Source organism: Novosphingobium sp. HR1a (genome assembly GCF_015594425.1).
Classification (GTDB): domain Bacteria; phylum Pseudomonadota; class Alphaproteobacteria; order Sphingomonadales; family Sphingomonadaceae; genus Novosphingobium; species Novosphingobium resinovorum_A.
Genome location: NZ_JABXWS010000101.1, coordinates 1 through 44039 on the forward strand (window position 1 = coordinate 1; position 44039 = coordinate 44039).

Below are 44039 nucleotides of genomic sequence, written 5' to 3' on the forward strand. Positions count from 1 at the left end.
TCAGCGCGTCTCGGTGAAATCGAAAGATCCGCGGCCGACCGCGATGAGTGCTTCCATGTCGACCATGTGTGAGGTGGCCGGCGCCGACGCCGGAAGACCGGTCTCCGCCGTGAGAACCCTCGCGCCGCGTGTGAGTGTGCGATGGACTGGACAACGATCGGCAATCTCCAGCAGCCGAGCCCGCTGCTCGGGATCGATGTCGCCCTCGAACTCGATACGACGCGTGAATACGTCCGGAAGCTCCTCTCCTGGCTCCTTGCGGTGGCCGACCGCGCTGCAGCGGACCTTGACGTCCCAGCCTTTGCGCTCGGCATACAGAAGCAAGGTCATCGTCGTGCAGGCGGCCAAAGCAGACGCGAGCAGCTGGTATGGGCTGGGCCCCGAACCGAGCCCACCTACATCCTCGGGCTCGTCGGCCATGAAGTGCGCTCCGCCAGCTGAAATGGCGAGCTGGTAGCGCCCCTTTTCGGTCTTCTCCGCGATAGCCTCGTCGAGCTTGTCGCTGATCTCCATCACATTCTCTCCGTCAAGGTTTGCTCAAAGTCGCGCCGCCTTCCAGCGCCACCCCCGGGATCGTAACACCGGAGAACGGAATCTCCGCCCTCGGCTTGGTGTCGGTCCACATCAAGAACCGGGTGCCGGGGCAGCACGGCTCCCAGCGGTGCTGAACCCCGAGCTTGCGCGAGACGGACTGGATGATGTGCGAGCCGAGCCCTTGCGAGCCGCCTTCAACGTGTTCGATGCCCACACCGTCATCCTCGACCAGAAGCCTCCACTCACCGCCCGGCATAGCGTCGAATATCACCCGCACCTCACCCGACACGTCCACGCGATAGGCGTGCTTGCAGGCGTTGCCGACCAGCTCCGTCACGAGGATTGCGAATGCGGTGGCATGCTCGTACGGAAGATCGAAGTCGTCGGCGCGAACCGTTATCGTGCGGTGCCCCCTGCCGTCGACGACCAGCGTCCGCAGGACATCGCCCAATTCCTCCAAGAACACCCCCAAGTTCACGGTTTCCGCCTGAAGTTCGCTGTAAAGGCGACGGTGAACGCTCGCGACGGCATGAATCCGGCGTTGGGTCGCCGCGAGCACGGCGGCGGCCTGCTCGTCTTCGACAGTCCGGCTTTCGAGTTCGACGATGGACGCGATCAGCGCCAGATTGTTCGCGATGCGGTGATTAGTCTCCGACTCCACTAGGAAGTTCTCGGACAGGTAAGACGGACGTGGTTTCATTCACCTTCCTCCACTCAGCCCAAGCAGCAGCGATCACCCACAATTCGTGATCGTTCTGCCTCCGGGCCAGGGCAGTCGCGTAGCGGGCTCCGCAGGCTCGTGCTCTTGAGGCTAATCGTAGCGCGTGCCGATCGCCAACGCATCGGAACGCCGGAGCAGGTGTGCGCATACCTTGGTATGCAAGTTGGGCCGGCTAAAGTTCGTAAAGGGAAAGGCCAATAACCCTTCTGCTCCTGCTGGCGATCGTCGTAATCAGCCTGTGGACGCCGATCTCCCAACCCAGTGTCGCGGCGCGGTGGTTCTCGTTGCCAAACCTCCTATTCTTTATGCCCCTGCCACTGCTCGTTCTCGCAACGACTTGCCGCGCTTTGCGTGGTAGCGATTGCGATCCGCATCATGATGTTAAGCAGCGGCATGACGAGCTAATTCTTGGCGCGCTGTATCGGCGCGTCAAGAAGGCCTTAGCGGCCGACGCTCGGGTTCAGGAACTCCCACACCTGCGAGATGACCACGGATCCTTCGCCTACTGACGATGCGACGCGCTTCACCGACCGCGCGCGGACATCCCCGACCGCGAAGATGCCAGGACAGGATGTGCCATACGAGCTGCTGGCCTGCGCCACCTCCCCTGTGAGCACGAACCCCTTGTCGTCCAACTGGACCAGACCGGAAAGCCAGTCGGTGTTCGGAGCCGCGCCAACCATGATGAAGAGCGAGCACGCCCCGACATCGTCGATCGTTCCACTGACGACGTCCCGCACGGAAACGCCCTCAAGCCGCTGAGAACCTTGCAGAGCGACGACCTCGCCGCCATATTGGATCGTGATCGCAGGATCGGCCTCGAGGCGGCTGGACAGATAGCTCGACATCGACGCCTCCAGCGAGTTTCCGCGGACCAGCACGCGGACGCTTCGTGCCGCGCGGCTCAGGAACATCGCAGCCTGCCCCGCCGAGTTCCCGCCGCCGATCACCACGACGTCGCCACCGTGACAGCTCCTCGCCTCGTTTTCGGTCGCAGCGTAGTAGACCCCGGCACCTTCGAGCTGGGCCAGTCCTTGAATGGGCAGGCGTCGATACTGCACGCCCGTCGCGACCACGACCGCCTTGGCACGGACCCGCTGACCGTTATCGAAGGTCGCGCAGAAGTCGCCATCGTCAAGGCGCTCGAGAACCGACACCCGTCGCGGAACGACAAACCTAGTGCCAAACTTCATTGCCTGGACCTCTCCCCTCCAGACGAGGTCTGCACCGGAGATGCCGGTCGGGAAGCCCATGTAATTCTCAATCCGGCTCGACGTGCCTGCCTGCCCTCCGACAGCGGTATCCTCTACTACGAGCGCAGACAGTCCCTCGGCTCCCGCATAGACGCCGGCGGCGACGCCTGCAGGCCCGCCCCCGATGATCACGACATCGAACACCTCGTCGTCGACGAGTTCGCGTCCGATGCCGAGCAGGCTCGCAATCCGATCGGGTGTTGGGTCCTCCACGAGATCGCGGCCGAAGATCACCGCCGGCTGCGCCGCATCTGCCGAACAACTGACAGCCGCCTCGACCCCCTCGTCGCTGCCCAGAGCGAGCGAGGTGTAGGGGATGCGATTCCGGCTCGCGAAGTCGGCGATCCTCCTCACGGCGCGATCCGCGTCCTCGCCGATCAGGACCAATGCGCCGTCGCGACTGTCGAGCTGACGACGTCGCCGAGCCGCGAATACCGTGATGACGATGTCCGACATCTCCGGGATGCGCGCCATCAGGATGAGCATCTCGGCGCGCTGCACCTCGACCACTCGGGTCGGCCGGGCGGTGCGTAGCAGCATCGACCAGTGGCCGCCATCAAGGAAGGCGATCTCGCCCATGAACTGGGTGGGCCCGAGAGTCGAGGGGACGTGCCGCTGATCGGTGATCGGATTGACCACCTCGATCTCACCTTCGAGAACGTATATGAAGCGATCCGCCGGCTCACCAGGTCGCGCCAGGAACACGCCTTGGTCATACTCGCGGACCACCCCTGCCTCTTTCAGTGCCTCCACGTGCGAGGGTAGCAGCGGGGTCCGCTGCATCTCCTGAAGATCCCGTCCAATCGTTTCCATATCTCAGTCCAGAAAAAGTGTGGCTGACGCAGGTGTGGCAGTCATTCCGCCATCACCTTCTCGATACACGCTATGAGTTCATCCGGGTCGAACGGTTTCCGAATGAAGCACCGGACCCCGCATGCGAGCGCCTGCCGCTCGATCGCTGTACTCGGAAACGCCGTGATGAGTATGACAGGTACCTGCTCGACCTGAAGCGCCATCGCGAGATCGATACCGCTGGCGCCGGGCATCTGGACATCACTGATGACGAGATCAAATTTTCCATGCTCCTCGGAGAGGAAACTGTCTGCGGAACTGAAAAGGGTCGCAAACATCCCCATGCTGTCCACCAGACTGCCGAGTGCCGATGCGACATCCTCGTCGTCATCGACTATCGCAATCATCCTGGCCCCCTCGATGGGTGGAAGCGCTTCAACCAAAAGACGGTCTCCCTCTGTACGCGACCATCCGGTGGCGGATCGATTATTAGAATTCAGGGCCAACCCGGTTCGGACCCAGGGCAGCGGAAAGCAGTCTACAATGCGGATCGCCATCACTTGACCCATACCGTGGTATTGGTTGTCGAGACATTCGACAGGAGACTAGGATTGACTGTCGACCATCCGGTCTTCGCTTGGTTCGGAGCCGCGATGACACGCCCTTTGCGCGTAGCAGTTATTGACGACGACGAGGAGCTCCGGTTTGCGCTGGAGGATCTGCTCGCGAGCCTTTCGCACGTCGTCGGCTGCTTCGCGGATGGGGTATCCTACCTCCAGGCCCATGAGGGCTTCGCTCCTGACGTCATCATCTCGGACTTCCACATGCCAGGCATGACTGGTATCGAGGTCGTGCGCGAACTGCGTTCCAGGGGAGCCGGGACGCCAGCCATACTAATCACCGCCTACGCCACCGAGGCGACGCGCAGGGCGTCGATGGACGCCGGCTTTTCAGCCATGCTGAAGAAGCCGTTCGATACGGACGAGTTCGTCCGCGTCATCGAAGCAACAACCGACCACTGATTCGCCGCGCTTCCTTCAGGCTAGTAGCACCGCTGCGGATCAGGACGCCTCTAACAGAGGAATCTCGATCACGAAGGCAGCACCACGACGATCGGTCCGATTGAAGGCGCCTATGCTTCCACCATGGGCCTCCACAATCGATTTGCAGATGCTCAGGCCCAGACCGAGGCCGTCCGGCCTCGTCGAGAAGAAGCTGTCGAAGACCTTCGGGAGATCATCCTCCGCCATGCCCGGCCCGTTGTCCTTCACCTCAAGCACGACTCGGTGGCTGTCTCGACGTGCGTTGACGCTGATCGTCGGCATCTCGCTACCATGGTCGCGAAGAACCTGCGTCGCGTTCAGCAGCAGGTTCACGAGCAGCTGCTGAATCTGGATGCGATCGACGACCACTTGCAGATTCTCGTCCTCGATGCCGTAGGAGAGTGCGATCGAGGCCCGCTCGAACTCGTGCCGAACGAAGCTCACGGATTCGCGAATAAGCTCGCCGATCGAAACAGCTGTGGCCGTTCCCGGCCTCCTTGATGCCATGCCCCGCACGCGATCTATGATCTCGCTGGCCCGCGTCGTCTGCGCGGCCACCCGTCCGCACGCGCGCTTCGCGGCTTCGACGTTCGGCTCGGGAAGGTTGAGATAGTTCAATGCGGCTTGGACGCTCGTCCCAATTGTCGCGAGCGGTTGGCCGAGTTCATGCGCAATCGACGCAGACATCTCGCCGAGGGTCGAAATGCGCGACACATGCGTAAGCTCGTCGCGGAGGACGTCGGTCAGGGCACGCTGGCGCAATTCCGCCGAGTTGTCGATGAATCCGGCGAGCCAGACGCCGTCCGACGCTCCCGGCACCCTCATCACGACGCAGAACAGCGTCTCGAATGTCGAGCCATCGAGCCTGTGGTTAGTTGCCTGCTGCTGGAAGGCTGTCTGCCCTTGGAGATATGCATCTGCGACGCTTTGGAGGGCCGTGCAGTCGCTGCTGAAGAAACGGTTGGTCGTCTGCCCGATGAAGTCGGCCTTCGACCTTCCCCCGAAGACCCTGACGCCTGTCTCGTTGATATCTAGGATCGTAGCACCGCTCCGTATGATCGCAGCATCCTCGGGTGACATGGACAGATGAGCCACTAGATTCGTTACCCCGTCCGCGCCGAGCTCCCGGCATCGCTGGATTCGCTTCCGCGCGTCGACGACTACGAAGGAGATCGACGACACTTGCATGAACACCCGGTACCAAGTGTCGCTCCAGTCGCTCTCGACGCTGGGAACCGCCCGCAATCCGGCGATCTCCGATAGTTGCGACGCATAGTTGGTCTCGTCCAGTCGGGAAGGATCAGTCGCCACGCATACGCCTCCTGACCGGCGCCCACCGGAGCAAGACCCCCGCATCGGAGGAGTTGAGGATATCCAGTCGAGCGCCGTCGAAGGCCAACCCCGAAGACACAAAAACCGTCGACGGCAGACCTGCATCCGCCACAGCTAGAGTAGAAGAATACCCCTCTGCGATGCAACGGTGATCGCGTGGGTCCGATCCGCCACTCCGAGCTTCAGGAAGATGCTTTTCAGGTGAGCCTTAACCGTCTCCTCTGACACGCCGAGCTCATGCGCGACCTGCTTGTTGGCCCTGCCGAACGCGATGAGCCGCAGCACGGCCACCTCTCGATCACTGAGCGGATCGTCGATCACGTGCCGCGCGATCTCGTCTGCGACTTCGCGATGGATGTGCCGCACGCCCTTGCTGACGTTGCGGATCGCGTCGATCATCTCCGTTCGGAGACTGCTCTTCAGGAGATATCCGGTCGCCCCCGCTTTCAGGGCCCTCACAGCCTGTGCATCTCCCGCGTAGGTGGTCAGCACTAGAATACGCGCCGCCGGATGCTCGGCACGGATGGCGCCTATCGCCTCAATGCCGGAGGTTCCCGGCATCTGGAGGTCCATCAGGGTGACGTCGGGCCGCAACGCGTTATACTGCGATATGGCCTCGTCGCCGTTTGAGGCCTCCCCCGCAAGGACCATGTCCTTTTGGTTTTCGAGTATCGCCGCGATCCCCTCGCGAAGGATCGGATGGTCGTCTACGATGAGGATCCGGAGGTTCTTGGGGTCACTCATCAATCTTGCTGCTCCTGAGTGCGCTAAACCATCGTACCATGAGATTGGGTGTGAAATCAGTGAAGGCTAGTCGTGCAGGTACCGTGACGGAGACCACTGTTCCAGCACCTGTCCCCCGCTCAATGCTTAGGTGGCCGCCCAGCTTTTTGGATCGCTCCCGCATACCGGTCAGCCCGTAATGCCCATTCCGCCCGCCGCCCGCCAGCACACCGGGAGGCAGACCGATCCCGTCGTCCGAAATTCGCAATGTGAACCGGCTCGTCTCGAAGGTGAGGACGACCTGCACGCGGTTCGCATCCGCATGACGGAGAATGTTGGAAAGAGCCTCTCCCGCAACGCAAGAAAGCTCCGCCGCGACAACCGGGCGCAGCGATCGCTCCGCTCCGATCACCGACACGTCGGCCTCGGCTCCTGAGGCAAGCCCGGCCAGATTGACCTGATCGCTGATCATCCTCGAGAAGTCATTCGGCCCTTCGCGCAATCGGAGGTCGCGGACGCGATTGCGACCCTCGATGATAACGCCGTCCGCCCGAGCAAGCGCAGCTTCCAACTTTCCGCGAGCCGGCTCTGATACAGGAAGCATGTCGGCCACCGACTGAAAGCGCAGCACGAGCCCCTGCACGCTTTGAAGGAGCGTGTCGTGCAACTCACTCGCGATCCGTTCGCGCTCAGCGAGGCGGGCATCGATCCGCCGCCGGATCTGGTGGGTCAGCTGCCGTGATCTCATGGCGAGTATCAGCCACACAAGAAACAGTGCAGCGAAGATTCCGACGCACATCGCAGCTTTGATCAAGTCTAGATTGCGCAAGGGTCGGTTTTCCGGGAGAGTGGTGCCGTCGCATCCTGCCTCAGAGGTGACCAGTGGACCATCCTCAATCGGGGGGGCACGCCATCCCGTGAACGGGTGCTACCATTCGAAGGCGGCACCCATCAAACTGTTCTGACTCAGAAACCCTCGATAACGGTCTTTCCGATCGCCTTGCCACTCTCGGCGATGCGGTGGGCCTCACCAATGCTCTTGGCATTGATCGGCGACAGCCTCTTCGTGAGGGTCGATTTAAGAACACGGTCATCCAGAAGACTTGCGACCTCGTCGAGCATGTCGTGCTGGGCGACCATGTCAGCGGTACGGAACATCGACCGGGTGAACATGAACTCAAGCGATACCGTGATCGACTTGCGCTTCAAAGGCATGATGTCAAACTGCGCTGGATCGTCGATGAACACGACATGCCCCTGCGGAGCCACGATCTTCGGGAAGATCGCCAGGTAGCGATCGCTCGCAGACAGCCCGGCCACATAGTCGACCGTGGGGTGCCCGATCCGTGCCAGCTCCTCGTCGAGCGGCTTGTGGTGGTCGACGACATGGTGTGCGCCCATTGAAGCCACCCAGCTCATCGTCTCTTCGCGCGATGCAGTCGCGATGACGGTCAGCCCGGTTAACTTGCGGGCTAGCTGGATCAGGATCGACCCGACGCCGCCGGCGCCATTGATAACGAGCAAAGAGCCCACCGCCTTGTCCCCGCGAGGCAGCTTCAGACGGTCGAACAAAATCTCCCACGCGGTGATGGCCGTCAGTGGCATCGCCGCCGCCTCCGCCCAGTCCAGGGATAAAGGCTTGCGCCCCACGATCCGCTCGTCGACCGCATGAAGTTCGGAATTGGTCCCTGGCCGGGTGATATCGCCAGCGTAGTACACCTCGTCGCCGACCTTGAAGAGAGACGTCTCGCCGCCGACCGCCTCAACAACGCCGGCGGCGTCGAAACCAAGGATCTTCGGTCCCGCTCCGGGCGCGGCCGGAAAGGCGCGCGACTTGACGTCGACTGGATTGATCGAGACGGCCTTGACCCTGACGATCAGATCCCTCGGTCCAGCGACCGGCTCCGGAACATCGACATCAACTAGCGATCCGCCTCCCGCGACCGCTTCGTCCTGCTTGTAAGCCACAGCCTTCATACGTGCATCTCCATCATCTCAGCGTTCTACTGCACCAATCCGGCTCAACCAAAAGGCCGACCTGAGCGCTCAACCGGCCGGCTCTGATTTCGAGCTGTTCATCTGCAAGTATGCTCTCAATTAACACCTCCAGTTGATCCTCTGACCAACCAGCGCGGAGGAAAGCTCCAATTTCGGCGCAAGGCATCGCCCAACCGCAGCGCTTCGCCAATTCTGCGGTCCTTCTCAAAGTCTCGAGGCGCCTAGCGCCTTTGTCGTTCAACAACTCCAAAACCATCGTTCCAAATCGGGTCGAAGACAGTGGTTTCGAGCAAGCCTGTGCCCCGATGGCGATCACCAGCCATTCGATTGGACCGAACGAACAGCAGTCTGAGAATTCAATCTCGGCGGATGCTTGGATGTGATTTTCAATCATCATGCCGGAGCTCCGAAAATTGACCATGGTCATAATAGGCAATGGTGCCTTCGCGGGCCGTCCTCGAACATCGTACCGAAGTGGTGCCGCCACCTACCAGGGTATGGGCACAACTGCCGATCCCAGTGAGGCGGCCAACACCAGCCGTAGAGCACGCAGCACAACGCGTGCCCATACACTTCGATGGAATTATGGATGGTGCCGAGCAGGAGATCTGCTCGGCACCAGATCTACAGTCTGGGTTTCAACTCGGCTTAACCTGCTCAGGCAGCCTTCTTCACGTTGAGAACACGACGCTGGGTGAAGTCCTCGATGCCCTCGATCCCGTTCTGGACACCGATCCCGGACTGCTTTGCCCCGCCGAACGGAACGTCCTTGGGCAGGACGAGATGGCGGTTCACCCAGATCGTGCCCGTCTCGATCCGCGATGCGACCTCCGCACCCCGTTCCACGTCATCGGTCCACACGATGCCGCCCAAACCATATTCCATCTCGTTCGCCCACTGCACCGCTTCGTCGATGCTGTCGTATGGAAGGATCGGCACCACCGGGCCGAACTGCTCCTCTCGCACCAGACGAGCGTCGTGCGAAAGGCCGGTTACGATGGTCGGGCGGATGAAATAGCCGTCCCCTTCAACTGCTGTCCCGCCCGACAGGAACGTGCCACCCTCGTCCCGTGCGGACTGGATGAAGCCCAGAACCTTCTCGTACTGCGTCTTGTTCTGAATGGGACCGATCGTCGTCCCTTGCTCCAGACCATCGCCGACGACGGCCTCGTCAGCGAGACGGGCGAGTTCGCCCGCAAGCTCGTTGACCATCGCGCGCGGCGCATAGATTCGCTTAGTCGCGAAGCAGACCTGACCAGCGTTGATAAAGGCCGCGAAGAAGATTTTCGGTGCCATCTCCTTGATGTTCACGTCGTCCAGAACGATGGCTGCGTCATTGCCGCCAAGCTCCAGGGTGAAACGCTTGAGCGTATCGGCTGCGGAACTCAGCACCTTCTTCCCGGTCGGGGTCGAACCGGTGAAGCTGATATGCGCGATGTCGGGATGGCTCGTCAGCAACGGGCCCAGATCGTTCTGATCGACGATCGTCTGGAAGACCCCTGCAGGGAATATCTCCGCACCGATCTCGCCAAGAAGCAAGGTGGTCAGCGGGGTCGTCGGGGCGGGCTTGGATATCACGGAATTGCCAGCGACCAACGCCGCGCCGATCTTCTAGGACAAGAGCGCGAGAGGGAAATTCCATGGCGTGATCGCGGCGACGACACCTTGAGGATAACGCTGCTCGATGATTAACTCCTCTTCGTTGTCGTGGAGGACCTTGGGCTTCAGGTCCTGGCTCGCGAAGAAGCGCAACGCTCCTACGGTTTCCTCGACTTCAAAGCCCGCCTCGCGGATCGGCTTGCCGACCTCTTGCGTCAGTAAGCGGGCGAACTCATTCTTTCGTGCCTCGATCGCCTCGGCGAATTCCCCGACCATCTTGGCGCGTTCAGCGAATGGCGTTGCCGCCCAGCTCGGGAAAGCTCGCTTCGCCGCCGCGATCGCCGTGAGCGCCTGAGCCTCATCCGCGCGTGGTGACTTGGCAAACGACTTTCCGGTGGCGGGATTGATCACGTCCATGGTTGTGGCGCCCTCAACGAGAGCCCCATCGATCAGTAGCTTGGAGGTCATGGGTACTTCCTTTCAGATGTTTGCGGTGAAAGTACCGGACGCAACTCGACGGGATGTCGCGAACGGTGAAAATCTGAACGAGCTATCGAGCGGCGGCGTCGAGTTCGGCGAACTCGTCGTCCGAAAGCGCAATGGAGAGCGCCTGGACGTTTTCCTCAAGGTGCTCGACCGAGGTGGTCCCTGGGATCGGAAGGATCACCGGGCTGCGCTGCAGCAGCCATGCGATCGCGATCTGACCGGGCGTCACATTGTGGTGACGCGAAATCCGCTCGAGTATCGACCCTGGCTTGGTGAGCCTTCCTGCCGCCAGTGGAAACCACGGAATGAAGCCGATGTCATTCGCCTCGCAATAGTCGAGAACCGGCTCGCTGCCCCGGTCAGCGAGGTTGTAGCGGTTCTGAACCGTCGCGACTGGGAAGACCGACCGCGCGGCCTCGATGTCGGCGACGCTCACCTCACTCAGACCAGCGTGCCGGATCACCCCGGTGTCCAGCAGCTGCCGGATGACGGCGAACTGCTCGTCACGGGGAACGCGCGGGTCGATGCGATGGAGCTGCCAGAGATCGATGCGCTCGACGTCGAGCACCTCCCGACTACGGTGCGCCTGTCCAAGCAGATATTCGGGATCGCCGCGCGGGACCCATTGGTCGGGCCCAGGCCGAGTCAGTCCCGCCTTCGTGGCAATGTGAAGTCCGGTGCGGTAAGGGAAAAGGGCCTCGCGGATCAGAGGCTCGGAGACGCCGGGCCCATAGCTGTCGGCGGTGTCGATCAGGTTGATGCCCACCTGGGGCACACGCCTGAGAGTCTCCAGTACCTTCTCCCGATCGACGGGCGGCCCCCAAACGCCGGGCCCCGTGATGCGCATTGCACCATATCCCAGGCGCGAAACTACCATGTCGCCGCCGATCGCGAATGTCTTCTCGGTCATGCTCATCGTCCTCAGGCTGCCAGCTTCGCGTTCAGGATGCGCAGCTGCGTGAAGTCCTTCATCCCCTCGATGCCGTTCTGGAGCCCGATACCGGATTCCTTGGCGCCACCGAACGGCACGTCGAGCGGAAGCGCCATGTGCTGGTTGACCCAGATGGTCCCCGTCTCGATCCGGCTCGCCACCTCGATCCCGCGCCTCACGTCGCTGGTCCAGATCGTCCCGCCCAGACCATACTCCACGTCGTTGGCCTTGATGATCGCCTCGTCGAGATCGTCGTAGACCTGGATCGGCAGGACCGGCCCGAACTGTTCCTCGAGGACCAGCCGCGCATCGTCGGGCAGACCCGTGACGATCGACGGCGCGATGAAGTATCCCTGCCCCGTCGGTTCGCCGCCGGTCAGGAAGGTGCCACCTTCCGCCTTTGCCGAAGCGATGTATCCGAGCACCTTGTCGAACTGCATCCTGTTCTGGAGCGGACCCATGGTCGTCGCCGGCTCCATGCCGTCGCCTAGGATGGCCGCTTCGGCACGCCTCGCCAGTGCGGCAGCCAAGTCGTCCGCCAGCTTGCGCGGAGCGTATACGCGCTTGGTCGCGTAGCAGACCTGGCCCGCGTTGATGAAGGCAGCCGCATAGATCCTGTCGGCCGCCCATTCGATGTCGACGTCGTCGAGGACGATCGCCGCATCGTTGCCGCCGAGTTCGAGCGTGAACCGCTTGAGCGTGTCCGCCGCCGAGGTCAGCACCTTCTTTCCCGTGGGGGTTGAGCCGGTGAAGCTGACATGCGCGACGTCCGGATGGCTGGACAGCATGGCACCGAGATCGTTCGCGTCCACGAGCGTCTGGAAGACACCGCGCGGGAAGATGTCCGCTGCGATCTCGCCGAGCATAAGGGTTGAAAGCGGCGTGCTTGGTGCCGGCTTCGCGATCACCGTGTTTCCGGTGATGAGCGCCGGACCCAGCTTGAACGAGAGCAGCGTCATCGGCCGATTCCAAGGCATGATCGCGACAACCACTCCCTGCGGATAGTGCTGCTCGACGATCAACTCCCGCTCGTTCTCGCGGATTACGCGATCCTCTATTTTCTGCGAGGCGAAGTGGCGGATGGCGTCCGTTGCGCGCCCGACCTCGAAACGACAGTCCGCGATCGGGCCTCCGCGCTCGCGCGTGAGCGTCTCCGCGATCCGGGCGGCATTCGCGGCCATCGCATCGGCGAAGCGTTCCAGATAGGGCCTACGCCCCTCATAGCCGAGCGCAGCCCAAGCCCGCTGCGCGCGTCGGGCCGCGACGACGGCCTTCTCCGCCTGTGCCACACTGGCGTGGGGCGACCGCTCGAACGGTCTGGCGGTCGTGGGGTCGATCACGTCCATCGAGAGCGCGCCTTCAACGAGGTTGCCATCGATCAAAAAGCGGTGGGTCATCGGGTATTCTCCCTTGATAGTTCCGTCGTGGCACCAAGGCCCGTAACGCGATGACGCGGCATGCAGAGCCTTCGTCCTGATTGGGTGTTGGTCATGGGACCGGAACAGGGTCGGGAACGCTCACCAGCCCATGGCCCTCGGCCTTCAGCGCTGCGCGGACAGTCGGGCGCTGGCCAGCCAGCTGCAGTAGCGCTGCGATCCGGGGATAGGGATCGAGCGAAATCTCGAAGTAGCGCGTCCAGCTCGCTATCACGAAGAAATAGGCGTCAGCCGCCGTGAAGGTATCGCCCGTCAGATAAGGGCCCTTCAGATCCCGTTCGGCGAAGGCAAGCCGGGTGTTGATCCTCTCGACCACGATTACGCGCATCTCGTCGCTGATCTTCCAGTAGAGGGGACCGAAGCTCTTGTGCAGCTCGGTGGCAACGAAGCTCTGCCATTCCATGACACGATATCGCGCCATGGATCCGGCGGCCGGCATGAGATCCTCGCGGCCCGCACGGTCGCAGACATACTGCGCCACGACGACATTCTCGGTCAGCTTGCCGCCCTCATCGAGCTCGACCATTGGCACCATTCCGCGCTGGGCCACACCGCGATAATCCGATCCGTCGGGCCGGATCTTCTTGGTGAGGTTCACCACCTCCAGATCGAACGGCTCTCCGATCTCGCGGAGTAGGATGTGAACGTGCAGCGAGCTTGCGCCCGGATGAGTGTAGAGCTTCATGCCGGCCTCCGGTCAGAAAGAGGTGATGACCGAGCGGGCGATCGCGCCATGCTTCAGGTCTTCATAGGCTTCGTTGATCTCGCTGATGTTCACCTCGCGCGAGATCAGGTCGTCGAGGTTGAAGCGGCCCTGTAGGTAAAGATCCGCATACATTGGGATGTCGTGCTTGATGTTGCTCGACCCCATGAAGACGCCCTTCACGTCGATCTGCCGGACGATCACGTCGAGACCGGCGAACGGGAAGGTCTGTCCGGGACGATGCAGGCCGATGAGATAGACCGAGCCCCCTTTGCGGACGAGTTGGATGGCAAGCTCGGATGTCACCGGCAGCCCAATCACCTCGAACGCGTGGTCGGCGCCCTGCGGAAGCACGGCCTTGAGCGCTGCAACGGGATCCCCCTCCCCCGAGTTGATGAAGTCCGTGGCACCGAACTTCCGGGCCAACTCCTCCTTTGCAGGCTGGTTGTCGACGGCGATGATGTGCGAAGCCCCTGCCAGTTTCGCGCCTGCGATGGCGTTCAGGCCCACGCCGCCAACGCCAATGACGACCACCGTCTCGCCGGCCTTCAGGTCGGCGGAGTTGATTGCAGCACCGGCCCCCGTGATAACGCCGCAACCCAGTACCGACGCCTGCGGAAAGGGAACGGCGTCCGGGATCTTCACCAGTTGGTTCTCATGGACGAGGGCCTGCTCCGCGAACGCCGCAGTCCCCCACCCGGTATACACCGGCTTCTCGTCGGAGACGCGGACGAGACGCTGACCGTCGCTGGTCGAACGCATCGTCTCCTCCGGGTGCTCGCACTGATATGTTCGACCGGAAAGGCAGGAGACGCAGTGCCCGCAGAACTGGACCAGCGAACCGACGACATGGTCGCCTTCCTTCAGCTCCCGCACATCGGGGCCGACCTCCCGGACGATCCCGGCAAGCTCGTGGCCCAGGACCGCCGGCAGCGGCGTCCCGTAGTTCGCCTGCGCGAGATGCAGATCGGAGTGACAGAGGCCGCAGGCCTTCACTTCGACCAGGACCTCACGGCCCTTCGGTGCGTCGATGCGGACCTCCTCCACATCGAAGCGCCCCTCGTTGGCGTTCAGAACCGCTGCCTTCATGTCTCGTCCCCTTCGCGCACCTTGCGGACGCCAAAGGGCGACCTTCGCGCACAAGGTCGCCGGAAGACGAACAAGCGGCCAGACCTACCGGGGTATGGTGTAAGCCTCATTCCGTATGGAGGCTCGGCTCCTCGCATACCCATACTCTAGTATGCTGTCGCCCGATCCTCTTTGCTGGCATTTAGGCCCAAACCGGGGCACTATGGGATAGCTCGACAGGGAGGCCGTAATGTTTACCGAAGCGAGGGCGGCCACCGCCGCCAGTACACCTCAGCGGCCCATGGTTCTAGTCGTCGACGACGATCAAGACATCCGAGACAGCCTGACCGACATGTTCGACTCGGTCGGCATGGGAACCACAGCATTCGGCACCACGGCCGAGATGCTCGGAGCCCCTCTTCCCGACGGGCCGAGCTGTCTGGTCCTGGATCTCAGACTTCCGGGCTCCAGCGGCCTGGATCTGCAGGCCCAGCTGGCGAGCCAAGGGGTGGACATCCCGATCATCTTCATCACCGGACATGCCGACGTCCCGACATCGGTCCGGGCGATGAAGGCGGGCGCCCTCGATTTCCTTTCGAAGCCGTTCCGTGAGCAGGAGCTTCTCGACGCGGTATCCGACGCCCTGCGGCGCGATGGTGATCGCCGCGATGCACAGCGCGAGCGCAATTCGGTCCGTCAGCTCGCGAAGCAATTGACGTTGCGCGAAACCGACGTTCTTCGCGGGGTCGCGCGTGGGCTTCTCAACAAGCAAATCGCCTATGAGCTAGGCATCACCGAGGTCACGGTGAAGATGCACCGTTCCAGCGCCGGCAAGAAGCTGAAGTCGATCTCCGTCGCCGACATGATCAGGAAGATCGAACTCCTTGAACTCTGAGGTCGCTTGATTCCTGCACGGATCGCGACCGGCCCACCATCGATAGTTCCCCCCCCCCCCCGCGAAGTGAGGCCATGGCCATACCGAGGTATGTCTGTGCCCCTCGGCTAAGGCAAGGCAACCTCCTCCCTGCAGGGAGGACGGCATGTTCGAAGTCACGATAAATGGAGAGAGGCGCAAGGCGCAGGTGGACGGCGACACCCCGCTGCTCTGGGTCCTGCGTGACATTCTAGGACTGACCGGCACGAAGTTCGGCTGCGGGATCGCCCAGTGTGGAGCCTGCACCGTGCACATCGACGGAAGCCCGGTCCGCTCCTGCAGGCTGCCGGTCAGTGCGGTGGGCGCGCGGGCGGTGACGACCATCGAAGGCGTAGGCGCCACTCCGGTCGGAGCGAAGGTCCAGAAGGCCTGGCTCGATCTCGAAGTCATCCAGTGCGGCTACTGCCAGTCGGGGCAGATCATGTCCGCAGTAGCGCTCCTCGAAGCCAACCCGACGCCAAACGACGACGCGATCGACGCGGCCATGTCGGGCAACATCTGCCGCTGCGGAACCTATGTCCGCATCCGGGAAGGCATCAAGCGGGCCGCAAGCGGTGGCTGAGCTGTCCGTCTCCCGGCGCGACGCCCTCCGCGCAGCCGCCGCAGGCGGCGTCGCCCTCCTTCTCGGCGTGAACCTGCGCAGCGCCAGCATCGCCGCAATCTCGGACGGGACGTCGGCCACCTTCGCTCCGGACGCGTTCATCCGCATCTCGTCCGACGGTCGCGCCACGCTCATCATGCCCCAGACCGAGATGGGACAGGGCATATACACCGCCCTGTCCATGCTCATCGCCGAGGAACTGGACCTACCGCTCGACGAGGTGACGCTCGAAGAAGCGCCGCCGAACGACAAGCTCTACGGGAACCCAATCTTCAAGGTGCAGGCGACTGGCGGATCCACATCCGTGCGTGGCTACTGGTTGCCTCTTCGAACGGTCGGCGCCAGCGCACGCGCCATGCTAGTCAGCGCCGCTGCTCGCCGCTGGCGGGTCGCCCCTTCAAGCTGCCGGACCGAGGCCGGCGAGGTCATCCACGACGCAAGCGGACGACGAGGCTCATACGGCTCGCTCGCCGCCTCGGCGATGCGGGAGCTTGCGCCCTCCGATCCACCGCTGAAGAAGCCCGAAGACTTCCGGATCATCGGGCGTTCGCACCGGCGCCTCGACACCCGCCCTAAGACCGATGGCTCGCTGCGCTACGGCATCGACGCAATGCCCGAAGGCGTCCGCTTCGCCAGCCTTGCCTGCGCGCCCGTTCTCGGCGGCAGCGTGGAAAGCGTAGACGATAGCCAGGCGCGAAATCTTCCCGGCGTAAGCCAGATCATCGTCCTCGAAGACATTGTCGCCGTCGTGGCCGACACGAGTTGGGGCGCGATGCGGGCGCTCGCCGCGATGGACATCACGTGGCGCGACGGCGAGTTCGGTTCGCTTTCAACCGAGACGCTCCGGAACGCTCTGATCGACGCCGGACGCACCGAGGGCAATGTCGCCGTCGACACGGGAGCCAGACCCAAGCTCTCCGGCGAAGGGGTCATCTCGGAATTCTACGAGCTTCCGCTTCTCGCCCACGCGCCGATGGAGCCGATGAACTGCACCGTCCACGTGACCGCGAACATCTGCGAGGTATGGGTTGGCACGCAGGTCATGACGATGGCCCAGCGCGCCGCGGCCGAAGAGACCGGGCTGCCAACGGAGAAGGTCGTCGTCCACAACCATCTGATCGGGGGTGGCTTCGGCAGGCGCCTCGAGGTGGACGGCATCCGCAAGGCCGTCCGTATCGCCCGGCATGTCGATGGACCGGTGAAGGTGGTCTGGTCTCGCGAGGAGGACGTCGCCCGCGCGCCCTATCGATCGCTGTATGGCAGCTGGATGCAGGCACGTCTCGAGGACGGCAAGGTCGTCGCTTGGGGCCACAAGGTCGCGGGACCGACGGTCGTCGGGCGCTGGCTCCCACCTGCCTTTGACGGAAAGGTGGACAACGATGCCGTAGATGGTGCCGCAGAGACGCCCTACGACCTTCCAGCGAACTACGTCACCTGGGTGCGGCACGAACCGAAGGGGATAACCACAGCCTTTTGGCGAGGCGTCGGTCCGAACATGAACGTGTTCGCCACGGAGAGCTTCGTCGACCGCGTCGCCCATGAGGCCGGGCGCAGCCCGCTGGATTTCCGCCGATCGATCATCGGCAAGCAGGCCCGTGCCCGCGCAGTCCTCGATCTGGCGGCCGAGAAGGCGGGTTGGGACAATCCCCTTCCCCACCGGCAAGGCCGAGGCATCAGCCTGCAATTCGCCTTCGGCACCTACCTGTGCACCATCGCCGAGGTGGCGGTGGACGATGATGGCGCGGTGAGGGTCGTTCGCATGACCACCGCCGTCGATTGCGGAACACCGGTGAATCCCGATGGCATCGTCTCGCAGATCCAGGGCGGACTTGTCTTCGGGCTTTCCGCGGCCCTTCACGGCCGCATCACGATCGCGAACGGCCGCACTGAGCAGAGCAACTTCCACGACTACCTCGTCGTCAGGATGAACGAGACGCCGCGGATCGAAGTCCATGTCGTTCGGAACGCGGAAGCCCCGGGGGGCATCGGGGAGCCAGGCACCGTGTCGGTCCAGGCCGCCGTGGCGAACGCGATCCTCGCCGCGACCGGTGTCCACCTGACGAGGATGCCGATCGACCAGTCCCTGCTCGTCAAGGGAGCCCGGACATGATCGGCCGGCACCGGAACTGGCTGCTCCTCGGCGGTGCGGCCCTGATCCTCGCTGCGGTGGTCGCCTGGAGGCTTCTCTTCCTGCCGGATGCGCTCGACTTCGCCGGCGGGACGCGGGTCTCGCTGGAGGACTACGGTCGGGCGGGCATCACCGGCGTCCCGGAGGATCTCGCCAAGGCCGCCCCTCTCGCCAGGGGAGAGTATCTCGCCGAGGCGGCCGACTGCGCAGCGTGCCATACCGCGAAAGGCGGCAAGCCCTTCGCAGGGGGCCGGCCCTTCAAGCTCCCGTTCGGCACCATCTACACCCCGAACATCACACCCGACCGGGAGACCGGGATCGGTGCATGGACGAACGCGGAGTTCCTTCGTGCCGTTCACAAGGGCGTCGGACGGAATGGTGAGCGACTCTATCCGGCGTTTCCTTACGCCTCCTACACGATGCTGACGGACGCCGACGTCCTCGCGATCAGGAAGTATCTCGGGTCGCTGCCCGCCGTGCGGCAGGCCAATATCCCGAACACCTTCGCGTTCCCTTTCAATCAGCGCTGGCTAATGGCGATATGGGGTGCGTTCTTCAATTCCGACCGGCGCTTCGAGCCAGTGAGGGAACGCAGCGCCCAATGGAATCGCGGCGCCTATCTGGTCGAGGCCGCCGGCCACTGCGGGGAGTGCCATACGCCACGCACGCTCATGCAGGCGATGGACACGCGGCATAAGTTCGCGGGCGGCCAAGCCGAAGGCTGGAATGCCTACAACATCACCGGCGATCGCCTGAGCGGCATAGGACAATGGACCGACGCCGAGCTGACCCAGTATCTCGCGAAAGGCCACGCGGAGGGACGCGGGGTCGCCTCGGGACCGATGGCCGAGGCCGTCGCACTCAGCACCAGCCGCCTCACCCGCGCCGACATCGCCGCGATGGTCTCGTACCTGCGCACCATCCCGCCAATACGCACCAAGGCATCTCCTGCGATGGCCGGTCCCGCGCCGGCCGCCGCAAACGCCGGGCCGAGCGACAACACACCGGGCAAGCGCATCTTCGAGGGTGCCTGCGCGAGCTGCCACGCCTGGTCCGGTCAGGGTGCGATCACCAGCGATCAGCAACTCACTGGAAACCGCGCCGTCAACGACGGTTCGGCGTCCAACGTTGCGATGATGATCCTGCACGGGACCGGCGGGTCACCCGAACGGCCCGGCGCCTACATGCCGGCCTTCGCGTCCGCCTACAGCGACGCCGAGATCGCCAACGTGGCGAACTACGTCACCGCGCGCTTCGGCGCGAAGCCTTCCCGCATCACCGCGGCCGATGTGAAGCGGATGCGCGAGGAATAGTTCTTAGAAGGAGAATGAGAATGCACATGATGGACTGGAACGGATATCGCGACCAGGTGCTCGCCGGCGTCGGCGGCCTGGGCAAGCTCACGCCGGACACGACGCGAGGCTATGCCATGCTCGGTGGCGCCGGCGCGAAGACCGGCCACCTCGATCCCAAGACGCGCGAGCTCATCGCCGTCGCGTGCGCCATCACGCTGCGCTGCGACGGGTGCATCACCGTTCACACGAAGGCGGCCCGCGAAGCCGGAGCGACCGAGGAGGAGCTTGCCGAGGCCCTAGGCGTGGCGATCTCGCTGAACGCTGGCGCGGGCCTCGTATATTCCACGCGCGCAATGGACGCGTTCGCGGCATCGGCCGAGGGGTGAAACGGATGCGGTCGGGAGCATGGCCCCCGACCGCAGTCCGATTGAGAACATGATCTCTCGGATCAATGCCGACGGTGGCGAAAGACGGTCGACCTCAATGCCGCAGATGCGGTCGCGCGGACTGATGCGAAGCCGGCGACTTCAGGATGATCGGTGCCATCGTCAGAGACGTCAGACACGCTAGGATCATGGCGACCGCGCGGTCGGCGATCTCGGGCACCATTGCGAAGTAGACGATCAGTGCCACGATCAAGAGCGTGGAGCAGGCACCGAGGTGCCTGCTCCAGTTTCGATCGGCGGCTGTCGGCGCCCCTCCGGCATTGCCGCTCTCAGGCAGCACGTCCGAGGAGGGCGCCAGCCGCTTCACGCTGCCGCCGCCGTCGGGATCGGGTTCTCGATCATCGCTGCGTTGAAGCCGTTCACCACCGCATGCTCGCCCGAGCCGGGATTGTCGCGGAACGCTTGGATGGAATCGACGATGATCTCCTCGTCATCGGACGACAGCTTCGCCATCGTCTCCGCGATGAAGGCTTCGAGCGGCATCGCGCGCGGGTCACCGCTCTTCACGATCAGGTCGGTGTCGACCCAAGGCGGCGCGATCTCCTGCACCCGGACGGAGGTGTCGCGGAGCATGAAGCGCTGCGACATGGTGAAGCTATGCAGCGCAGCCTTGCTCGCCGAGTAGACCGCGTTTCCGGCGAGCGGGACATACGCCAGCACCGACGTATTGTTGATGATGACACTGCGCGGCTGCGCCTTCAGATGCTCGATCAGCGCCGAGGTCATCCGGATCGGCCCGAGCAGGTTCGTCGTCACGATCTGCTGGCTGACGGAATCGTCCATCGCGGTCGACGCATCGTCGAATGGCATGATGCCCGCGTTGTTGACGAGGACGTTCAGCGCCGGGAACTTGGCGATCAGTTCGGCCGCGGCCGCCTCGATGCTGGCGGGATCGCTGATGTCGAGGCGGATGGCTGCCATGCCGGGATTTGCGGCGGTCACCTCGTCCAAAAGCGCTTGGCGGCGGCCGGCGATGATCACCTGATTGCCCTTGGCATGGAAAGCCTCAGCCAGCGCTCGTCCGATGCCCGACGTGGCGCCGGTGATGAGAATAGTGTTGTCAGTCAGTTGCATTGCTCTTCTCCGAAAAAGATGGATCAGTCGATTTGTCCGCCAGTGCGGATCCAGGCAGAGACGAGGGATGAGTATTCCTCCGCTGCATCCTCCCAGACGAAGTGGCCGCTCTTCAGGATCTCGTGCCTGCAGTGAGGGATAAGCCGTTCGAGCAACGCCCCGTTGGACGGCGGCACGAGCGGATCGTCGCTTCCTGAGATGACCAGCACGGGAGTTCGGATCTCACCAGCGAAGCCCTGCAGGACCGGAAGATCGCGCGGATATGCCCGGACGTATTCCGCAGCCTCGCGATACCGCCCGTGGGCTGAGGACAGCCTGTAGTCCTCCATGACCTCGGGCGAAGGCTCGGACGCGCTCAGCGACCTGATAACCTGAACGATCGCCGCGGCGTCCTCTCCGACCTCGAGACCGGAGACCGGCCCCTCGATGAGCCCTCGAAGTCGTTCGCCGACGAGCGCCATGTCTGTACCGCCGCTACCGACCGTTATCGTGGCAAACAGCTCCGGCGCCTCATGTGCCGCGAAAAGCAGTGCTGGCGTGCCGACGTCGGGGCCAACGCCATGGCAGCGTTCAATCCGGAGGTGATCCAGCAGACGCACAACCAGGCTGCCCATTCCGGACGGGGAGAGCGCGAGCGAACTCGCGTTCGAACGACCGAAACCCGGTAGGTCCACCGCGATCAGGGGACCAAGCTCCGCCAAGGCATCCCAGACGAAGCGGAAGGCGAGGACGCTCTGAGGCCAGGGGCTCGTCAGTAGGATGGGCACACCACCCTCAGCTCCGCCCTTGATAAATCGAACCGAAAGCCCCTCGAAATCGATGGTCTCCGGTGCCGGCATCCCGGCGACACCCTCGCCCGACGCCATCATGCAATCTCCGTCACATAGCGGCTGCCGGGGCGCGCGTGGGCGAGATCCCCGGCGATGCGGCGGCGAAGCGCCTCGTATTCGTCCCACAGGGCACCATCCTGCAGCGGCGGGATCGTCACAACTTCGCCCAGATCAAGGCCAGCGAGGGCTGCGTCCACCATCCGTTCGACCGGCATTGCCAGCGGACTGTTGGCGTAGTCGCCAGCGCCGGCGATCCCCCAGAACTCGGTCGCCGTTCCACCCGGCAAGACCGCCTGGATGCGCACGCCCTTATCGGCGAGCTCGTGCTGGAGCGATTGGGTGAAAGCGAGAACGAACGCCTTAGTGCCGCCATACACGCCGTTAAGGATCTCGGGGCCGATCGCGACGATCGACGAGATATTGATGATGGTGCCGGCGCCGCGAACGACAAATGCCGGGGCTGCCGCGTAGGCCAGACGCATCGGCGCGGTGACGTTCAGGTCGACCATCAGCTCCATGCGCTCGACATCGGAGTTGAGAAGCGGCGTGACGCCACCGAAGCCAGCGTTGTTCACCAGCATGGTGATCGAGGCATTGTCCCGCAGGACCTGCTCGACCCGGAACAGATCGTCACGATCCGAGAGATCCGCTGCGAGAACGTTCACCGCCCTGCTCGTCTCATCGCTGATCCGCTTCGCCACCGCCTGCAGGCGGTCGGCGTTGCGCGCCACCAGGATCAGATCATATCCGCGCTTCGCGAGACGGTCAGCGTAGATCGCGCCGATCCCGCTCGATGCGCCCGTCACCAGCGCCGTACCCATGCTGCTCATCAGAACCTCCTTCGAACCGCATCGTGCGGCTGAGTGCTAATTAGGATTGTCGGGTCGCGTCCGAAATGACATAGAAACGACAGATCAGGACATTCGGACGGAATCACATGCGCAAGGTCGGCTTCGTCATCCACCCGGGCTACTCCCCCATCACGCTCGCCATCTCGACCGTGTTCGAGATCGCGAACCTTCAGGACAGCACGCCGGTCTACGACGTCGTGATGCTCTCGGCTGGCGGAGGACCCGTTCGGACATCGGTCGGGTTCGAGGTCATGACGACGCGCTTCTCCGGAGATCAGCTCGACCTGCTGGTCGTCGGGGGCAGCATGGAGGAAGCCACGCCCGAGGTGGTCGAGTTCGTCCGCCGTTCGCCCGGCTTCGCCCGCCGCATAGCAGCCCCATGCATCGGAGCGCTGGTCCTCGCCGAGGCGGGCCTGCTTGATGGACGACGGGCGACGACGCACTGGATGTATGCGCGCGCGATGGCGGAGAAGTATCCTAGGATACGGGTCGAGGAGGACCGCATATTCATCGCCGACGGGCCGGTCTGGACGTCCGCCGGAATGTCCGCAGGCATCGATCTCGCGCTCGCTCTCGTCGAGGAGGATCTCGGCCTCGACGCGGCGCGGCAGGTCGCGCGCAAGATGGTCGTCTACCATCGCCGCAGCGGCGGTCAGTCCCAGTTCTCCACTCTGCTGGAGCTCGAGCCGAAGTCCGACAGAATCCAGGCGGTCATGACCTTCGCGCGGCGAAACCTCACCAGCCGACTTTCGGTCGAGGATCTGGCGGAGGTTGCCCATCTCTCCCCGCGCCAGTTCAGCCGCGCGTTCCAAACGGAGACTGGCCAGTCGCCCGCCAAAGCCGTGGAAAACCTTCGCCTCGAAGCTGCCCGGACGTTGATGGAGGACAGCAGCCACTCCATCGACGTGGTGGCACAGCAGACTGGCTTCGCGGATCGCGATCGGATGCGGCGCGCTTTCCTGCGCGCGTTTGGTCAGCCCCCGCAAGTCATCCGGCGCGCTGCCAGGGGCTTCGCTTCGGCCGACCTCTTGGACGCTTGACCAGCGATGTCGCATTTCAGGGCCGAAGCAAGATGCTGACGAGCAGCATCGTAAGCAGGCCGAGCGACCCGACCGACATCCGGAGAAATGTCTGCGAAAGGTATATTCCACGGAAGCTCATCTCGTACCTCGCGATGGGGCGCCGGGCCGACCTGCTGCGGGGGGCGATGCAGCTTGGGGGGAGGGATTGGCCGGCCCGGACAAGCTGAATATCCCGGTTCTACCTGAGACTGGACAGCTGTCCCCCAGTCTGGCGCCCCTGTGCTTTGGTAGGCATTCGAGCGACGCATCGCAGTTCACGATGACACCGCACATGTGTTTGCGCCGAAGGAGATCGCCCGGCACCGCTGAGCGGAGTCGTTTACAGGTCCGATCACGAAAAGGGCCCGGGATTGGCCCAGGCCCTTCCGCCGCATATCATGCGGGAGCCGGCGATCGCCGTCCGCCGGCTACTGTTCAGCTGTTAGAAACAGCTTCGCGTGCTTTAGGAACAGCTCTGGATGCTGGAACTGGGCCGCATGCCCCGCATCAGGATAGATGATCAGCTGCGCGTCGGGAATATGCTGCTGGAGATGGAAGGAATTGATCGTCGGCAGCATGACGTCATTGGTGCCGTTCACGACCAGCGTCGGCATCGTGATCGCCGCCAGATCGGCGAACCGCTCGCCATGCGGTTCGAGCCAGTCACGCCCGGCGAGCGCCTGCGACATGATGCTCTCGGGCTTGGTCGGCGGATCGCGGTCCTCGCTCCGCTCCATCCGACGCTCCCAGAACGCGCGTCCGGCCGCCTTTCCCGTCTCCGAATGCCCGAAGAACAACCACAGGAAGTCGTCGACGCTGGCGTTCCCGGTCGCCCGCTGACGCACCTCCTCCATGTAGGGGGATGGCTCGCCGCCACGCGGGCTGGTGCCGCAGAGGATGAGCTTCTTGAGGCGCCTGGCGTTGGCCTTTGCGAAGGCCTGCGCCACCATGCCTCCGATGGAAAACCCCAAGAGGTAGAAGGTGTCGAGGCCGAGCGCATCGACGAATTCGACGATGCTCGCAGCCATGCCCTCGATCGTCTGCGGCGTGGTGCCGACCGAACCGCCAATACCCGGGACGTCGACCAGGATGACCTCGCGCTCCTCGGCAAGACCGTTCGTCAGGATAGGATCCCAGTGGTCGAGCCCGCCGGTGAAGTGCTGGAGCAGCACGATCTGTCCACCAGATGCGTTGCCGAAGCGCCGGAATGCGAACTTGGTCGGTCCTGCTTCGACATACTGCGTGAGTGCGGTTTGATGATTTGCCATGGCGGTTCTCCTTCGCGTGAAGAACTGACGCTCAGCACCGGATAGAGCGATACCTACGTTGGTGTGGGGAGGGCCATCTCATCGGCGGTGCCGTGCGCGAAACCCGGCTCGCACGAGACGTGTCCTATCCATCCTTGTCTGCATCGCTACGGCAAGGCGAACAGACCTTGGTATGTGATCGCGCAGTCCCTCGTACGATGGCGGCGCTGCGCTGCAACGCGCATCCTGACATCTACAAACCTTCACGAGGAACGCGATGTCCTACACGCCCAGCAACCCGGCCTACGCCGACCCGTCCGACCCCGCGCTTCCCCCGAGCAGCTTCGTCTTCGACAAGCGCAAGGCCGCGCTCGTCATCACCGATCCGCAGATCGATTTCCTCGGTGAGGACGGTGCCGCCTATGCAGTGTTCTCGGAGAGCATCGCCGAGCAGGGGACCGTTCCGAACCTCCGCCGCCTGATGACCGCGGCACGCGATGCCGGAATGCCGATCATCATCTCGCCGCACTACTACTATCCGCATGACGACCGATGGCGGTTCAACGCGCCGGGCGAGGCGCTCATGCACATGCTCGGCATGTTCAAGCGCGACGATCCCCTGTCCGTCGACGGGTTCGAAGGTTCCGGTGCCGACTGGCTCCCGACCCTGAAGGACGTGATCGAGGACGGACGGACGATCGTCTGCTCGCCGCACAAGATCGCCGGCCCGCAGACCAACGACACCCTCTTCCAGCTGCGCAAGACCGGGGCCACCCAGGTCATCCTCGCCGGGATGGCGGCCAACTTTTGCGTCGAATCCCATCTGCGCGATTTCGTCGAGCATGGCCTCGAGGTGGTCGTGGTCAGGGACGCGACCGCCGGGAGCAAGATTCCGGAGGGCGACGCCTATGCGGCGGCGCTCCTCAACTTCCGCTGGTTCGCCAACGCACTCTGGTCGACCGACGAAACGGTCGCGACGCTGGGCGAAGCATCATGAGCGGGCTGCCGACCTCCGGCTGGTCGCCGGACACCACCCGGCGCGAACTACTTGGCGGCATGGCCGCCCTCGGCCTCGTGGCAACCCTTCCCGCCTGTTCCATCGCCGGCAATTCCACAGACGCCAAAGGAGACAAGACCATGGCAACCTTCACCACCAAGGACGGCACCGAGATCTTCTACAAGGACTGGGGTCCGAAGGACGCCCAACCGATCTTCTTCCATCACGGCTGGCCGCTGTCGTCGGACGACTGGGACAACCAGATGCTCTACTTCCTCGGCAAAGGCTTTCGGGTCGTCTCGCACGATCGTCGCGGCCACGGTCGCTCGACGCAGACCGACACCGGGAATGACATGGACACCTACGTGGCCGACGTCATCGAGCTGACCGACAAGCTCGACCTCAAGAACGCCGTCCACATCGGCCACTCGACTGGCGGCGGCGAAGCCTGCCGCTACGCGGCCCGGGCCAAGGCCGGCCGCGTCGCCAAGGTGGTTCTGGCCGGCGCCGTGCCCCCCATCATGGTGAAGTCGGACAAGAACCCCGGCGGCAGCCCGATGGAGGTGTTCGATGGCTATCGCACCGCCCTCGCCGCTAACCGCGCGCAGCTCTATCTCGATATCGCCAGCGGCCCCTTCTACGGCTTCAACCGCCCGGGTGCGCAGGTGATCCAGGGCACGATCCAGAACTGGTGGCGGCAGGGCATGATGGGTGGCGCAAAGGCGCACTACGACTGCATCAAGGTCTTCTCGGAAACCGACTTCACGGAAGACCTCAAGGCGATCCAGGTCCCGACGTTTGTGATCCACGGAGACGACGATCAGGTCGTGCCGATCGCCGACGCCGCGCTCCTGGCGGTCAAGCTGCTCAAGAAGGGCGAGCTGAAGGTCTACAAGGGCTACCCGCACGGCATGCTGACGGTTCACGCAGACGTCCTGAACCCCGACATCCTCGCCTTCATCAAGGCCTGACCGCTCCGGGCCGTCGGCCCGGCACCATCTCAAGCGCAGCGCCTCCGAGGAACCCCTCGGGGGCGTTGCCGCGTCTAAGCCACCGATGCGGCTTCATCCTCCGTCGTGGCGATCGGAAGGTCGAAGGAGAAGCAGGCTCCGCCACCGGGGATATTCGCTACCGTCAACTGGCCGCCCATCGACTCGATCGCACTCCGGCAGATCTGCAGACCCATCCCGATGCCGGTCGCCTTCGTCGTGAAGAAGGGATCGAACAGTTTCTCCAGGTTCGCATCCGGTATGCCCGGCCCGGTGTCGGTGACGCGCGCGCGAACCGTATCCACCTCCTCCATGAGTTCGATCCCGATCCGTCTTGGCCCACTCTGATCCCGCATCGCGTCGATAGCGTTCGTCACGAGGTTCACCAGGATCTGCTGCAGTTCCACAGGGTCCCCCTTTATCGTCGGGATCTCGCTCTCACTCGATATCTCCAGTCTAGCGTCCGCAAGCGCAAGATCGTGCGCCAGCAACTCGCGCGTTTCCTCCGCAAGACGCAGCAGGTCGACGTCCTGCACCGCCCTTCGACCGGCAACGATGTTCTCACGGGTGCGCTGGACTATTCTGGCGACGCGCTGTGCGGTCCGCTCCACGCGCTGCAGAATGTTCGCGACCTTCTCGATGTCCGGACCGTCGCGAAGGGCGAGCCGGAGCCCCGTCTGCGCGTCGATCAGTATCGACGCGATCGGCTGGTTCAGCTCGTGCGCGATGGAGGCCGAGAGAGCGCCAACCGTCGCGACGCGGTTCGCTCGCGCAAGCTCGGACTGCGCGGCCCTCCGCATCTCCTCGATGCGCATCTGATCCGTGAGGTCGACCTGGCTCGCGAGGTGCAGACCATCAGGAAGCCTCGTGACGTTGTAGTAGACGGGGATGCGTTTGCCCCCCTTGCCCACGAGAACCGCCGGTCCATCGATGTGGTCGATCCCATTGAAATACATCTCGAGCTGCCTGAGCAGGAGCTCGGCGCCGTCCTCGGCCAGCTCCGCCGGCGGATGCGAGGTGAGATCGACGGCATCGTCGTAACCGAGTAGCCGGGCCATGGCCTCGTTGACCCGGACGATCCTGATCATGGCGAGCGTCTCGGCGAGCGCATCCGGATGGATCGACATGTAGGCGCGAAGATCCGTCACCCCTTCCGCCTTCAGGGCGTCGATACGCCGCTCGGCCGCGCTGAAGTCGACCTCTGCGAAGCTCATGTTGCTGACGTCGAAGAGCCCCGCGTAGCGTCGTTCGGTCCGGAGCAATTCGGAGGTGCGTTCGGATACGCGCTGTTCAAGCGTCTCGTTCAGCTCTCGTACCTTCTGGTGCGCACTCACCTCGTCATGGATGTCGGAGACGCCGCCATAGTAGCGGATCTCGTCGGATCCGTCCGCGATCGGCACCGGCCGGCCCACGAGCGACATCCAACGGTAGGTGCCGTTGGCGTGCCTCAGCCTGAACGTCTCCCGCAACTCCTTCCCCGCAGAGAAGGACTTCTCAAGGTTGGCAAGATAAGCTGCGCGATCATCCGGATGGAAATCCTCGATCCAGTCCTGCTTCGCGATGACGGCGTTGAGGTCCCTGCCGGTCACCTCCGTGAATCGCTCGTTGTAGAAGTCGACGTTGGCCTGCCGGTCCGCGCGCCAGAGTATCTGCGGGACCGAGTTCGTGAAGTTTACGAGCTCCCTCCGGCTCTCCTCCAGCTCTGCCCTCACCTTCTGGAGCTGCTCCTTCGCAATAACCTCGTTGTGGACGTCCGACAGCCCTCCAAACCTCTCGACCTGTCCGCTCAGCGGCGAATAGGCCGGATTGTCGTAGATCTGCATCCAGCGATACGATCCGTCCGCCTGGCGCACGCGGACCTTCAGGTCGGTCACGGTCCGCGTCGCCACCGCCTTTGACACCGTCTCGTTGAGAATTGGAATGTCGTCAGGGTGAACCACGTCGTTGTAGCGCTGCCCTTCAAGGACAGATACGCGGTCGAGGCCGGTCACCGTCGTCCAGCTCTGGTTGAGATACTCGATCTCGCCCTGCGGGTTCGATCTCCAGAGCACGAAGGGAACGGAGTTGGCGAAGAGTTCGACCTCCGACCTGCTACGCTCGAGGTCGCGCTTGATCGTCTCAAGGCGCTTGCGGCTGACCAGTAGCGCGGCCGTCACACTGATCGCGGTGCATCCGACAACGCACCGCAGCGCGCTTGCGACCGAGGGGTCAGCCGAGTGTCCGATGAACCAGGCGAGGATCGCGAGAGCGACGCAGATCTGCGCGGCGCGGACCACCGCCTTCGCGTTGGCCGCGAACGAAACAAGGACCAGCACGGCGAGGTAGAGGACGGATATCGCGAAGTCATACCGAGCGACGGTGTCCACCCAGAAGACGATGCCCGCCAGAAGCGCGGCAGCGCCCAGGATCGCGTTAGATTTCAGCCGATCGCTCATGCCCCACCGGATAGTTGCTCGTCGCACTGACGCTGCGCGCCCGCGCTTTGCATAGCGCATCCTTCGAAACGCGTCGCATAATCAATGTCGGGGACGCAACGAGCTAGCCCTTTAGCTTTAAGCAAAGTGCAGCCTGGTCAATGCGATGAGCGGGACGCAGAACCTTAAGCGGCATCTTCGTCTGACGGAAAAGTAGGTCGGCAGCGTGTCGAACCGTCCCAACGCTCTTGCCAACTCGAGACCTGTCCCCGATCACCGGGATACCGAGACAGCGGCGTCCCGCCCGAAATTTATCTGAGAGCCGAATCATTGCCGCGCAAATGCATGGAGCGCCCTTCACTGATCGCCGTCGTCGATGACGATGAAGACCTCCGCACGGCGCTCGGTGATCTGCTCGAGAGCATCGGGTACGCAGCGAGGATGTATGAGAATGCCGACGCGCTCATCACGAGTGGAGAAGTCGGCATCTTCGACTGTATCGTCAGCGACATTCAGATGAAGGGCACATCGGGTCTTCAGCTCGCACGCACAGTGCGCGAGAGCGACGTTCCGATAATCCTGATCACAGCCTTCCCGACGCCGGAGGTCCAGCAGCAGGCGCAGGCGGCAGGCGTGCGTCGGCTCTTCATAAAGCCTTTCAACTCGCAGGCGCTAATCGACGATCTGATGAGCTTGTTCGGCTAAGGTCGAGGCGCGCGCACCGATGCACGCGCGTCTAGCTGATCAATCCGAGGCCAGGAGCATTCACCCTCGGAGGTAAGGCCTAGGCTGCCTTGGCGTAGGTGAAGCCGGCCGCCTGCAGCTCGACGAGATAGGCAACCACGCTCGGGACGAGGACCACGTCCTCGATGAGGTTGTTCGTCAGGTCGGCAGCCACAACGTCTGCGTTGCCGGTCCCCGCCTTGGCCACCACGCCGCGAGCGATGGCGTGAATGGAGTCATGGCAGGCGACCATGACGGCGCCTCGCCGCTGCAGGGTCCGGATATTCGTGTTGCCGACGCCATAGAAGCCGTCGACCTTCTGACGGTCATCTCCAGGAGAAACCCCAGCGCGCTCGGCGACAAAAGTATTTCCGGTGATCTTCCCCCCGGCATTCATCGCCAGTCCGTATCTGTCCCACATGCTCTGGTCGAACAGTGTGAGATGGGCGGTTCCGTGGACCGCCCCCACGGCGAGGAAGTCGGGATGGCGGTGGGCGAAGACCTGTCCGTTCATCGACTCTCGCACCAGGTTTAGCCACGCCGACGAGATCTCTGACGCCTCCCACATCTGCTTCCGGTCGCCGCGGTACCCCAGCAGGATCTCGGAAGCCTCATGGTCCCAGAGGTCGTTGCGGTCGATCATGAAGGGAACCCTGTCGAAGCCTCTGCGGCGAGGCGCCGCCGCAAGCCTGCGGGTTAATTCAGCCAAGGCACCCGCCCCAGATGCCAGAGCATCCGGTGACCGGGGCACCTGTTGAGCGAATGTGGCTCCAGGTAGCGCCGCCAGCGCGGCGGCCCCGCCAAGGAACGCAAATGCACGGCGTCGATCGAACGAATGGTCCAGCACCGCCACGGCCTCAGTAGACATAGACGTTCGCCGCGCGGCGGGCGACACCGTCCATGAACATGGACATCGCGCCGATCGTGGCGGCGTCCTTGATGTCATATCGGGCGGTGAGCGTGTCGAGGTTCGGATAGCCAACCCACGTCCGACCGCGGGCATCCTCCCAGACGATCATCCTGAGCGGAAGATCGAGGCCGATCGCCTGCGTCTCGTTCATCAGCTTCGTGCCAACCTTGGGGTTGCCGAAGGTGATGACGGTCGTCGGCCGGAGCTGGAGGTCTGCACCGCGCGCGTTCGCGGCGTGATCGACGGTGGCGAAGACGGGGACCTTCGCTTCGCTCAGCGCATCGCGGATCCGCGCGATCGTTTCGGCCGAACCGAACTTGCTTTCCTGCACGACCATCTGCGCCTGATCGACGCCCGGCCCGAGATCGGCCTTGTAGGCTTGGGCGATCTGGCGCGCGAGAACCGTGAGGTCCACACCCTCCTTGTTCGTCAGCAAGGTCACGCAGACGAGCTCGTCCGACGCCGTGAAGCGGCTGAGGTAGGAGCTGAAACCAGGCGAGTCGCCCTTCACCTCCATGAAGCCGGGATGGTGCGTGAACTCCCAGCCGAGCATCGCCGGCACGACGGTTCCATTAGCGAGCTTGGTCGGCATGTAGACGACATCGCGATCAGCGAGTTCCTTGATCAGCGTCGAGCCTGCAAGGCCGATGTCCCACTTGCTGATATCCTCTGCTGAAGACCAGAGGTCGCCGAAGCCCAGCAGGTTGGACGACGCCTCTGGCGCGACGCGCGTCATCTGGCCGCCGACCATGCGATAGCCGGTCGCTGGCTCGACGGGGTTGATAAAGGGCTCCTCCGACTTGAAGCGCGAGTGCTGGTTGTCTCCCGAGTGCGATGCTGGGCGATCGATGCGGGCGCGCGACGCGAACTCGTCGGCGAACATCGTGCTCTCCAGATGCATCGGGTCGATCTGATGCCGGCGGACGAACTCGCGATAGGGCATGCCGCTGGCATGTTCGATGACAAGCGCAAGGAGCGTCGCATCCGTCGCACTGAGCGACACCTGCGTGCCGCTCCTGAAGCGCAGCGGTTCGGCCCGCACCAGATCGAGAAGCTCCTCGGGCTTGTAGCGCTTCGCGTCCTCGAGATGAGGGCGATAGTCGGGGATACCGGAGCTGTGCTGCATGAGCTGGAGAAGCGTGACGCGGCTCCACGCCGCAGGCTGGCCGGGGACATGCCGCGATACGGGATCGCTGAGATTGAGCTTACCCGCCTCCTTCAGCTGCATCACCGCGACGGCGGTGAAGGCCTGCGTCACCGGACCGATGTTCCACATCGTCTTGGTCGACGCGAGTTCGTCCAGGTCGAGGCTGGTTTTGCCGTATCCGGCAGACCGCGGAATGTAGGGTGCCTGCACGATCGCCATGGAGAGGCCCGGCAGCTTGTGCTTCTCGATGAAGTCGGCGACCAGCTTGTCGATCGTCTCGCCGTAAGTTGCGAGGCGGTAGTCGCCCCGCACGATCGGCAGCGCCGGCGCCGGCGCGGTCTGCGCGACGGCCAGCATCGGGATCGACGCGGCGGTTGCCGCAAGAAGCATCAACCTTGAAAATCGACCGAGGCGCATGATGAGAATTCCCTACCTGTTGTCGGCGCATCTGCGCCGGGAGTGACTGGACGCCACATTCGCAACCGACGCGCCGGTGAGCCATTGGACGGTCGGCGAGTTCGCCCCAGACTTCGGTAGGTTCGATTCCGACCCGGGTCGGTGGTCGCGGCCGATACATACGGGCTGGAAGCGGGCGGACTTCAGGGCCGGCAGAACCAGCAACGACAATATCGCTAGCTTTCAGACCCGCGCGACTGCCGTCCCTAGGCTCCATCGCCCCGATACATGCCAGTGCCCCCTTCTCGGGGACACCCGCACCAGTCCGCGTGTTGATCTCTGCGAGTCGTGCGAATACCAAGGCAGGGGCCGGCCCATGCCGCTCCTGAAACAGGAGCCCAGGAGCTCAGCTCCCCTTGAAATCAAAGGCCGGTCGGGCCTTTCCGAGTTTGAACGCATCGACCGAGGCTGGGAGGGCAAGCCTGACATCGTCGGTTTCAAAAAGGGGAAGTGAGATATCTGCCATGGCCTCATCGGCCGCAGACACGCCACCCGTCGCCCAAATACGCATTAGCGCCTTGTGCGCCGCGTGGGCGCGTGTCGGACCGGCCGACAGCTTCGTCGCGAATGCCCTCGCCTCCTCGCGGAGCGCCTCGTCGGCGACGACGCGGTTGACGACGCCATGCTGCGCCATGACCTGCGAAGGAACCTGCTCCGAGGTCAGGGCCCACTCCATGGCCTTGGATCGGCCCGCCCTCTCAGCCACCCGATAGACTCCGCCGAGCAGCGTCACGATCGCAAGCGATTGCTCAGGATGACCGAAGCGGGCGTTCTCCGCCGCGAATATAACGTCGGCTCGAATCGCAAGCTCCAACCCTCCGCCGAGGCAATGCCCTTGAACGGACGCCACGGTCGGTATCGCCATGCGTTCGAACCGATTGAAAGCCTGCATGAACCTCTCGAGCAAGCCACGTAGCTCGTGTGCGCTGAGATCCGGCCAGGGAACGATGTCGCCTCCGAAGCTGAAGTCCGGACCATCCGCCTGCAACAGCAGCGCGCGGGCGTTGCTGTTGGTGACCGCTGATAGAGCGGCATCGAGTTCGTCCAACATCTGGGGTGAAAGGCGGTTCTGTTGACCGTTGGACAAGGTGATGACCGCGACCGGCCCGTCGATAGAATAGTTCAAGTGAGTCACTCTGGTCCTCCTGAGCCGGAAACGTCCGCACCCCGATCGACCACCGTGGCGGTAGACGCTCGCCGTTGGCCGAGACGAGACACTGGCAAGTTGGAAACGGGGAAACCATGCGACGGTCTGCGGGGCCGGGCTAGACATCGGTAGGGGAGCGTGCAACTCGGGTCGGGGGTCTCAGCGAGCCGACGTCGGTTGGACATCCGGTCCGGAGATCGGCGGCAGCAGGCGTCCCGTGAACAATTGACGCAACGTTCCGATCGCGATTCCCAGAACCACGATATTCGCAAGTGCGAAGACGACCGGGGAGAGCGTGGCGATCGCGCCGCCGTGGTCCGCAGGCGCCAACCGCACCATCGCCCCGGCGAGTGCCGTGGCACCGAATGTGAAGGCCCAGTAGCTCGCGCCGAAAGGCTGCTCCGAAATCCAACGCGACATCCGAAGGAGCAGAGCGGCCTGCAGCAATGCGTATCCGATGAGCAGATGCGCCACCAGATCGGGCGCTCCTTGACCAACCGACAGATAGCTCACGGCTCCGACAGCCGGAGGCGCTAGCTGAATGCCCATCGTAGGTCGTAATGCCGGTGGCATCGGCTCCGCCGTGTAGAGCCGGAGCAGGATCACGGACTCCACCGCGAGCCAAGTGAAGAATCCGGCGCCAAAGGCCAACTGCCCCCAATCGCGCCACCCCAGGGCGGAGGCGACGGTCGCGCCGACGAACCCGCCGGCGACCATCGGGAGGTACAGGACGGGCGTCGTCGCCGCGTCCGCACGTCCACCCCGCCACAGGAGACCAGTTCGCCACAGTGCGAAGCACACGGTGAAGCCCGCACCGAGAAGGAAAAGGCCGATCGCCAGCGAGCGTGAACTGGGCAGCACGCCCTGGGCAATCAGAAGCGTACTCACGCCGGCCAGGCCGATGAAGCAGCATTGCACAGGATGCTTCGCCTCTTCCGCGACGATTGCGGGAGTGACCACCCACTTCAGACCATAAAGCACGGCAACAGCTGCCCACGCGACGATCGCGCAGATGAGGATCACCTCGGCGATTGCCACCGGCAGTCCCCAGGCGGCATGTGCAGCCCGCCACGCGTTCGACAGCCCCGCAAGACCGAGGACGATGCCGAAGAACGATGCGGGAACACGTGGCAAAGTCCGCGAGACCGCCTGAGCCATGAGATTATCCTTCCTATGAGGCGGCGAGAGCTCGAACCTTCAAACGTGCTCCACACATGCCTGAGCGCGCTCAACATGGCCGGTCCGGATCATCACGCCTATCTGGACGCTGGTATGGTGTCGGCAGGGCGCGCCGCGCTCAGCCGCGTGACGCCACGACCGAGAAATTGCCGACGGCGTGGGCGACCAGGCTGTCGCCGACATCCCTTACCTCTCCGGTCACGTAGATCATCCGTCGACCCGCGTTGACGACCCGACCAATCGCGGTCACCGGCGAACTCCGGGGCGTGACCGGACGGAGGTAGGTGATCGTCAGATCCAACGTCACGATCCCACTGCCGACCGGAAGGGTCGTGTGCGCCGCACATCCCATCGCGGTGTCGAGAATGGTGGCGGTAGCACCGCCATGGACCATGCCCATCGTGTTCTCGATCGACGCGTCGTGATCCATGACCATGGCGACTTCGCCATGCTCTGCGGCGGTGCACCTGAAGCCGACCAGCCTCGCCATGGGCGGCGGCGGCAGCGTTCCATCGCGTATGCCCTGCATGATCTGAAGCCCCGAAAGCCCTGCGACCAGGGCCGGGACACTTCCGGCGTCGTGCCAGACTACGCTACGCTCCCGTCGCGCCTCGGGCGGCACCTGGAAATCTGGGATAAGCATTGGAAGAATGTCCCTCTTTGCAGCGAGAACGCGGCTAGCTCCCCCGTGCACCGCCGCCTGACGATTCACGGGACGATCGCAGGTATGCGGTAGCGGACGGCTGATGACCCTACATACCTTCGTAGGGCATGCACTCCACCCATGGTCACTGCCTGTGCGGCCGTCCCACCTCTACCCTCGCCGAGAACAAATCATCGGAACGAGGGAATACGATATGTCGCGGACCGACCTGACCACTGCTGCGGGCACTCCCGTCATCGACAACGTCAACATCATGACCGCAGGAACGCGCGGGCCGGCGCTGCTGCAGGACGTCTGGCTGATCGAGAAGCTGGCCCACTTCGACCGCGAGGTGATCCCGGAGCGCCGCATGCATGCCAAGGGGTCGGGCGCCTTCGGGACCTTCACGGTTACGCATGACATCTCGCGTTTCACCAAGGCTAAGATCTTCTCGGAGATCGGCAAGGAGACGCCGCTGTTCATGCGCTTCTCGACGGTGGCCGGCGAGCGCGGCGCGGCCGACGCCGAGCGGGACATCCGCGGCTTCGCGGTCAAGTTCTACACCGAGGAGGGCAACTGGGATGTGGTCGGCAACAACACTCCCGTGTTCTTCTTCCGCGATCCGCTGCGCTTCCCTGACCTCAACCACGTGGTGAAGCGTGATCCGCGCACCGGCCTTCGCAGCGCTCAGAACAACTGGGACTTCTGGAGCCTGCTCCCCGAGGCGCTACACCAGGTCACCATCGTGATGTCCGAGCGCGGCATCCCCCGCGACTTCCGCCACATGCACGGCTTCGGCAGCCACACTTACAGCATGATCGATGCGGACAATCGCCGCGTCTGGGTCAAATTCCACTTCCGCTGCCGACAGGGGATCGAGAACCTGACGGACGCCGAGGCCGAGGCCATCGTCGGAAAGGACCGTGAGAGCAGCGGGCGCGACCTTCTCGAGGCCATCGACCGCGGCGAATTCCCCCGCTGGCAGCTCAGCATCCAGGTGATGACGGAGGATCAGGCGCGGCAGCACCGACACAACCCCTTCGACCTCACCAAGGTATGGCCCAAGGGCGAATATCCGCTCATCCCGGTCGGAGAGGTCGAGCTCAACCGGAACCCTGAGAACTTCTTCGCCGACGTTGAGCAGGCCGCCTTCTCGCCCGCCAACATTGTTCCCGGCATCGGCTTCTCGCCCGACAAGATGCTTCAGGCCCGCCTCTTCTCCTACGGCGACGCCGCCCGCTACCGGCTTGGCGTGAACCACCATTCCATCCCGGTAAACGCGCCCAAGTGCCCATTCCACAGCTATCACCGCGATGGCCAAATGCGCGTGGACGGCAACCTCGGTGCCGCCACACCCTATTGGCCCAACAGCACCGGCATGTGGGCGGACCACCCTGAACTCAAGGAAACCCCACTGCAGATCGGCGATCTCGCCGACCACTGGGACCATCGCGTCGACGAGGACTATTACGAGCAGCCCGGCATACTGTTCAGGAACATGTCGCCGGCGCAGCAGGATGCCCTTTTCGGCAATACCGCGCGAGCGATCAGCGGAGTAACCCTGGAGGTCCAAATGCGCCACGTCGAGAACTGCAGACGTGCCGATCCCGACTACGGAGCCGGCGTTGCGCACGCACTTGGTCTGCAACTGGATCAGGCTGCCGAGTGACTGATTTCGGAAGATACACGAGGGCCAAGTCGAGCCGTGGGTTCGAGCGATCTTCTGCAGCTCAGAACAACTGACTTTTTAGCAAGGCGACACCATGATCAATTCCAAAGAAAGTGCCAAATCGCTCCGCATCGCGATTGCTGGAGCAACTGGACGCGTGGGCAGTGCGCTCGTCGAATGCCTTTCCGGCGACCCGGTCGAAATCGTCGCGCTCACTCGAAATGCGAGCGGCATCGACCAGGATGATCGGGTCCAAGTTGCGGAGATAGACTTCGACAACCCGTCGTCCCTGACAAATGCAATGCAAGGTGCCGACCGCCTATTCCTCTCGCACGGCACGTCTGATCGCCAAGTCACCAACGAGATCTTGTTGATCGACGCCGCTGTCGCCGCCGGCGTGCCCCACATCGTCAAGCTGTCTGCGATGGGCCCGCCAACGCGGCTCCACCCATTCGACTGGCATATGCAAATCGAAGCCCACCTAGCGAAGCAGGAGAGCGGTTACACCGTCCTGCGACCAAGCTCGTTCATGGACGTGCTGAATCGGGCGAAGGCCCAGGTCGTCGACGGGACCTGGGGCGGCGCTGCCGAAGACGGGGCGGTAAACCTGATCGACAGGAGAGATGTCGCCGACGTGGCGCGGATCGCACTTCTCCAAGGCCGATACGTCTCTTCGCAACGCGCGTATCACCTGACAGGGCCGGCTTCCGTCACGATGCCCGAAATCGCCGGTCTGCTGTCGAAATTACTCGGGCGAACCGTGACCTATCAGCGTCGCACTGCAGCAGAACACCGCATCGATCTTATCCGCGCTGGATCCACGGAGATGGTGGCGGACCTGCTGCTTGGTCTCGACCTCATATTCCGCGAGAGCGTCATGTCCGAGACGACGAGCACGGTCAGCGAACTCCTGGAAAGACCTGCTCGCTCGGTGTCCGACTGGCTCGCCGACAATCTAGACGGTTTCAAGCATTAGTCCGACTGTCACATTGCGCGAAGCAATGTCAGGCGGCTTGGTTCAAAACCTAGAGAGAGGTGGAGGGAGCGCTTCCGCCGGCCTCAACGCTCGCCTGAAGCAACCTTCCACGGGGAGGCCATGCGATACCAAGGTATCCCCGCAGGCCGACTTCCGCGTGATGGCGTCGGACGAGGCGAACGTCGATCAAACTGGCGCAATCTACCGGCCGCGACAGCGCGCCTTTTCAGGAAGGGACCAAACTATGCGGAAGCTACTGCTCGCGTTCGTCGCTCTGCTCGGTTTCGCCATGGCCATGCCGGCCACCGCCCAAACCGAGCATAAACCGGTGATCATCCTCGTTCACGGCGCCTTCGCCGGATCCTCGAGCTGGGCAGGTGTCATCGAGCGACTGCAGAAGTCCGGGTATCGCGTCATCGCTGCAGCCAACGGCCTGCGCAGCGTTAAGGCCGATGCCGCTCCGATCTCAGCGTTGGTTCATTCGATCAACGGGCCCGTGGTACTTGTCGGCCACTCCTACGGCGGCCCCGTCGTAACGGCCGCGGCGGAGGGTAATCCCAACGTGAAAGCCCTCGTCTATGTGTCCGCATTCGCGCCAGAGGCCGGTGAGACTTCGCTCGGACTGAGCGGGAAGTATCCGGGAAGCACGCTCGGCGACACCCTTGTGAGCGTTCCGCTCGCCGATGGTGGCGAAGATCTCTACGTGGAAACCGCGAAGTTCCACCATCAGTTCGCAGGTGACGTGTCGACCGCCGTCGCCGCGACGATGGCGGCCACGCAGCGGCCGGTCACCAAGGCCGCTCTGAGCGAAGCGACCACGACTCCCACGTGGAAGACGATCCCGAACTACGCGATCTATGGAACCGCGGATCTCAACATCCCGCCTGCTGCCATGAAGTTCATGTACGAGCGCTCGCACTCGAGGAAGACGATCGTGGTGCAGGGCGCTTCCCACTCCATCATGGTCTCGCACCCGGCGGAGGTCGCCTCTCTCATCGAGACTGCAACTCTGGCGCGCTGAGTTCCAGCGACACAAATCACGCTGCTCCGTTGAGTCCCAATCCTTATCCGGGTTTCCCTTGGGCACATCCTCGACTCCACAGACCGACCTCCGCTTACCGAGGTCGGTCTTCGGCGCTGCGACAAACTGCGATCATCGCACATCGGAGCGGTTGCCACGAACTGCGCCACCCGGTTCAGCCGGTCCTGCTGCGATTGCGTTTGAGCGAACGCAGTAGCCGTTGTCCCCAGAACGACCAGTACCGTTGCCAATCGTGCGAAGGTCCTCATTTTCTCACCCCTGCCAGCTCATCATGTAATGCACGTGCAAATACGCCGAGTCGCCAAGGCCATCATTCTGCTATTCCACGTTCTATCTCACATTCTCCGAAATCGCGAAAATGTGGGATAAATTTTCGGGCAACACCAAAAGTCAATCTGGAATGCTGTTCGGAGGCCAGAACTTGGCTTTTATTGCTCTCGGTCGTCGTGCCGTTCAGTATTCCGGCTCCTCACCACTGTCATAATTGCCGCGCATCTCATCGACCCGGCTCTCGAGGGCCTCATCATAGGCCCTGCCACCTTCGGAAAAGCTGTTGCTGTTGCCATCGACGGCATATCCGTGTTCGGCACGCCATTGCCACCCGGCTTCATGCCCTGAGCAGTCGACCGTGCAGCCATAGCTGCCGTCGTATTGCTGGGATGCCAGTTCAGATTCCGCCGCATCGCGGGCCGCGTCCTCATCGAAGGGTTCGCGCTCCCCCGCAGTTTCCTCGCCCGATCCTTCGGTGTCCGCTTGCTCAACCGAACTGAAGCTCCCGGCATTGTCATCACCAGAGGAGCCGGCTGCATCCTCTTCGCTGTCGCTGTCCCGGCTGGAACCAGCCGACGGCAAACATGCAGTTAAACTGCATGCAGCGACTACGGCCACCCATGCAAATGCGCACTTCTGCAGATTCAAAGCAAGCCCCCGCTCATGACCGCCAACCCACTACCGAATGTCTGATCCCCGTCAAACCTACATCGCAGATGGTGAAGTATTTAGGCCACTCTCTGAGAATTTTGACAGCGATCACTTTCAGTCACCGCGCTTATGGAAGTCTTAACCCCTGCAAATTCATCTCAGGTTTCTCACGTTGGAGACCACGATGACAGCGATCCTCGCAATCTGCGCCATTGTTCTTTCCGCAACACCCGCCCTGGCACACGAAGACACCAACACTGCAAAGCCAACCGCGATAGCCGCGCCGGCCACTAAGCCGCAGCAGGGCCAGTCGCAAACGCCCCAGCATAGCGGCGGCACGGATGCGAATGGCTGCCATAAGAACCATTCCACCGGTGAGTACCATTGCCATCGACCGAAGTGACCGGCTTCAAGTCTTACGCTGAGCTATAAAGCGTCATGTCGATTCTCCTCGTCGCCGCAGCCCTAGTCGCGGTTGCCCTCTTCACGGACGGCAATTCTCTGCAAAGTTCGAGCTTCGCTACGGCAGGTAATCACCCAAATTGGCGGCTGAACGGCGGACGACATGTCACCATTACCCGACGTTCGCAGAATAATGCTCACGCGCAGGCTCCATGCCGGTAACTATGCTTGCCTGCCTTCTTTCAGAATGAGAACAAAAAACCTTGCTTCAAAATCCCCCGGGGCACAAAATGTGTCCCAGCCTCTTCAGAAATTTCTTCTAAGTGGCTGAAAATGCTCGCTTTGGCGAGCAGCACCCGTGCGTACGGTGCATTAACAAACGGCCCTGGCCGTGCGTCCCTGCTTCGCAGCGGCTTTCCGCTGCGCCTGCCTCGTGCCGGCAGGCGCGCGGCGCCCCGAAGGGGCATCTTCGTTCTTTTTCGGCATTTTGCCGAGCCTTTCATTTTTGAGGTGTGAGACTGCCGGCAATTACGGCATCATCACTGCGTGGCGGGCGTGCCTCTCGGTGAGGAACAACAATGCCCAGAATGACTGATCGTGAAAAGCTGGCCAAGCTCGAAGCCGACCAGCGTAGCCTGGCCAGCGAGGCCGAAGCGGTACGCAAGGCACTACGACGACATTACGGTGAAATAGCCGGTGAGTTGGCTGTCGAGACGCTCTCCGAACGGGAGTTCAAGGACGTACTCACGCTCGCTATCCGGATCGGCGGGACCAAAGCTGTTACGGCTCTCAAGGCTGTGCCGGCGGCATCTCCGTGACAGTGAGAATTCGCCGGAACGGCGTCCCTGCGACGAGCACGGCGATAGCCGCGCGCAGGAGGCCGGTGTGCCAACGGCACGCCGCATCGCTTTGCGACGGACGGGCCCCCGTGGGGTCCCGTCCCTGAGCAGAGCGATTCTTACCGGCAGACAAAAAGCGTCGATGCACGAAGGGTTCACCTCCGTACATCGACGCTTTTGGGTCGTGCGCTCAGCGCTCAGCGGACCTGATCAGTGGCTTTCAGGAAGTAAGCCGGAATGCCGGCACTACGTACCAGCCGAGCGAGATGGGATTGCAGCCCGTTACCCTCGCAGACGAAAGCCTCAGCGGGGTTGAGCCGAACAAGTGCCTCATTGCGGGCGAACCCGGCCCTGCGCCCCAGCGAGCGCCAGCGCTCCAGCGTGAAGGCGACCACCTTGACCCCGGATCGCGCTGCCCAGGCCGCCGCTATGGCATCGCAGCCCTTTGTCTGGGCAGTGGTGGCAAGCACCATCTCGGGTATGCGGGTGCGGATCGCGTCGAGCCGTTCCCACACCTGCCGATGATCCGCCCACACCTGGCCTCCGGAGAAGATGACGACGGGGCCACTGGGAGCATGCGCCTCGTTCCGGCGGTTGCGGCGCGCGGCCAGGAAGTCGGATGCCGCGATAACCGACGCTGTCCGCTTGCTTGAGGCAAGCGTTCCGCGCGGGCTCGACCACGGGCGTCCGGTCTCGACGCGGTAGACCTCGGCGGCATGGTCTCGCATGCACGCGACCGCCTCGCGGGCCTCGTCGAGCCCTTGGCAGAGGGTCTGTGCATCCTCCAGCGTAGCGTTCGCGATCTCGCTGCCATCGTGCTCGCGGATCATGTCGCGCAGTTCACGTGCCGCCTTGTCGCCCTCACCGTCGAGTTGTTCGGCCACCTTGTGGAAGCTGTGCACGATACCCCAAGTGAGCCGATCAGCGACAGGCTGCAGACGCGTATCACGCAGGAGATCGAACAGCGTAGTGATCAGCATTTCGGTCGCCATCTGCGCTTCGAAGGCACCCGGCATATCGAGGTCCATCGCCTCGTCGGTGCGCACGATCCGAACTTCGCCAATCCGCGGAGAGAACGCATCCTCGAAACGATCGGTGGGTTCGTTGGCATCGTCACCCGGAATCTGGAAGGAATAGTGCGTCGTTGCAATGGTCATTTTGAACCTCCTTTTCTTGAAAGAGGTTCCCCCACCGGCGCGGGCTCCGAGCAGCGGGGTCAAGGATCGCGAAGCGACCGCGCCAGCGGCGATGGGGGTCACGATTTTGTCCGGCGGCCGCCGCGGTGCGTCGGGGATCTGCCGGTGATCCGCCGGGCAAAATGGTGGGGCCCCATCGTCCTTGAGGCCGCTGCGTTCCCGCGCCACACTTGGAGGACTTGATAGATAGAAGAAGAGCTGCCCTTGGCGGGGCTCGATGCCCCGGCAAGGGCATTGTCTCGGCAGGGCAATGGCTCACCGAAAGATTGGCTGGTCTAACGGCCCCATCAAGTGTCCCCATGCAGGGGCGCTCCCTCGCAGACAGGCAAGCTCACCGCCCAATTGGGGCTTGTCGTCTGAAGTACATCTGCCAGATACCGCTGAGCGTGCGACCACGCTTGTCGAAATCCGCACGCTCAGCGGCGCGTCTATGCCGGCGGGAGGTAGGCCTCGTAAGGGTTGCCGTCGTGGAGATGACCAAAGGGCGTCATGACATATTCGCCTGCGTCGTATCCCACAGCGCAGATGACATAGCGGGGTTCGCCTGTCACCGCATCGGTGCATTCCATCAACGCCAGATCACCATGCGATGCTGCGTCGAGCAGTGTCTGGAAATTCGCGGCATAGGCCTCCGGGATTGCCATCACACCCTCCCGCGCACGCGTTGGCGCAAAGCGACGGTATCCGCGGTCTGGTCCGTCTTGCGGAAGGCATGGATCGGTACCCCGGCTTGCCGAAGGGACTGGTAGAGGTTCGCCTGCACCCCCGAGCCTTCACACAACACGGCCTCGACCGGCCTCAGATCGACCAGCTTGCGATTGCGATCGAAGGCCTTCTTCATCCCCGAGCCGTAGAGGCGGAAGGCGACCAGCGGTACGTGCCGCCCTGCGCTGCCCGCCCAGCCTGCAGCGATCGCATCGGCCCCTGCGCGCTGTCCGGTGGTGACCAGTGTCATGTTCGGGACCCGGGCATGGATCGCGTCGAGGCGCTCGAAGATCATTGCATGGTCGTGCCAGACAGACGGACCGGAGAAGATGACGACAGGCCCTTGCGGATTATGCCGTTCGCGCGCCGCCAGACTCCTCGCCCGCAGAAAGTCGAGCGCATCGACCTGACTGGCGATGTTCTTGGAGGCGCGACTGCCGCGTGAAGGCGACCAGGGCCATCCCGACAAGGCATGATAGGTCGCGGCGGCAAAGTCGCGCATCGTCTCGATCGCCTCGCGCTGCTCGGCGACCGAACGGCAGGCAAGCTGCTTGTCCTCCAGGCTGCGTGCGTAGACCTCGCTCATTTCAGGATTGCG

Annotated in this window: 43 protein-coding genes and 1 pseudogene; 15 read left to right on the forward strand and 29 right to left on the reverse strand. The window is 63.2% G+C overall.

The window, feature by feature from the left end; translation table 11 throughout:
- The 4 genes from HWN72_RS26320 to HWN72_RS26335 form a co-directional block, all read right to left on the reverse strand.
- Positions 1–513: an OsmC family protein gene (locus HWN72_RS26320; RefSeq protein ID WP_211151787.1), complete on the reverse strand. Its 513-nt coding sequence runs from the start codon at positions 511–513 to the stop codon at positions 1–3.
- 13 nt (positions 514–526) lie between these two features.
- Complete coding sequence (locus HWN72_RS26325) at positions 527–1234, reverse strand: sensor histidine kinase (protein WP_211151788.1); 708 nt, start codon at positions 1232–1234, stop codon at positions 527–529.
- A 461-nt stretch (positions 1235–1695) separates the two neighbouring features.
- A complete protein-coding gene (locus HWN72_RS26330; RefSeq protein WP_211151789.1) occupies positions 1696–3321 on the reverse strand; it encodes a cyclic nucleotide-binding domain-containing thioredoxin-disulfide reductase in 1626 nt (541 codons plus the stop codon).
- 41 nt (positions 3322–3362) lie between these two features.
- Positions 3363–3857 (reverse strand): response regulator, encoded by a 495-nt coding sequence (locus HWN72_RS26335; RefSeq protein ID WP_211151790.1) that lies wholly within the window; start codon positions 3855–3857, stop codon positions 3363–3365.
- A gap of 54 nt (positions 3858–3911) precedes the next feature.
- On the opposite strand from HWN72_RS26335, the gene HWN72_RS26340 reads away from it, so the two are divergent.
- The gene (locus HWN72_RS26340) at positions 3912–4322 is read left to right on the forward strand and encodes a response regulator (protein ID WP_211151791.1); all 411 of its coding nucleotides are present in this window, start codon (positions 3912–3914) and stop codon (positions 4320–4322) included.
- 39 nt (positions 4323–4361) lie between these two features.
- Here the strand turns inward: HWN72_RS26340 and HWN72_RS31935 are convergent, their stop codons facing one another.
- The 10 genes and pseudogenes from HWN72_RS31935 to HWN72_RS26390 all read right to left on the reverse strand — a co-directional run bounded on the left by HWN72_RS31935 (position 4362) and on the right by HWN72_RS26390 (position 14640).
- Entirely contained in the window at positions 4362–5654 is a 1293-nt protein-coding gene (locus HWN72_RS31935) for a sensor histidine kinase (RefSeq protein ID WP_211151792.1), read from the reverse strand.
- Positions 5655–5789: 135 nt separating this feature from the next.
- Positions 5790–6419: a response regulator transcription factor gene (locus tag HWN72_RS26350; protein ID WP_211151793.1), complete on the reverse strand. Its 630-nt coding sequence runs from the start codon at positions 6417–6419 to the stop codon at positions 5790–5792.
- Positions 6412–7212 (reverse strand): sensor histidine kinase, encoded by an 801-nt coding sequence (locus HWN72_RS26355; protein WP_211151794.1) that lies wholly within the window; start codon positions 7210–7212, stop codon positions 6412–6414. The genes HWN72_RS26350 and HWN72_RS26355 overlap by 8 nt, the downstream gene beginning before the upstream one ends.
- Before the next feature lie 152 nt (positions 7213–7364).
- A complete protein-coding gene (locus HWN72_RS26360) occupies positions 7365–8375 on the reverse strand; it encodes a zinc-binding alcohol dehydrogenase family protein (RefSeq protein WP_211151795.1) in 1011 nt (336 codons plus the stop codon).
- Positions 8376–8388: 13 nt separating this feature from the next.
- Positions 8389–8823, reverse strand: a complete 435-nt coding sequence (locus HWN72_RS26365; RefSeq protein WP_211151796.1) for a hypothetical protein — start codon at positions 8821–8823, stop codon at positions 8389–8391.
- A 230-nt stretch (positions 8824–9053) separates the two neighbouring features.
- Positions 9054–10463, reverse strand: a pseudogene (locus HWN72_RS26370) (aldehyde dehydrogenase family protein).
- Positions 10464–10545: 82 nt separating this feature from the next.
- Positions 10546–11391, reverse strand: a complete 846-nt coding sequence (locus tag HWN72_RS26375) for an aldo/keto reductase (protein WP_211151797.1) — start codon at positions 11389–11391, stop codon at positions 10546–10548.
- A gap of 11 nt (positions 11392–11402) precedes the next feature.
- A complete protein-coding gene (locus tag HWN72_RS26380; protein WP_211151798.1) occupies positions 11403–12809 on the reverse strand; it encodes an aldehyde dehydrogenase family protein in 1407 nt (468 codons plus the stop codon).
- A 91-nt stretch (positions 12810–12900) separates the two neighbouring features.
- Positions 12901–13533: a glutathione S-transferase family protein gene (locus tag HWN72_RS26385; RefSeq protein WP_211151799.1), complete on the reverse strand. Its 633-nt coding sequence runs from the start codon at positions 13531–13533 to the stop codon at positions 12901–12903.
- 12 nt (positions 13534–13545) lie between these two features.
- Positions 13546–14640: a Zn-dependent alcohol dehydrogenase gene (locus HWN72_RS26390; RefSeq protein WP_211151800.1), complete on the reverse strand. Its 1095-nt coding sequence runs from the start codon at positions 14638–14640 to the stop codon at positions 13546–13548.
- A 229-nt stretch (positions 14641–14869) separates the two neighbouring features.
- Here HWN72_RS26390 and HWN72_RS26395 point away from each other — a divergent pair, with 229 nt between their 5' ends.
- From HWN72_RS26395 to HWN72_RS26415, 5 genes are all read left to right on the forward strand, one after another.
- On the forward strand, positions 14870–15514 hold the full coding sequence (locus tag HWN72_RS26395; protein ID WP_248006366.1) for a response regulator transcription factor: 645 nt from the start codon (positions 14870–14872) through the stop codon (positions 15512–15514).
- A gap of 145 nt (positions 15515–15659) precedes the next feature.
- On the forward strand, positions 15660–16115 hold the full coding sequence (locus tag HWN72_RS26400; protein WP_211151801.1) for a (2Fe-2S)-binding protein: 456 nt from the start codon (positions 15660–15662) through the stop codon (positions 16113–16115).
- Positions 16108–18264 (forward strand): molybdopterin cofactor-binding domain-containing protein, encoded by a 2157-nt coding sequence (locus HWN72_RS26405; protein ID WP_289357677.1) that lies wholly within the window; start codon positions 16108–16110, stop codon positions 18262–18264. The genes HWN72_RS26400 and HWN72_RS26405 overlap by 8 nt, the downstream gene beginning before the upstream one ends.
- The gene (locus HWN72_RS26410; RefSeq protein WP_211151803.1) at positions 18261–19595 is read left to right on the forward strand and encodes a cytochrome c; all 1335 of its coding nucleotides are present in this window, start codon (positions 18261–18263) and stop codon (positions 19593–19595) included. The genes HWN72_RS26405 and HWN72_RS26410 overlap by 4 nt, the downstream gene beginning before the upstream one ends.
- Before the next feature lie 20 nt (positions 19596–19615).
- Positions 19616–19963, forward strand: a complete 348-nt coding sequence (locus tag HWN72_RS26415) for a carboxymuconolactone decarboxylase family protein (RefSeq protein ID WP_289357678.1) — start codon at positions 19616–19618, stop codon at positions 19961–19963.
- 94 nt (positions 19964–20057) lie between these two features.
- Here the strand turns inward: HWN72_RS26415 and HWN72_RS26420 are convergent, their stop codons facing one another.
- From HWN72_RS26420 to HWN72_RS26435, 4 genes are read right to left on the reverse strand one after another with little or no spacing between them, the layout of a single operon-like run.
- A complete protein-coding gene (locus HWN72_RS26420) occupies positions 20058–20330 on the reverse strand; it encodes a hypothetical protein (protein ID WP_211151804.1) in 273 nt (90 codons plus the stop codon).
- Positions 20327–21097 carry an SDR family oxidoreductase gene (locus HWN72_RS26425; protein ID WP_211151805.1) on the reverse strand — a complete coding sequence of 257 codons (771 nt, stop codon included), beginning with the start codon at positions 21095–21097 and terminating at the stop codon, positions 20327–20329. The genes HWN72_RS26420 and HWN72_RS26425 overlap by 4 nt, the downstream gene beginning before the upstream one ends.
- Before the next feature lie 23 nt (positions 21098–21120).
- On the reverse strand, positions 21121–21966 hold the full coding sequence (locus HWN72_RS26430) for an alpha/beta fold hydrolase (RefSeq protein ID WP_211151806.1): 846 nt from the start codon (positions 21964–21966) through the stop codon (positions 21121–21123).
- The gene (locus HWN72_RS26435) at positions 21963–22748 is read right to left on the reverse strand and encodes an SDR family oxidoreductase (protein WP_248006367.1); all 786 of its coding nucleotides are present in this window, start codon (positions 22746–22748) and stop codon (positions 21963–21965) included. The genes HWN72_RS26430 and HWN72_RS26435 overlap by 4 nt, the downstream gene beginning before the upstream one ends.
- Before the next feature lie 116 nt (positions 22749–22864).
- Here HWN72_RS26435 and HWN72_RS26440 point away from each other — a divergent pair, with 116 nt between their 5' ends.
- A complete protein-coding gene (locus HWN72_RS26440; RefSeq protein ID WP_211151808.1) occupies positions 22865–23818 on the forward strand; it encodes a GlxA family transcriptional regulator in 954 nt (317 codons plus the stop codon).
- Between the two features lie 449 nt (positions 23819–24267).
- Here the strand turns inward: HWN72_RS26440 and HWN72_RS26445 are convergent, their stop codons facing one another.
- Entirely contained in the window at positions 24268–25107 is an 840-nt protein-coding gene (locus HWN72_RS26445; protein ID WP_211151809.1) for an alpha/beta fold hydrolase, read from the reverse strand.
- Positions 25108–25363: 256 nt separating this feature from the next.
- On the opposite strand from HWN72_RS26445, the gene HWN72_RS26450 reads away from it, so the two are divergent.
- The gene (locus tag HWN72_RS26450) at positions 25364–26083 is read left to right on the forward strand and encodes a cysteine hydrolase (RefSeq protein WP_211151810.1); all 720 of its coding nucleotides are present in this window, start codon (positions 25364–25366) and stop codon (positions 26081–26083) included.
- Positions 26084–26223: 140 nt separating this feature from the next.
- Positions 26224–27054 carry an alpha/beta fold hydrolase gene (locus tag HWN72_RS26455; RefSeq protein WP_211151826.1) on the forward strand — a complete coding sequence of 277 codons (831 nt, stop codon included), beginning with the start codon at positions 26224–26226 and terminating at the stop codon, positions 27052–27054.
- Positions 27055–27128: 74 nt separating this feature from the next.
- Here the strand turns inward: HWN72_RS26455 and HWN72_RS26460 are convergent, their stop codons facing one another.
- Complete coding sequence (locus tag HWN72_RS26460) at positions 27129–29507, reverse strand: PAS domain-containing protein (protein WP_211151811.1); 2379 nt, start codon at positions 29505–29507, stop codon at positions 27129–27131.
- Positions 29508–29831: 324 nt separating this feature from the next.
- Here HWN72_RS26460 and HWN72_RS26465 point away from each other — a divergent pair, with 324 nt between their 5' ends.
- Positions 29832–30191 carry a response regulator gene (locus HWN72_RS26465; protein ID WP_211151812.1) on the forward strand — a complete coding sequence of 120 codons (360 nt, stop codon included), beginning with the start codon at positions 29832–29834 and terminating at the stop codon, positions 30189–30191.
- 79 nt (positions 30192–30270) lie between these two features.
- Here HWN72_RS26465 and HWN72_RS26470 read toward each other — a convergent pair whose 3' ends face one another.
- The 5 genes from HWN72_RS26470 to HWN72_RS26490 form a co-directional block, all read right to left on the reverse strand.
- Positions 30271–30852: a hypothetical protein gene (locus HWN72_RS26470; protein WP_211151813.1), complete on the reverse strand. Its 582-nt coding sequence runs from the start codon at positions 30850–30852 to the stop codon at positions 30271–30273.
- Between the two features lie 214 nt (positions 30853–31066).
- The gene (locus tag HWN72_RS26475) at positions 31067–32656 is read right to left on the reverse strand and encodes a serine hydrolase (RefSeq protein ID WP_211151814.1); all 1590 of its coding nucleotides are present in this window, start codon (positions 32654–32656) and stop codon (positions 31067–31069) included.
- Positions 32657–33068: 412 nt separating this feature from the next.
- Positions 33069–33848, reverse strand: a complete 780-nt coding sequence (locus tag HWN72_RS26480) for an enoyl-CoA hydratase/isomerase family protein (RefSeq protein ID WP_211151815.1) — start codon at positions 33846–33848, stop codon at positions 33069–33071.
- Positions 33849–34028: 180 nt separating this feature from the next.
- A complete protein-coding gene (gene tehA / locus HWN72_RS26485; protein ID WP_211151816.1) occupies positions 34029–35027 on the reverse strand; it encodes a dicarboxylate transporter/tellurite-resistance protein TehA in 999 nt (332 codons plus the stop codon).
- A gap of 139 nt (positions 35028–35166) precedes the next feature.
- On the reverse strand, positions 35167–35691 hold the full coding sequence (locus HWN72_RS26490) for a PaaI family thioesterase (RefSeq protein ID WP_211151817.1): 525 nt from the start codon (positions 35689–35691) through the stop codon (positions 35167–35169).
- A 214-nt stretch (positions 35692–35905) separates the two neighbouring features.
- On the opposite strand from HWN72_RS26490, the gene HWN72_RS26495 reads away from it, so the two are divergent.
- The 3 genes from HWN72_RS26495 to HWN72_RS26505 all read left to right on the forward strand — a co-directional run bounded on the left by HWN72_RS26495 (position 35906) and on the right by HWN72_RS26505 (position 39357).
- A complete protein-coding gene (locus HWN72_RS26495) occupies positions 35906–37360 on the forward strand; it encodes a catalase (protein WP_211151818.1) in 1455 nt (484 codons plus the stop codon).
- Between the two features lie 94 nt (positions 37361–37454).
- Positions 37455–38336 (forward strand): NAD(P)H-binding protein, encoded by an 882-nt coding sequence (locus HWN72_RS26500; RefSeq protein ID WP_211151819.1) that lies wholly within the window; start codon positions 37455–37457, stop codon positions 38334–38336.
- A 244-nt stretch (positions 38337–38580) separates the two neighbouring features.
- Positions 38581–39357: an alpha/beta fold hydrolase gene (locus HWN72_RS26505; RefSeq protein ID WP_211151820.1), complete on the forward strand. Its 777-nt coding sequence runs from the start codon at positions 38581–38583 to the stop codon at positions 39355–39357.
- 474 nt (positions 39358–39831) lie between these two features.
- Here the strand turns inward: HWN72_RS26505 and HWN72_RS26510 are convergent, their stop codons facing one another.
- Positions 39832–40296 (reverse strand): hypothetical protein, encoded by a 465-nt coding sequence (locus HWN72_RS26510; protein ID WP_211151821.1) that lies wholly within the window; start codon positions 40294–40296, stop codon positions 39832–39834.
- Between the two features lie 187 nt (positions 40297–40483).
- On the opposite strand from HWN72_RS26510, the gene HWN72_RS26515 reads away from it, so the two are divergent.
- Complete coding sequence (locus HWN72_RS26515; RefSeq protein WP_211151822.1) at positions 40484–40702, forward strand: YHYH domain-containing protein; 219 nt, start codon at positions 40484–40486, stop codon at positions 40700–40702.
- A 586-nt stretch (positions 40703–41288) separates the two neighbouring features.
- On the forward strand, positions 41289–41519 hold the full coding sequence (locus HWN72_RS26520; RefSeq protein ID WP_231958416.1) for a hypothetical protein: 231 nt from the start codon (positions 41289–41291) through the stop codon (positions 41517–41519).
- 218 nt (positions 41520–41737) lie between these two features.
- Here HWN72_RS26520 and HWN72_RS26525 read toward each other — a convergent pair whose 3' ends face one another.
- The 3 genes from HWN72_RS26525 to HWN72_RS26535 form a co-directional block, all read right to left on the reverse strand.
- Positions 41738–42697, reverse strand: coding sequence for a DUF2493 domain-containing protein (locus HWN72_RS26525; protein WP_008828812.1), 960 nt, complete (start codon positions 42695–42697; stop codon positions 41738–41740).
- 467 nt (positions 42698–43164) lie between these two features.
- Complete coding sequence (locus HWN72_RS26530; RefSeq protein WP_008828811.1) at positions 43165–43380, reverse strand: DUF6117 family protein; 216 nt, start codon at positions 43378–43380, stop codon at positions 43165–43167.
- Positions 43380–44039, reverse strand: a 660-nt coding sequence (locus tag HWN72_RS26535; protein ID WP_211151823.1) for a DUF2493 domain-containing protein, incomplete at its 5' end; no start/stop codon positions are given. The genes HWN72_RS26530 and HWN72_RS26535, both read right to left, overlap by 1 nt.

What these genes read in the sequence shown, in the direction of transcription:
- HWN72_RS26515 (WP_211151822.1), top strand. Translation starts at nt 40,484, where the DNA reads ATGACAGCGATCCTCGCAATCTGCGCCATTGTTCTTTCCGCAACACCC.
- HWN72_RS26520 (WP_231958416.1), top strand. Translation starts at nt 41,289, where the DNA reads ATGACTGATCGTGAAAAGCTGGCCAAGCTCGAAGCCGACCAGCGTAGC.
- HWN72_RS26490 (WP_211151817.1), bottom strand. Translation starts at nt 35,691, where the DNA reads ATGCTTATCCCAGATTTCCAGGTGCCGCCCGAGGCGCGACGGGAGCGT.
- HWN72_RS26450 (WP_211151810.1), top strand. Translation starts at nt 25,364, where the DNA reads ATGTCCTACACGCCCAGCAACCCGGCCTACGCCGACCCGTCCGACCCC.
- HWN72_RS26440 (WP_211151808.1), top strand. Translation starts at nt 22,865, where the DNA reads ATGCGCAAGGTCGGCTTCGTCATCCACCCGGGCTACTCCCCCATCACG.
- HWN72_RS26375 (WP_211151797.1), bottom strand. Translation starts at nt 11,391, where the DNA reads ATGACCGAGAAGACATTCGCGATCGGCGGCGACATGGTAGTTTCGCGC.
- HWN72_RS26430 (WP_211151806.1), bottom strand. Translation starts at nt 21,966, where the DNA reads ATGATGGCGTCGGGCGAGGGTGTCGCCGGGATGCCGGCACCGGAGACC.
- HWN72_RS26435 (WP_248006367.1), bottom strand. Translation starts at nt 22,748, where the DNA reads ATGGGTACGGCGCTGGTGACGGGCGCATCGAGCGGGATCGGCGCGATC.
- HWN72_RS26320 (WP_211151787.1), bottom strand. Translation starts at nt 513, where the DNA reads ATGGAGATCAGCGACAAGCTCGACGAGGCTATCGCGGAGAAGACCGAA.
- HWN72_RS26525 (WP_008828812.1), bottom strand. Translation starts at nt 42,697, where the DNA reads ATGACCATTGCAACGACGCACTATTCCTTCCAGATTCCGGGTGACGAT.
- HWN72_RS26475 (WP_211151814.1), bottom strand. Translation starts at nt 32,656, where the DNA reads ATGCTTCTTGCGGCAACCGCCGCGTCGATCCCGATGCTGGCCGTCGCG.
- HWN72_RS26365 (WP_211151796.1), bottom strand. Translation starts at nt 8,823, where the DNA reads ATGACCATGGTCAATTTTCGGAGCTCCGGCATGATGATTGAAAATCAC.
- HWN72_RS26445 (WP_211151809.1), bottom strand. Translation starts at nt 25,107, where the DNA reads ATGGCAAATCATCAAACCGCACTCACGCAGTATGTCGAAGCAGGACCG.
- HWN72_RS26465 (WP_211151812.1), top strand. Translation starts at nt 29,832, where the DNA reads ATGGAGCGCCCTTCACTGATCGCCGTCGTCGATGACGATGAAGACCTC.
- HWN72_RS26500 (WP_211151819.1), top strand. Translation starts at nt 37,455, where the DNA reads ATGATCAATTCCAAAGAAAGTGCCAAATCGCTCCGCATCGCGATTGCT.
- HWN72_RS26390 (WP_211151800.1), bottom strand. Translation starts at nt 14,640, where the DNA reads ATGAAGGCAGCGGTTCTGAACGCCAACGAGGGGCGCTTCGATGTGGAG.
- HWN72_RS26460 (WP_211151811.1), bottom strand. Translation starts at nt 29,507, where the DNA reads ATGAGCGATCGGCTGAAATCTAACGCGATCCTGGGCGCTGCCGCGCTT.
- HWN72_RS26455 (WP_211151826.1), top strand. Translation starts at nt 26,224, where the DNA reads ATGGCAACCTTCACCACCAAGGACGGCACCGAGATCTTCTACAAGGAC.
- HWN72_RS26530 (WP_008828811.1), bottom strand. Translation starts at nt 43,380, where the DNA reads ATGGCAATCCCGGAGGCCTATGCCGCGAATTTCCAGACACTGCTCGAC.
- HWN72_RS26400 (WP_211151801.1), top strand. Translation starts at nt 15,660, where the DNA reads ATGTTCGAAGTCACGATAAATGGAGAGAGGCGCAAGGCGCAGGTGGAC.
- HWN72_RS26335 (WP_211151790.1), bottom strand. Translation starts at nt 3,857, where the DNA reads ATGGCGATCCGCATTGTAGACTGCTTTCCGCTGCCCTGGGTCCGAACC.
- HWN72_RS26385 (WP_211151799.1), bottom strand. Translation starts at nt 13,533, where the DNA reads ATGAAGCTCTACACTCATCCGGGCGCAAGCTCGCTGCACGTTCACATC.
- HWN72_RS26495 (WP_211151818.1), top strand. Translation starts at nt 35,906, where the DNA reads ATGTCGCGGACCGACCTGACCACTGCTGCGGGCACTCCCGTCATCGAC.
- HWN72_RS26350 (WP_211151793.1), bottom strand. Translation starts at nt 6,419, where the DNA reads ATGAGTGACCCCAAGAACCTCCGGATCCTCATCGTAGACGACCATCCG.
- HWN72_RS26330 (WP_211151789.1), bottom strand. Translation starts at nt 3,321, where the DNA reads ATGGAAACGATTGGACGGGATCTTCAGGAGATGCAGCGGACCCCGCTG.
- HWN72_RS26425 (WP_211151805.1), bottom strand. Translation starts at nt 21,097, where the DNA reads ATGCAACTGACTGACAACACTATTCTCATCACCGGCGCCACGTCGGGC.
- HWN72_RS26505 (WP_211151820.1), top strand. Translation starts at nt 38,581, where the DNA reads ATGCGGAAGCTACTGCTCGCGTTCGTCGCTCTGCTCGGTTTCGCCATG.
- tehA (WP_211151816.1), bottom strand. Translation starts at nt 35,027, where the DNA reads ATGGCTCAGGCGGTCTCGCGGACTTTGCCACGTGTTCCCGCATCGTTC.
- HWN72_RS26470 (WP_211151813.1), bottom strand. Translation starts at nt 30,852, where the DNA reads ATGATCGACCGCAACGACCTCTGGGACCATGAGGCTTCCGAGATCCTG.
- HWN72_RS26325 (WP_211151788.1), bottom strand. Translation starts at nt 1,234, where the DNA reads ATGAAACCACGTCCGTCTTACCTGTCCGAGAACTTCCTAGTGGAGTCG.
- HWN72_RS26395 (WP_248006366.1), top strand. Translation starts at nt 14,870, where the DNA reads ATGTTTACCGAAGCGAGGGCGGCCACCGCCGCCAGTACACCTCAGCGG.
- HWN72_RS26360 (WP_211151795.1), bottom strand. Translation starts at nt 8,375, where the DNA reads ATGAAGGCTGTGGCTTACAAGCAGGACGAAGCGGTCGCGGGAGGCGGA.
- HWN72_RS26380 (WP_211151798.1), bottom strand. Translation starts at nt 12,809, where the DNA reads ATGACCCACCGCTTTTTGATCGATGGCAACCTCGTTGAAGGCGCGCTC.
- HWN72_RS26415 (WP_289357678.1), top strand. Translation starts at nt 19,616, where the DNA reads ATGCACATGATGGACTGGAACGGATATCGCGACCAGGTGCTCGCCGGC.
- HWN72_RS26410 (WP_211151803.1), top strand. Translation starts at nt 18,261, where the DNA reads ATGATCGGCCGGCACCGGAACTGGCTGCTCCTCGGCGGTGCGGCCCTG.